This is a genomic window from Pseudoflavonifractor sp. AF19-9AC, assembly GCF_003478995.1.
In the GTDB taxonomy this organism is placed as follows: Bacteria; Bacillota; Clostridia; order Oscillospirales; family Oscillospiraceae; genus Lawsonibacter.
This window is the reverse complement of sequence record NZ_QUGI01000001.1, coordinates 182,111-238,376: the sequence shown is the minus strand read 5'-3', so window position 1 is coordinate 238,376 and position 56,266 is coordinate 182,111. Positions and strand designations below refer to the sequence as shown.

At 56.2% G+C, this 56,266-nt stretch carries 57 protein-coding genes, 1 tRNA gene and 1 other RNA gene (1 of these 59 only partly in view); 28 read left to right on the top strand and 31 right to left on the bottom strand.

Going from position 1 to position 56,266, the window contains the following annotated elements; all coding sequences use genetic code 11:
• Positions 1-286 carry the 5' end (the start) of a type III pantothenate kinase gene (locus tag DWX58_RS01160; RefSeq protein ID WP_118641494.1) on the bottom strand. It extends 503 nt beyond the left edge of the window, so the window shows 286 of its 789 coding nt (coding positions 1-286); it begins with the start codon at positions 284-286; its stop codon lies off the left edge, out of view.
• Positions 287-587: 301 nt separating this feature from the next.
• On the opposite strand from DWX58_RS01160, the gene coaBC reads away from it, so the two are divergent.
• From coaBC to obgE, 6 genes are all read left to right on the top strand, one after another.
• Entirely contained in the window at positions 588-1,781 is a 1,194-nt protein-coding gene (gene coaBC, locus DWX58_RS01155; RefSeq protein ID WP_118641055.1) for a bifunctional phosphopantothenoylcysteine decarboxylase/phosphopantothenate--cysteine ligase CoaBC, read from the top strand.
• Positions 1,782-1,939: 158 nt separating this feature from the next.
• On the top strand, positions 1,940-2,251 hold the full coding sequence (rplU, locus tag DWX58_RS01150) for a 50S ribosomal protein L21 (protein WP_118641493.1): 312 nt from the start codon (positions 1,940-1,942) through the stop codon (positions 2,249-2,251).
• Entirely contained in the window at positions 2,251-2,580 is a 330-nt protein-coding gene (locus DWX58_RS01145; RefSeq protein WP_118641053.1) for a ribosomal-processing cysteine protease Prp, read from the top strand. Before rplU ends, DWX58_RS01145 begins: the two co-directional genes overlap by 1 nt.
• 3 nt (positions 2,581-2,583) lie before the next feature.
• Entirely contained in the window at positions 2,584-2,874 is a 291-nt protein-coding gene (gene rpmA / locus DWX58_RS01140) for a 50S ribosomal protein L27 (protein WP_087392784.1), read from the top strand.
• Positions 2,875-2,945: 71 nt separating this feature from the next.
• Positions 2,946-3,368, top strand: a complete 423-nt coding sequence (locus DWX58_RS01135) for a PPC domain-containing DNA-binding protein (protein WP_118641492.1) — start codon at positions 2,946-2,948, stop codon at positions 3,366-3,368.
• Positions 3,369-3,388: 20 nt separating this feature from the next.
• Complete coding sequence (gene obgE / locus DWX58_RS01130; RefSeq protein WP_118641051.1) at positions 3,389-4,669, top strand: GTPase ObgE; 1,281 nt, start codon at positions 3,389-3,391, stop codon at positions 4,667-4,669.
• Between the two features lie 262 nt (positions 4,670-4,931).
• On the opposite strand, the gene DWX58_RS01125 is transcribed toward obgE, so the two are convergent.
• From DWX58_RS01125 to DWX58_RS01115, 3 genes are read right to left on the bottom strand one after another with little or no spacing between them, the layout of a single operon-like run.
• On the bottom strand, positions 4,932-5,585 hold the full coding sequence (locus DWX58_RS01125) for a CoA pyrophosphatase (protein ID WP_118641049.1): 654 nt from the start codon (positions 5,583-5,585) through the stop codon (positions 4,932-4,934).
• Positions 5,586-5,645: 60 nt separating this feature from the next.
• On the bottom strand, positions 5,646-7,394 hold the full coding sequence (argS, locus tag DWX58_RS01120; RefSeq protein WP_118641047.1) for an arginine--tRNA ligase: 1,749 nt from the start codon (positions 7,392-7,394) through the stop codon (positions 5,646-5,648).
• 40 nt (positions 7,395-7,434) lie between these two features.
• Positions 7,435-7,878, bottom strand: coding sequence for a DUF1934 domain-containing protein (locus DWX58_RS01115; protein ID WP_118641045.1), 444 nt, complete (start codon positions 7,876-7,878; stop codon positions 7,435-7,437).
• 275 nt (positions 7,879-8,153) lie between these two features.
• On the opposite strand from DWX58_RS01115, the gene DWX58_RS01110 reads away from it, so the two are divergent.
• Entirely contained in the window at positions 8,154-8,570 is a 417-nt protein-coding gene (locus DWX58_RS01110) for a hypothetical protein (RefSeq protein ID WP_118641043.1), read from the top strand.
• 61 nt (positions 8,571-8,631) lie between these two features.
• On the opposite strand, the gene DWX58_RS01105 is transcribed toward DWX58_RS01110, so the two are convergent.
• The 6 genes from DWX58_RS01105 to DWX58_RS01080 all read right to left on the bottom strand — a co-directional run bounded on the left by DWX58_RS01105 (position 8,632) and on the right by DWX58_RS01080 (position 13,753).
• Entirely contained in the window at positions 8,632-9,477 is an 846-nt protein-coding gene (locus tag DWX58_RS01105) for a metal ABC transporter permease (protein ID WP_118641041.1), read from the bottom strand.
• Positions 9,477-10,280, bottom strand: a complete 804-nt coding sequence (locus DWX58_RS01100) for a metal ABC transporter ATP-binding protein (protein ID WP_199648628.1) — start codon at positions 10,278-10,280, stop codon at positions 9,477-9,479. Before DWX58_RS01100 ends, DWX58_RS01105 begins: the two co-directional genes overlap by 1 nt.
• Positions 10,277-11,245, bottom strand: coding sequence for a metal ABC transporter substrate-binding protein (locus DWX58_RS01095; protein ID WP_158579181.1), 969 nt, complete (start codon positions 11,243-11,245; stop codon positions 10,277-10,279). The genes DWX58_RS01100 and DWX58_RS01095 overlap by 4 nt, the downstream gene beginning before the upstream one ends.
• 162 nt (positions 11,246-11,407) lie before the next feature.
• Complete coding sequence (locus DWX58_RS01090; protein ID WP_158579180.1) at positions 11,408-12,970, bottom strand: peptidylprolyl isomerase; 1,563 nt, start codon at positions 12,968-12,970, stop codon at positions 11,408-11,410.
• 251 nt (positions 12,971-13,221) lie between these two features.
• A non-coding RNA gene (gene ssrS / locus DWX58_RS01085) (6S RNA) lies at positions 13,222-13,421 on the bottom strand.
• A 17-nt stretch (positions 13,422-13,438) separates the two neighbouring features.
• Complete coding sequence (locus DWX58_RS01080; RefSeq protein WP_118641035.1) at positions 13,439-13,753, bottom strand: DUF1292 domain-containing protein; 315 nt, start codon at positions 13,751-13,753, stop codon at positions 13,439-13,441.
• A 303-nt stretch (positions 13,754-14,056) separates the two neighbouring features.
• Between DWX58_RS01080 and DWX58_RS01075 the strand changes: the two genes are divergently transcribed.
• From DWX58_RS01075 to DWX58_RS01055, 5 genes are all read left to right on the top strand, one after another.
• Entirely contained in the window at positions 14,057-16,735 is a 2,679-nt protein-coding gene (locus tag DWX58_RS01075) for a transglycosylase domain-containing protein (RefSeq protein WP_158579179.1), read from the top strand.
• Between the two features lie 231 nt (positions 16,736-16,966).
• The gene (locus tag DWX58_RS01070; protein WP_118641031.1) at positions 16,967-17,407 is read left to right on the top strand and encodes an ACT domain-containing protein; all 441 of its coding nucleotides are present in this window, start codon (positions 16,967-16,969) and stop codon (positions 17,405-17,407) included.
• Positions 17,408-17,431: 24 nt separating this feature from the next.
• A complete protein-coding gene (locus DWX58_RS01065) occupies positions 17,432-18,643 on the top strand; it encodes a homoserine dehydrogenase (RefSeq protein ID WP_118641029.1) in 1,212 nt (403 codons plus the stop codon).
• 99 nt (positions 18,644-18,742) lie between these two features.
• Entirely contained in the window at positions 18,743-19,969 is a 1,227-nt protein-coding gene (locus tag DWX58_RS01060) for an aspartate kinase (protein WP_118641027.1), read from the top strand.
• Positions 19,970-20,149: 180 nt separating this feature from the next.
• A complete protein-coding gene (locus tag DWX58_RS01055; protein ID WP_118641025.1) occupies positions 20,150-20,920 on the top strand; it encodes a hypothetical protein in 771 nt (256 codons plus the stop codon).
• Between the two features lie 56 nt (positions 20,921-20,976).
• On the opposite strand, the gene DWX58_RS01050 is transcribed toward DWX58_RS01055, so the two are convergent.
• From DWX58_RS01050 to DWX58_RS01020, 7 genes are all read right to left on the bottom strand, one after another.
• Positions 20,977-22,314 (bottom strand): MATE family efflux transporter, encoded by a 1,338-nt coding sequence (locus DWX58_RS01050; RefSeq protein WP_243093204.1) that lies wholly within the window; start codon positions 22,312-22,314, stop codon positions 20,977-20,979.
• Between the two features lie 254 nt (positions 22,315-22,568).
• Positions 22,569-24,014: an N-acetylglucosamine-specific PTS transporter subunit IIBC gene (nagE, locus tag DWX58_RS01045; RefSeq protein WP_199648627.1), complete on the bottom strand. Its 1,446-nt coding sequence runs from the start codon at positions 24,012-24,014 to the stop codon at positions 22,569-22,571.
• A 152-nt stretch (positions 24,015-24,166) separates the two neighbouring features.
• Positions 24,167-24,427, bottom strand: a complete 261-nt coding sequence (locus DWX58_RS01040; RefSeq protein WP_118641023.1) for an HPr family phosphocarrier protein — start codon at positions 24,425-24,427, stop codon at positions 24,167-24,169.
• The gene (ptsP, locus tag DWX58_RS01035; RefSeq protein ID WP_118641021.1) at positions 24,424-26,046 is read right to left on the bottom strand and encodes a phosphoenolpyruvate--protein phosphotransferase; all 1,623 of its coding nucleotides are present in this window, start codon (positions 26,044-26,046) and stop codon (positions 24,424-24,426) included. Before ptsP ends, DWX58_RS01040 begins: the two co-directional genes overlap by 4 nt.
• 32 nt (positions 26,047-26,078) lie before the next feature.
• Complete coding sequence (locus DWX58_RS01030) at positions 26,079-26,567, bottom strand: PTS glucose transporter subunit IIA (protein WP_118641019.1); 489 nt, start codon at positions 26,565-26,567, stop codon at positions 26,079-26,081.
• A 26-nt stretch (positions 26,568-26,593) separates the two neighbouring features.
• Positions 26,594-27,430: a PRD domain-containing protein gene (locus tag DWX58_RS01025; protein WP_118641017.1), complete on the bottom strand. Its 837-nt coding sequence runs from the start codon at positions 27,428-27,430 to the stop codon at positions 26,594-26,596.
• A gap of 270 nt (positions 27,431-27,700) precedes the next feature.
• Entirely contained in the window at positions 27,701-28,456 is a 756-nt protein-coding gene (locus DWX58_RS01020) for a copper homeostasis protein CutC (protein WP_243093203.1), read from the bottom strand.
• Between the two features lie 133 nt (positions 28,457-28,589).
• On the opposite strand from DWX58_RS01020, the gene DWX58_RS01015 reads away from it, so the two are divergent.
• Together DWX58_RS01015 and DWX58_RS01010 are read left to right on the top strand one after the other, a co-directional pair.
• Entirely contained in the window at positions 28,590-28,835 is a 246-nt protein-coding gene (locus DWX58_RS01015) for a hypothetical protein (protein WP_118641013.1), read from the top strand.
• 284 nt (positions 28,836-29,119) lie between these two features.
• Complete coding sequence (locus tag DWX58_RS01010; RefSeq protein WP_118641011.1) at positions 29,120-29,377, top strand: alpha/beta-type small acid-soluble spore protein; 258 nt, start codon at positions 29,120-29,122, stop codon at positions 29,375-29,377.
• A gap of 395 nt (positions 29,378-29,772) precedes the next feature.
• Here DWX58_RS01010 and DWX58_RS01005 read toward each other — a convergent pair whose 3' ends face one another.
• Entirely contained in the window at positions 29,773-30,327 is a 555-nt protein-coding gene (locus DWX58_RS01005; protein WP_118641009.1) for a hypothetical protein, read from the bottom strand.
• 108 nt (positions 30,328-30,435) lie between these two features.
• Complete coding sequence (locus tag DWX58_RS01000; RefSeq protein WP_118641007.1) at positions 30,436-30,669, bottom strand: hypothetical protein; 234 nt, start codon at positions 30,667-30,669, stop codon at positions 30,436-30,438.
• A 1,551-nt stretch (positions 30,670-32,220) separates the two neighbouring features.
• On the opposite strand from DWX58_RS01000, the gene DWX58_RS00995 reads away from it, so the two are divergent.
• From DWX58_RS00995 to DWX58_RS00985, 3 genes are all read left to right on the top strand, one after another.
• Complete coding sequence (locus DWX58_RS00995) at positions 32,221-33,540, top strand: ATP-binding protein (RefSeq protein ID WP_118641005.1); 1,320 nt, start codon at positions 32,221-32,223, stop codon at positions 33,538-33,540.
• A 530-nt stretch (positions 33,541-34,070) separates the two neighbouring features.
• Positions 34,071-35,042 carry a MobV family relaxase gene (gene mobV / locus DWX58_RS00990; RefSeq protein ID WP_118641003.1) on the top strand — a complete coding sequence of 324 codons (972 nt, stop codon included), beginning with the start codon at positions 34,071-34,073 and terminating at the stop codon, positions 35,040-35,042.
• Between the two features lie 13 nt (positions 35,043-35,055).
• Positions 35,056-35,430: a hypothetical protein gene (locus DWX58_RS00985; protein ID WP_118641001.1), complete on the top strand. Its 375-nt coding sequence runs from the start codon at positions 35,056-35,058 to the stop codon at positions 35,428-35,430.
• A gap of 8 nt (positions 35,431-35,438) precedes the next feature.
• Here DWX58_RS00985 and DWX58_RS00980 read toward each other — a convergent pair whose 3' ends face one another.
• Positions 35,439-35,732: a DUF6809 family protein gene (locus DWX58_RS00980; RefSeq protein ID WP_118640999.1), complete on the bottom strand. Its 294-nt coding sequence runs from the start codon at positions 35,730-35,732 to the stop codon at positions 35,439-35,441.
• A 148-nt stretch (positions 35,733-35,880) separates the two neighbouring features.
• Here DWX58_RS00980 and DWX58_RS00975 point away from each other — a divergent pair, with 148 nt between their 5' ends.
• Together DWX58_RS00975 and DWX58_RS00970 are read left to right on the top strand one after the other, a co-directional pair.
• Positions 35,881-36,159 (top strand): hypothetical protein, encoded by a 279-nt coding sequence (locus tag DWX58_RS00975; RefSeq protein ID WP_243093202.1) that lies wholly within the window; start codon positions 35,881-35,883, stop codon positions 36,157-36,159.
• Positions 36,159-38,780, top strand: coding sequence for an N-6 DNA methylase (locus DWX58_RS00970; RefSeq protein ID WP_118640997.1), 2,622 nt, complete (start codon positions 36,159-36,161; stop codon positions 38,778-38,780). Before DWX58_RS00975 ends, DWX58_RS00970 begins: the two co-directional genes overlap by 1 nt.
• 24 nt (positions 38,781-38,804) lie before the next feature.
• Here the strand turns inward: DWX58_RS00970 and DWX58_RS00965 are convergent, their stop codons facing one another.
• The gene (locus DWX58_RS00965) at positions 38,805-39,515 is read right to left on the bottom strand and encodes a hypothetical protein (RefSeq protein ID WP_118640995.1); all 711 of its coding nucleotides are present in this window, start codon (positions 39,513-39,515) and stop codon (positions 38,805-38,807) included.
• 99 nt (positions 39,516-39,614) lie between these two features.
• Positions 39,615-40,109: a sigma factor-like helix-turn-helix DNA-binding protein gene (locus DWX58_RS00960; protein WP_118640993.1), complete on the bottom strand. Its 495-nt coding sequence runs from the start codon at positions 40,107-40,109 to the stop codon at positions 39,615-39,617.
• 112 nt (positions 40,110-40,221) lie between these two features.
• Between DWX58_RS00960 and DWX58_RS00955 the strand changes: the two genes are divergently transcribed.
• From DWX58_RS00955 to DWX58_RS00945, 3 genes are all read left to right on the top strand, one after another.
• Positions 40,222-40,452 (top strand): helix-turn-helix domain-containing protein, encoded by a 231-nt coding sequence (locus tag DWX58_RS00955; protein WP_118640991.1) that lies wholly within the window; start codon positions 40,222-40,224, stop codon positions 40,450-40,452.
• Positions 40,453-40,530: 78 nt separating this feature from the next.
• A complete protein-coding gene (locus tag DWX58_RS00950; RefSeq protein ID WP_118640989.1) occupies positions 40,531-41,760 on the top strand; it encodes a site-specific integrase in 1,230 nt (409 codons plus the stop codon).
• 54 nt (positions 41,761-41,814) lie between these two features.
• Positions 41,815-42,372 carry a helix-turn-helix domain-containing protein gene (locus tag DWX58_RS00945; protein ID WP_147382212.1) on the top strand — a complete coding sequence of 186 codons (558 nt, stop codon included), beginning with the start codon at positions 41,815-41,817 and terminating at the stop codon, positions 42,370-42,372.
• A 41-nt stretch (positions 42,373-42,413) separates the two neighbouring features.
• Here DWX58_RS00945 and DWX58_RS15055 read toward each other — a convergent pair whose 3' ends face one another.
• From DWX58_RS15055 to DWX58_RS00905, 9 genes are all read right to left on the bottom strand, one after another.
• Complete coding sequence (locus DWX58_RS15055) at positions 42,414-43,250, bottom strand: hypothetical protein (protein WP_147382211.1); 837 nt, start codon at positions 43,248-43,250, stop codon at positions 42,414-42,416.
• Between the two features lie 127 nt (positions 43,251-43,377).
• Positions 43,378-43,469 (bottom strand) — tRNA-Ser (locus DWX58_RS00940).
• A gap of 486 nt (positions 43,470-43,955) precedes the next feature.
• The gene (locus DWX58_RS00935) at positions 43,956-44,525 is read right to left on the bottom strand and encodes a recombinase family protein (protein ID WP_118640985.1); all 570 of its coding nucleotides are present in this window, start codon (positions 44,523-44,525) and stop codon (positions 43,956-43,958) included.
• 125 nt (positions 44,526-44,650) lie between these two features.
• Positions 44,651-45,595: a class II glutamine amidotransferase gene (locus DWX58_RS00930; protein WP_118640983.1), complete on the bottom strand. Its 945-nt coding sequence runs from the start codon at positions 45,593-45,595 to the stop codon at positions 44,651-44,653.
• Between the two features lie 2 nt (positions 45,596-45,597).
• On the bottom strand, positions 45,598-46,710 hold the full coding sequence (locus DWX58_RS00925) for an amidoligase family protein (RefSeq protein ID WP_118640981.1): 1,113 nt from the start codon (positions 46,708-46,710) through the stop codon (positions 45,598-45,600).
• A 13-nt stretch (positions 46,711-46,723) separates the two neighbouring features.
• Positions 46,724-47,119: a hypothetical protein gene (locus tag DWX58_RS00920; RefSeq protein WP_118640979.1), complete on the bottom strand. Its 396-nt coding sequence runs from the start codon at positions 47,117-47,119 to the stop codon at positions 46,724-46,726.
• Positions 47,120-47,501: 382 nt separating this feature from the next.
• Complete coding sequence (locus DWX58_RS00915; protein ID WP_118640977.1) at positions 47,502-47,768, bottom strand: DUF6809 family protein; 267 nt, start codon at positions 47,766-47,768, stop codon at positions 47,502-47,504.
• Positions 47,761-48,111, bottom strand: coding sequence for a DUF3846 domain-containing protein (locus DWX58_RS00910; protein WP_118640975.1), 351 nt, complete (start codon positions 48,109-48,111; stop codon positions 47,761-47,763). The genes DWX58_RS00915 and DWX58_RS00910 overlap by 8 nt, the downstream gene beginning before the upstream one ends.
• A gap of 102 nt (positions 48,112-48,213) precedes the next feature.
• The gene (locus DWX58_RS00905) at positions 48,214-48,579 is read right to left on the bottom strand and encodes a hypothetical protein (protein WP_118640973.1); all 366 of its coding nucleotides are present in this window, start codon (positions 48,577-48,579) and stop codon (positions 48,214-48,216) included.
• A gap of 83 nt (positions 48,580-48,662) precedes the next feature.
• On the opposite strand from DWX58_RS00905, the gene DWX58_RS15170 reads away from it, so the two are divergent.
• The 6 genes from DWX58_RS15170 to DWX58_RS15300 form a co-directional block, all read left to right on the top strand.
• Positions 48,663-48,839, top strand: coding sequence for a hypothetical protein (locus DWX58_RS15170; RefSeq protein ID WP_158579178.1), 177 nt, complete (start codon positions 48,663-48,665; stop codon positions 48,837-48,839).
• Between the two features lie 226 nt (positions 48,840-49,065).
• Positions 49,066-50,430: an ABC transporter substrate-binding protein gene (locus DWX58_RS00900; protein ID WP_118640971.1), complete on the top strand. Its 1,365-nt coding sequence runs from the start codon at positions 49,066-49,068 to the stop codon at positions 50,428-50,430.
• 22 nt (positions 50,431-50,452) lie between these two features.
• Complete coding sequence (locus DWX58_RS00895; RefSeq protein WP_158579177.1) at positions 50,453-52,045, top strand: helix-turn-helix transcriptional regulator; 1,593 nt, start codon at positions 50,453-50,455, stop codon at positions 52,043-52,045.
• 169 nt (positions 52,046-52,214) lie between these two features.
• On the top strand, positions 52,215-52,568 hold the full coding sequence (locus DWX58_RS00890) for a hypothetical protein (RefSeq protein WP_118640967.1): 354 nt from the start codon (positions 52,215-52,217) through the stop codon (positions 52,566-52,568).
• Positions 52,565-54,985 (top strand): histidine kinase N-terminal 7TM domain-containing protein, encoded by a 2,421-nt coding sequence (locus tag DWX58_RS00885; RefSeq protein WP_118640965.1) that lies wholly within the window; start codon positions 52,565-52,567, stop codon positions 54,983-54,985. The genes DWX58_RS00890 and DWX58_RS00885 overlap by 4 nt, the downstream gene beginning before the upstream one ends.
• The coding region (locus DWX58_RS15300) for a hypothetical protein (RefSeq protein ID WP_199648626.1) at positions 54,978-56,266 on the top strand (1,289 nt) is incomplete at its 3' end. The genes DWX58_RS00885 and DWX58_RS15300, both read left to right, overlap by 8 nt.

Below are 56,266 nucleotides of genomic sequence, written 5' to 3'. Positions count from 1 at the left end.
GTCCGGTCTTGATGCCCGGCCCCACCACCAGGGGGGGCTTATGAATGACCTTCATCACGCCGGTACGCACCGAGTTGAACACCGGGGGCACCACCGAGGAGATGATGCAGTCATGAATGTCCTCCGGCTTAGTGTCGAAGAGGGAGAGAACATTCTTGATGTCCACGCCGTACTGGTCGGAGGTTTTGATGTGGTCAGTGGCCACCCGGGCCTCAAAGACGATTTTTCCATCCCGGATGCCGCCGATGACAATGTTTGTATTTCCAATATCAATGGCCAGGAGCATATTCATTCACCTGCACTGGGGCAGCACCGCTGATTTTCTACTCCCGTCGTCCCGGCCGGGGTACAATACCGCGGGGCAAAACCAGGTCCGCCCAAATTCTTGCCCAAATATTATATAGGACTGGGAAGTCCGGCGCAAGAAAAACATGAGGTGTTTGCTCTCTTTTTGTAAAAAATGGGGCAGGACACCGGAGGAATACCGGGCGTCTCCAGCTTTACAGCAGAGAAAAAACTCTGTATAATGGAGCCGAAAACACGGGCCGGGCTCCCAATCTCAACCCCGGCCGGGAGGGATTACCGTTATGCTGAAGGGAAAAACCGTCCTTCTGGGCGTCACCGGCGGCATTGCCGCCTACAAGGCCGCCTATCTGGCCTCCGCTCTGGTGAAGCTCCACGCCAATGTGGAGGTGGTCATGACCAAAAACGCCACCCAGTTCATTGCCCCCCTTACCTTTGAACAGCTCACCGGGCGGCGGTGCATGGTGGACACCTTTGACCGCAATTTCAGCCACCAGGTGGAGCACATCGCCCTGGCCGACCGCACCGACCTTGTGATCATCGCCCCCGCCACCGCCAATGTGTGCGCCAAGCTGGCCCACGGCCTGGCGGACGACATGCTCACCACCACCGTGCTGGCTTGCACCTGCCCCAAGCTCATCGCCCCGGCCATGAACACCCATATGTATGAAAACCAGGTGACCCAGGACAACCTGGACACCCTGCGCCGCTACGGCTGGGAGGTCATTGCCCCCGGCTCCGGCCACCTGGCCTGCGGGGCGGTGGGCCCCGGACGGATGCCGGAACCCCAGCAGCTGGTGGACCACATTCTCCGCCATCTGGCCCTGCCCCACGACCTGGAGGGCCGCCATGTACTGGTCACCGCCGGCCCCACTCAGGAGGCCCTGGACCCAGTGCGCTACCTCACCAACCACTCCACCGGCAAGATGGGCTACGCCGTGGCCCGGGTGGCCATGCTCCGGGGCGCCCAGGTCACCCTGGTCACCGGCCCCACCGCCCTGGAGCCCCCGCCCTTTGTGGAGGTGGTCCCCGTGGTCTCCGCTCAGGACATGTTTGAGGCGGTGTCCCAGCGTCAGGAATGGGCCGACTTCATCTTCAAAGCGGCCGCCGTGGCCGACTACACCCCCGCCGGGTACAGTGACGACAAGATGAAAAAGAAGGACGGGGACCTATCCATCCCCCTGAAGCGCACCACCGACATTCTCCAGCACCTGGGTGCCCACCGCCGGGCGGGCCAGGTCATCTGCGGCTTCTCCATGGAGACCCGGGACATGCTGGAAAACAGCGCCGCCAAGCTGGAGAAAAAGAAGGTGGACATGATCTGCGCCAACAACCTGAAGGTGGCCGGGGCGGGCTTCGGCACCGACACCAATGTCATCACCCTCATCACCGCCGCCGGCGCCCGGGAGCTGCCCCTCATGTCCAAGGAGGAGGCTGCCGGGGAGATTCTGGATGCGGCTCTGGCTCTTGCCCCCTGAATCTCCGGAATTTTTTCATTTTTCTCTGGAAATCCTCTGTTTTTCTATTGACATAGGGGCAGATGCTTGGTAAAATATCAAAGCCGCTTTGAGTGGGACAGCAAGTGGAGGCGACTCCCTCCCAGGAGAGCGAGCCCGTAATGAAGGAGTTGAATATCATGAACGCAATCATCGTAACCGGCGGCAAGCAGTACAAGGTGGCGGAGGGCGACACTCTGTTCATCGAGAAGCTGGAGGCCGAGGCCGGCCAGACCATCACCTTCGATCAGGTTCTGGCTATCCTGGACGGGGACAAGGCCACCTTCGGTGCTCCCACCGTGGAGGGCGCCAGCGTGGAGGCCACTGTCGTGAAGAACGGCAAGGGCAAGAAGATCCGCATCTTCAAGTACACCCCCAAGAAGGGCTACCGCAAGCGTCAGGGCCATCGTCAGCCCTACACCAAGGTCCAGATCGGCGCCATTAAGGCCTGATGACCACCGTAACCTTTCATTCCGAGGGCAGCCGGATCGTTGGCTTTCAGGTTGAAGGCCACAGCGGCTATGCCCCCGAGGGCGAGGACATCGTCTGCGCCGCAATCACCAGTGCCGTCCGCCTTGTGGAGTGCGCCGTCAACGACGTACTGGGCTTGGAGGCCTCGGTGAAGGTGCGGGAAAAGGACGCATCCATCACCCTCAAGCTCCCCAGTCACCTGGGACAGACCAATGAGAGCACCTGCCAGACTCTTCTGGCCGCTCTGATGGTCCATTTCGTCCAGCTGGCCGAGGAGTATCCTGACTCTATTTCTGTCTTGGAGGTGTAAGTTATGCTGAATATCGGTTTGCAGTTTTTCGCCCACAAAAAGGGCGTTGGTTCCACCCGTAACGGCCGTGATTCCGAGGCCAAGCGCCTGGGCGTGAAGCGGGGCGACGGTCAGTTCGTTCTGGCCGGCAACATCCTGGTCCGCCAGCGCGGCACCCACATTCACCCCGGTGTCAACGTGGGCAAGGGCAGCGACGACACCCTGTTCGCGCTCAAGTCCGGCAAGGTCAAGTTTGAGCGTCTGGGTAAGGACCGCAAGCAGGTTTCCATTGTTGAGATGGAGATCGCTCAGTAATTTTGCTGACAGGAAGCCGCAAACGAAGTGCCGTTTGCGGCTTCTATTTTCACTGGAAAGGGGTTTACATGATGGAATACCGCAAATTTCCTCAGGGCTATGTGCTGCGCCTGGATCCGGGCGAGGAGATCGTGTCCTCCCTCACCCGTCTGGTGGCCGACGAGAACATCCAGCTGGCCTCTGTCTCCGCTATCGGTGCGGCCAACGATGTAACCATCGGTATTTTTAACACGACTGAGAAGCAATACTACTCTCAGCGCTACCAGGGGGACTACGAGATTTCTGCCCTGGTGGGCAGCGTCACCCGCAAGGAGGGGGAGCCCTACCTCCACCTCCACATCACCATCGGAAACCCCGTCACCGGTCAGGTGCACGCCGGCCATCTCACCTCCGCCGTCATCAGCGCCACGCTGGAGCTCTTCCTCCAGGTGTGGGACGGCCAGGTGGGCCGGAAGTTCAGCGACCAGGTGGGGCTCAATCTGTTTGAGTTTTAAGAAATTGTAAGGAGGCGCCTATGGCTTCACCCTTTGTGGATACCGCCCGCATCACCGTCCGCTCCGGCAACGGCGGCAACGGCGTGGTGTCCTTCCACCGTGAAAAATACGTGGCCGCGGGAGGCCCTGACGGCGGCGACGGCGGCCGGGGCGGCAATGTGGTGGTGGAAATCAACGACCACATGTCCACCCTTATGGACTTTCGCTACAAGCGCAAGTACGTGGCCGCCAACGGCATGGACGGGCAGGGCAAGCGCTGCACCGGCAAGGACGGGGAGGATCTCATCCTCCGGGTCCCCCGGGGCACCGTCATCCGGGACGCCGAGACCCGGGAAATTATCAAGGACATGTCCGACGACGCCCCCTTCATCCTCTGCCGGGGCGGCCGGGGGGGCTGGGGCAACAAGCACTTCGCCACCCCCACCCGCCAGGTACCCCGCTTTGCCAAGGCGGGCCTGCCCGGCGAGAGCCGGGACGTGATTCTGGAGCTGAAGCTGCTGGCCGATGTGGGTCTTGTGGGCTTCCCCAACGTGGGCAAGTCCACCCTCCTCAGCGTGGTCAGCCGGGCCCAGCCCAAAATTGCCAACTACCACTTCACCACCCTCTTTCCCAACCTGGGCGTGGTCTATGTGGAGGAGGGCGTGTCCTTCGTCATGGCCGATATCCCCGGTATCATCGAGGGGGCCGCGGAGGGGGCCGGTCTGGGCCACGACTTCCTGCGCCACATCGACCGCTGCCGCCTGCTCATCCACGTGGTGGACGTATCCGGCAGCGAGGGCCGGGACCCTGTGGAGGACTTCGAGACCATCAACGCCGAGCTGCGGGAGTACTCCCCGGAGCTGGCCTCCCGGAAGATGATCGTAGCCGCCAACAAGGTGGACGTCATGGAGGACCCCTCCCTTCTGGACAAACTCCGCGCGCATGTGGAGGCGCAGGGGCTGGAGCTCTTTGCCATCTCCGCCGCCGCCCACCAGGGCGTGAAGGAGCTGGTGAAGAAGGCCGCTCAGGAGCTTCAGCAGCTGCCCCCCGTGGTGGTCTATGAGCCCACCTACGTGGAGCGCCCTCCGGAGGTGGACACCTCCGGCGAGGTGAACATCCAGCAGTTCGACGACACCTGGGTGGTGGACGCCCCCTGGCTGCAGCGGCTCATCGCCAACGTCAACTTCTCCGACTACGAATCCCGGAACTGGTTCGACCGGATGCTCCGCCAGTCCGGCCTCTTCGACAAGCTGGAGGCCATGGGCATTCACGACGGAGACATTGTGTCCATGTATGACCTGGAGTTTGAATACCAGAGATAAAAAAGAAGCCGTTTTGCGCTGCAAAACGGCTTCTTTCAGTTTGTTAAAAGCCCCACAAGGGGCTTTTAACAAACTGAATCCCGTTACTTTTTTGCCCTAAAGGCAAAAAAGTCCTCGCTTTGCTCGCCGCAGCCCTTGTCACACAAGGGCTGCGGGGGATTTGATTCCATTCGAGGCGGGCCGCTGCCCCCTCGAGCTCCCCCGCCTCTCCTGTGGCGAGACACCTCTCACCGAAGATTTCTGTCACAAAAAAGAGCCGTTTTTACGGTTCCGTCTCCTGCTCTGGCCCCATCTCCCGGAGCAGGGCAACCAGATGCCGGGTGATCCGGCCGGTGAGGCCCCAGATGGCGTGACCCTCCCAGGGATAGACGGGGACATTCTCGCCCCCCGGCTGCCAGCGGTAGTCCCGGGGGATGCCGATGAGCTCGTAGGGGAATCCCTCCACCGGCTGCGGGATAAGCTGGTAGGAGTATTCCAGCGGCTCCGTCTCCAGCAAATGGCGCACCGGCACCAGGAAGGTCTCGTCCACCTCCCCGGGGTTCAGGGTCATGTGCTCCACCGCCTGGGCATCCACCAGGGCCAGAATGGGGTACATGATGAAGTTTGCCCGGTGGGCGATGAAGTCCAGCCGCCCCAGAATGCGCACCGCCGAGGGCGGGATGGACAGTTCCTCCTCCGTCTCCCGCAGGGCGCAGGCCTCGGGGCTCTCCGCCCCCTCCATCCGTCCCCCGGGGAAGCACACCTCCCCCGGCTGGCGGCGCATGGAGCGGGCGCGCACCTCATAGAGGAGGTACCAGCCGTCCTTCCGCTCCACCAGGGGAACCAACACGGCGTACCGCCCTGTGGCATCCATCAGTCCCGGCGTACGCCCCTCCAACAGGCGGGAAAGTCCCCCCGCAATGTCCCGATGTTCCATGGAAACCTCCTTGCAGAAACGCCACACCCGACATTGCCGGGCGTGGCGTTTGACGTTACGTTACATTTTCTCCGGAGCGGACACGCCCAGCAGGCCCAGGCCGTTGGCCAGAACCGCGCGCACGGTGTCGGCCAGCTTCAGACGGGCAGAGAGCACACCCTGCTCCTCGCCCTTGATGCGGCAGGCGTTGTAGAAGCGGTGGAAGTCTCCCGCCAGGGCCACCAGATAGCGGTTGATGCGGCTGGGGTCAAAGTCCCGGGCGGCCAGGTGGATCTCCTCGGGGAACTGAGCCAGGGCCTTCATCAGAGCCAGCTCCTCCGCGGTGCCCATGAGGGCGGCGTCCACATCCCCGGCCTGAGGTACCTTCTCCCCCTCTTCAGCCAGACGGGAGATAAGGGAGCAGATACGAGCGTGGGCGTACTGGACATAGTACACCGGGTTCTCGCTGTCCTGACGCACCGCCAGGTCCAGGTCGAAGTCCAGGGGGGTGGTGGCGGCCCGGGAGTTGAAGAAGTACCGGGCGGCGTCCACATTGATCTCATCCAGCAGGTCGTGGAGGGCGATGGCCTTGCCGGAACGCTTGGACATACGCACGGGCTTGCCGTCCTGCATCAGGTTCACCAGCTGCATGAGCACCACCACCAGACGGTGGGAGCCATCCAGGCCCAGTCCGTCCAGAGCGGCCTGGAGCCGGGCCACGTGGCCGTGGTGATCGGCGCCCCAGATGTTGATGACCAGGTCGAAGCCGCGCACCTCCAGCTTGTTGCGGTGGTAGGCGATGTCGGCGGCAAAGTAGGTGTAGAAGCCATTGGCGCGGCGGAGGACGTCATCCTTCAGATCCAGCTTGTCCACCTGCTCCTGGGTCTTGCCCTCCCGCATGAACTTCTCCTTGAGAAGATTGGTGGTATTGAGCCAAAGGGCCCCGTCCTTCTCATAGGTCCAGCCCTTGTCGGTGAGCATGGCCACAGTCTCGGCCACATAGCCGCTCTCATGGAGGGAGGACTCGAAGAACCACTGGTCGTACTCGATGCCGTAGCGGCGCAGGTCGCTCTTCATGTTGGGGATGTTGACGGACAGGCCGTACTCAGCCAGCTTGCCCAGCCGCTCCTCCTCGGGCAGGTCCTTCCAGCTGTCCCCGTGGGCATCGTAAATGGCCTGGGCCAGCGCCTTGATGTCGTCCCCGTGGTAGCCTTCCTCGGGGAAGGGGAAGTTCTCCTCCCCCAGAATGAGCTGCATGTACCGGGCATTGATGGACACGGCAAACTTATTGATCTGGTTGCCGGCGTCGTTGACATAGAACTCCTTCCAGGTGTCCCAGCCGTCCCGCTTCAGCACGTTGGCCAGGGTATCACCCAGCACGCCGCCCCGGGCGTTGCCCATGTGCATGGGACCGGTGGGGTTGGCGGAGACAAACTCCACCATCACCCGCTTGCCGTGGCCCTCGTCGCTCTGGCCGTACTGGCCGCCCTCGGTCTCCACGGCGGAGAGCACGTCCCCAAACCATTTGGGGCCCAGGGTGAAGTTCAGGAAGCCGGGACCGGCGATCTCCACCTTCTGGAAGTAGCTGCCCTCCAGCTCCAGGTTGTCCACGATGATCTGGGCAATCTGACGGGGAGCCATGTGCAGGGCCTTGGCACCCGCCATGGCAAAGGAGGAGGCGTAGTCTCCGTGGGCGGTGTCCTTGGGAATTTCAATGGTGGCCTTCACCTGGGCGCCGGCGGGCAGAAGTCCCTGCTCCGCCGCCTTCTCATAGGCCTGCTGGGTCAGCTGGGCCACCTGCTGCCGGGCGGCCTGAATCATGTTTGACAATGCAATCACACCTTTATTCTTTACTCTCTCGTCGCTTCGTTCACTGCTTCAGGCTGATGCCCTCCGCCTCTTTGACTTTGATCTGGAAGATATTACGACCGGCTATCGCGTGGTCAACTTCAATGGCATAATCAATTTCAATGTCTCCGCCCTGGTCGGTCAGTTCGGCCAGCAGATGGCGGGTATTCACCCCGATGGCCATGGCGCCATAAGGTGTATTATACATGGAGAGATGGCGGCGGCCCTCCTGGAAGACCATCTGGGAGTTGACCTCCCCCACCCGCATGAGGGTGACCTGTTCTCCCTCCACCTGGATGGTGGTAAGGGTGCCCTCCAGGCCGGTGAGCTCGCTCTCCTGATACGACAAGGTATAGCCCCCCTCGTCCCGGGTCAGACGGCCCTCGGTCACCAGCTCGATGGTATCCGAGTCCTGGCCCTCATATTTCTGTATTCCTTTGATGGAGATAACAACGTCTTTTTCCATTCAGACGCCTCCGACATAGCAGTGGATTCCCCCCGGAAAACCGGGCAGGTGGAGGTATTATACACGGTTTCCGCCCCCCTGTAAAGAGAGGGACCGCCTCTTCCGGGGGCTTCTCCCCAATCTTGTTTATTCTATGCCATTTTCTACAGAAAAACAAGGGAAATTTTCCACATAGGCTGGCTCTGTTCCCTCTCATCCCCATTTGACAAATCCCGCTCGCCGATTATAATATGTAATACCAAGGCCCTTCTGTTCCAGGAAAGGAGGTCCCGCTTATGAACCTGGAATTGAATAAAAAGCAGTTTCGCCGTCTGCTGGACATGGTGTATATTGGAAACTGGATTCTGAACTCCACCCGGGGCGACCAGCGCTTTAGGGACTACGACGAAGTGGAGAGCCTGCTCTTCGGCAAGGCCGCGGTGGAGGGCATGCCCTCCCTGGCCGAGCTCTATCAGGGGGAGATCGTCCCCTCCCGCGCTTTTGTGGAAGGCGGTATCCACGAGGCCATTATGGAGTATGAGAACAACGTCTTTTTCGATATTTTAGCTGAGGACCTGGCCCGCCGGGACATGGACGACGTGCCCATCGACGAGAGCAACTACGCCGAACTGGCCAGCCGCATCGACGCCTATATCTCCGAGTTTGAGGAGCACGGCACTGACAACATTCTGGTGGATATTGACACTCCGTAAGGTCGTGAAACCGTTAAAAATCCCCCGTATTCCCTGAAAAGGGATACGGGGGATTTTTCGTTTATCCCCGTTTCCGGAAGAGGAAGGACAAAAAGAACCAGATGGCCAGATAGAGGGTAATGGCCGAACCGGCGGAGGAATCAATGTAGTAGGAGGTCATGAGGCCCGCGATGCCCGCTACCAGAGCCCCCACCAGGGACACCAGATGATACTGGGTCATGTTCCGGGCCACGTTCCTTGCGGCGGCGGCCGGCAGGACCAGCAGGGAGTTGATGACCAGCAGGCCCACCCAGGTCATGGACAGGGTGACCACCACGGCGATGGCCACGGAGAACACCGTCTCCTGCCAGAACACCTGAATCCCCCGGCTGTTGGCCAGGGCGGGATGGACCGCCGAGAGCATCAGCTGGTTGAAAGACAGGCACCACAGGGCCACGATGAGTGCCAGGATGGCCGCCAGCAGGGCGATCTTTCCCGGCTCCACCGACAGGATGTCGCCGATGAGGAGGCTGTTGAACTTGGTGAAGGACTTTCCTCCCAGGGTGGACAGGAAAATGCCCAGGGCCACCGCAGTGGAGGAAAAGACACCGATGACCGTGTCGCTGGCCAGATGAGTGCGCCGGCGCACAAAATTAAAGAGCAGGGCGAAGAAAATGGCGAAGAGAACCGCCGCCCAGGTGGGCTCAGAGAAGCCGCAGAGGGCGCCGATGGCCATGCCGGTGAAGGCGGAGTGGCCCAGGGCGTCGGAAAAGAAGGACATGCGGCTGTGGACCACCATGGTGGACAGGATGCCGAAGAGCGGAGAGATGACCAGCACCGCCAGGAGGGCGTTTTTCATGAAGTACATGCCGCCCGGCTGGGCCCAGTCAAAGGGCAGCAGAGCCACCAGAGAGTACCAAAGCTCCATCAGCCCTCGCCTCCCTTCCCCACCCGCAGGTGGAAGGTGTCATAAAATTCCGTGGAGGAGAGCACCTCGTCGGGGGTGCCCACCTTCAGCACCCGGCGGTTGAGCAAAACCACCTTGTCGGCAAACTGGCCCAGGGTGGCAAAGTCGTGGGTGGAGAGGAAGATGGACAGGTCGTATTCGGTGCGCAGCTCGTCCAGCATCTCCAGCAGCTGGTGCTCGCCCTCAATGTCCACGCCGGACAGGGGCTCGTCCAGAATGAGGATGTGGGGCACCGGCTCCAGGGCCAGGGCCAGCAGCACCCGCTGCAGCTGGCCGCCGGACAGGGCCCCCATGGCCTTGTCCAGCAGATCTTCTCCGTGGACCCGCTGAAGGCAGGCAGCTGCCCGCTCCCGGTACTTTTTTGGCACCGGCAGCCACACCGGCCACCGGGCGGTGGCGGCGGTGAAGAAGTCCAGCACGCTTACCGGGTCCCCCCGGTCAAAGCTGGGAGACTGGGGCACATAGCCCACCAGAGGCCGGGCCCCACCGGTGACCGCTCCGTCCGCCAGACGGATGGCCGGACCACCTGCCGGGGCGAAGGTAATGGATCCGGAGTAGGGCATCTGCCCCAGAATGCTGCGGAACAGGGAGGATTTTCCCGCCCCGTTGGGCCCGATGAGGGCCACAATTTCCCCGCAGTGGAGGTGGAAGGACACCTCCTCCAGGATGGAGTCCCCCTGGAGGTTGACGGACAGGCCCTCCAGCTTCAGGCAGCAGGCGTCGGCGCAGCCGGCGGCCAGCTTGCCGTGCTTGATCTTTCTCATGAAACTACCTCTTCTCCGGCAAAGCCGTTGACGATGGCGGTGATGTTGGCGGACAGCCCGTCCAGATAGTTGGCAAGCTCCCCGTCATCCGGTCCGTCCATCAGCATGGTGAGTTGGGCCACAGCGCAGCCCGTCTCCCGGGCAATGGCCTGAGCGGTAGCATCGGATCCGTTGACCTCGGTAAAGATCACGGGAATCTGATTCTCCTTTACCAGGGTAACTGTCTCGTTGATCACCTGGGCGCTGGCCTCGCTGCCCTCCTCCTCCTCGATGGCAGCCAGGAGGGGCAGGTCAAAGGCACGGGCAAAGTACTGGAACCCGTCGTGGAAGGTGACAAGACCGGGGATGGAAACACCGCCCTCCTCCGCCTTCCGAAGGGTATCCTGCATGGTACTCCTCCAGTCCTCCAACTGAGCAGTGACCGAATCCAGATTGGCCGCGTAAGTTTCCGCGTTGCTGGGGTCGGCCTCGCTCAGGCCGAGGCAGAGGTTGCCGGCCATGGCGATGGCGTTGTCGGGGTCCATCCAGATGTGGGGATCGTAGTGGCCGCTGTGGTCGTCCTCCTCATCCCCGTCGCTGTGGCTGTGGCCCAGGCTCTCCAGCAGCTCAATTCCCTGGGAACAGTCAATGACCGTGCCCCGAGAGGCCGCCAGGGCGTCGGACATAAATTCCTCCAGGTCCACGCCGTTGATGGCCAGAATGTCCGCACCTTCAATCCGTTTCATATCGCCCACGGACAGGGTGTAATCGTGAAGGCAGCTCACCGCCCCGGTGTTCAGCCGCTCCACCGTCACTCCCTCCGCTCCCTCGGCCACAGCACTGGCCAGGAGATAGACAGGATAGGTGGTGGCCAGCAGGGTCAATCCGTCCTCCTCGTTCTGGGAGGCGTCACCGTTTTTCTGCCCGCAGGCGGACAGGGAGAACAGAAGCGCCAGTACGCTGATCAAAGAAATCCACTTTTTCATGCGATACCTCATAGTTTGAAATTAAACGGCTGGTATGCCGCTTCTTTTTAACTGATTTAGTATATCTCACTTTTCCCCGCTTGTAAATGCCTGCTAAAAAATCCACAGGGCCGCCCCCGAAAAATGCGGGGGCGGCCCTGTATGTGCTCAGTTCAATTGTGATCAGCCATTGACAAAATTCAAGCCGGATCCGTTAGTGGCCTCATAGCCGGAGGAAACCTCCTCCTCCCAGGCACTGTAGTCCTCCTGACGCAGCGTGCTGTCTGCAGTCTGCTTCCAGGTGGGATCACCGCTGCTCACATAATACATAATGTGATAGCCCTGGCTGTCATCGCTGCGCACGATGCCGGTGTCGCCGGGCTGGTGGTCAGCAAGAGCCCAGTCCAGGAAGGGCTTGACGTAGCTGGATGTGGAAGAAATGTTGGCATACAGGCCCTCATTCTGGCTCACAGCGGGGTCGTCGCTGTTCTCCTTGGCCAGTGCGGTGAAGGAGTCCTCGGTGGCCTCACCGGACTTCCACTGCTCCAGCAGTTCCTCTGCCTTGGCCTCGGCGGCGGCATACTGCTCCTCAGTGGGCTCCTCGGCACCGTCGCTCTCCTCGGCCTGCACCAGAATGTGGCGCACATCGGCGGTGTTGCCGTCATCCCGGGCGCGGTCCTCAAAGCGGACCACATAGTAGTAGGTGGTGGTGGAAGAGCTTTCCGACTCCGCAAAGGTCACGTCGCCGGTCTGGCGGGCGCTGTCCTTGGCCCAGTCGCTGTACAGGCTGTCCAGGCTGCTGCCGCTGGTCTTCTTACCGACAGCGCTGGAATACAGCTGGTCGGCATACTCCTCTGCCAGAGCAGCGGGGTCCTCACCGGCCTCCAGCTTGGCCTGGAGTTCCTCAGCCACGGGCTTCAGCTCGTCCTGAGCCTTGGCCAGGGCCTCTGCCTTCTCCTCGTCGGTCATCTCAATGGCATTGCCCTCCTCATCGGTGGTGGGCACATTGGCGCGGAAGACGAACTCGGAGAGGGTATAGGTATCCAGAGCGTCGGTGTTCTCCTGGTAATAGGCCTCATAGTCCTCATCAGTATAGGAGAGACCGTCGTAGTAGGTCTGGGCGTAGTCGCTGGCAAGAGCGTCCCGGGTCACCAACTCCACATAGTGGTCGTAGCTGAGGTAGGACCCGTAATTGGCCCGGATATAGGCGTCCCGGCTGCTGTAGCGGCCCACCCAAACGGTCTCCAGGCTCTTCAGGCTGCTGTCCAGCGCCTCCTGGGCCTCCTGGGACATGGTGTAGCCCTCGGCCTCGGCCTTGTCCGCCAGGGCGGCATTGACCTGCATGGACTTGATGGTCTGCTCCATCAGATAGTCGTACCAGGTCTGGCCGCTCTCCTCATTATAGATCAGCTCCTTGGTGGAAGTGCTGGTATCAAAGGGAATGGTACCGAAATTTTCATAGTACAGAGTGAGCAGGTTGAGACGGGTGGTATTGAAGTAATACTGCACGTCCACAGCGTTGTACTTTTCTCCGTTGATGGTCACCGCGGTCATGGTGCGGGGCAGCACTCCGGTGTTCCAAACAATAACGGCAACCGCCAAAACGGCGCACACCACGCCCACCACGGTGTACAGAACCTTGCTGCGCCGGGCCTCCTTGGCCTCCTGCTGCCGCTTCTGCTCCCGGGACGTGGGCCCCTGGGTGACCTCGTCCTGACGGGTCTTCTTTTCTCTGGATGCACTCACGGTTTCGTTCAGTCCTCTCGTTGTAGATAAATCTTCTCGTCCCCCGCCTTCCGGATCCATCCGGTTTTGGGGGAAACGGCAAAAGCCGTACTTGGAGTATTATACTAAAAACTCCCCCGCCTTGCAAGTGCCGCCGGGCGGAAAGCCCTGTGTTTTACAGTTTATTCATGTTTTCCGGGTTGATTTCCCCCATTTCAGCCAATAAAAAAGACCGCGGCAAATATGCCGCGGCCCAGATCCCAATGTGTTTTCTATCCCCCGCTCTGGCCGTGTGAACCCGTTTAAAACCTGCACGTGTCGGCAGGTGGGTCGCCTCCACGACGTTTTACTGCTTCCAACTTCCAGCTGACCTCATAAGGGGGCCGGGAGGCCTGCAAGCCACGCCGTGAGGGGGCGTCCCGTTTAAAAAATGTGGGTTTAAAAGAGCCCATCACGCACCGAGCAGGAAAGACACACCAGGGATTTCTCTTATTCCTCGTCCTCTTCCTCGAAGAAGCGCTCCATAAAGAGATTGTAAATGGCATCCAGCTCCTCGTCGGAGTCCAGAGTGGACAAAATCTCCTCCCCATTCTCCTCCAGAGCCTTCATAATCACCAGGCCGTACTCCTCGTCGTCGGCATCCACGTCCACCGGCTCGCCGGTTTCCTCATTTTCCGCCACAGCAGGGAACATAGCATAATAGGTTACGCCCTCATGCTCCAGAGTGTCAATCAGCTCCAGCTCAAACTCATTGCCGTCCTCGTCGGTGACGGTGATAAAATCGGGGCCAAAGGCTTCGCTCATAACTTGGGTACCTCCCGGTTTTGATTGTCTCTCTTGTTCCCGTCTATTTTACCCCGACACAGGGAAAAATGCAAGAGTCCCTTCTTGTAAATTTTACCCCCCGTTTTTTGTCACCTTTTTGCCCCCCTTCCCCCTCTCCCGGCATTTATGGTGGACAAACGGGTAAAATCTGTTATAATGTTACTTGTATTTTTTTGCCTGCCCCTTTCGTGCGGGCAGAAAAGCCGGTGTTCCGGCAGTCCCTTTCGAACCCCATCGACCACCGGTGGACGGCGCTGCCGAACACCGTTTGGAGGTAACATCGTGTCTGACCAGAATCACAACAATCATTCCAGTTCCCTTTATGAAAACAGTGAGTACCCCTCCCGCCGCCAGGCCCCCAGAAGGCAGAGCGAGCGGCGCCCTCGCCGTTCCAAAAAGGGCCGCAGCAGCACCATGCGCACCGTGGGGAAAGTGCTGGGCACCCTGCTGCTCATCGGTCTTTGCACCAGCGCTATTCTGTGCTGCTTTGCCGCAGTGTACATTAAAACCGTAATCTTCCCCATCGCCGACCTGAGTGCGGATGACTTCACTCTGGGCGAGAACAGCGTCATGTACTATCAGGATAAGGAAACCGGGGAATACAAAGAAATGACCACGCTGCTCAACTCCACCAGTTCCATCTGGGTGGACTATGAGGAGATTCCCGAGAACCTCATCGACGCCGCTGTGGCCATTGAGGATAAGCGCTTCTGGACTCACTCCGGCGTGGACTGGCTGCGCACCGGTAAGGCAGTCCTGTCCATGTTTACCGGTGGCGATATTCAGGGCGGCTCCACCATCACCCAGCAGACCATCAAAAACCTCACCGGCTACAACGAGACCACCGTAAAGCGGAAAATCACCGAGATTGTCCGCGCCCTCCGCTTTACCCAGAATAATTCCAAGGAAGATACCATTACCCTCTACCTGAACATCATTCCCCTGGGCAGCGGCTGTGACGGTGTGGGCTCCGCCTCCTTGAAGTACTTTGGCAAGCCGGTCAGTGAGCTTACGCTGGCTGAATGCGCCAGTCTCATCGGCATCACCAACAACCCCTCCAAGTACAGCCCCTACTCCGACGCCAAAATGCCCAGCCCTGACGGCACCGAGACTTGGACCGCCCGACAGTACAACAAATACCGCCAGGAGATCGTCCTCGCCCAGATGCTGGAGCAGGGAAAGATCACCCAGGAGGAATATGACGAGGCCGTGGCCCAGGAGCTGGTCTTTGTCCAGGGCGAGGGCGAGGACGCCCCTCAGGAGATCTATTCCTGGTACGAGGAGACCGTGTTGGCCGACGTGAAGAAAGATCTGGCGGAACAGCTCAAATGGTCGGACCAGCGCATCTCCCAGATGCTGGGCCGCGGCGGCCTGCGCATCTACACCTGCCTGGATCCCGACATTCAGGCCATCGCCGAGGAAGTTTATACCAACCGCGAGAATCTGAACTACGTCTCCAAGAGCGGACAGGATATGCAGTCCTCCATCACCATCATCGACAACACCACCGGCGACGTGGTGGCCATTGTGGGCCAGTTTGGAGAGAAGGAGGGCAACCTGCTCACCAACTACGCCAACACGGCCCAGCGGCAGCCCGGCTCCTCCATCAAGCCTTTGTCGGTCTACTCCCCCGCTCTGGAAATGGGGCTCGTCTCCCCTATCTCCATCATTGACGACTACCCCTACGAGGTAATGGGCGGCCGGGCCTGGCCCACCAACTCCGGTGCCGCCAGCTACCGCGGTCTCACCACCGTGCGAAGCGGTCTGACCCGCTCGGTGAACACCATCGCCGTGCGTATTCTGGCTGATCTGGTTACGCCGGAAAACAGCTTCAACTTCATGGAAGAGAAATACCACATCGATCTGGTGGAGGCCATGGAGTCCAACGGAAAGGTGAGCACGGACATCGCCGTCTCCCCCCTGGCCATGGGCGGTCTCACCAACGGCGTGTGCACCCGGGACATGGCCGAGGCCTACGCCACCTTCCCCAATAACGGCATTTACACCTACTCCCGGACCTACACCAAGGTGACCCAGCTGGTGGACGGCCAGGAGGTGGTCCTGCTGGAGAATGAGCCCAAGCAGGAGGTCGCCATTAAGGACACCACCGCCTATTATATGAACTCCATGCTCTCGGACGTGCTGGATAAGGGTACCGGCGCCGGCTATGACCTGAAGAACATGTCTGCCGGCGGTAAGACTGGTACCACCACCGACAACTACGACCGCTGGTTTGTGGGCTACACCCCCTACTACACCGCCGCCGTCTGGACCGGCTACGAAAAGAATGAGAAGATGAGCACCAGCGGCAACCCCGCCCTCATTCTGTGGAACAAAGTCATGTCTCAGATCCACGACGGGCTGGAAAACAAGAAATTCAACGTTCCCTCCGGTCTGACCACCGTGGACTACTGCCTGGACAGCGGACTTCTGCCCACTGAGTACTGCTCCATGGATCCCCGCGGCAGCCGGGTGGGCCGGGACAGCGTCTTCCAGGGCGATGCTCCCACCGGCGTGTGCACCATCCACACTGCCGACAGTGTAGTGACCGTGTGTACCGACTGTCCCATTCTGGACGCCAACGGCAACGAGACCGGCCTCTATCACATTGCCGGTCCCTACTGCCCGGAGGAGAGCCAGAAGCAGATCTGCCTGCCCAACTATGAGCGGGAGCAGGTGGGTTCTGCTACCGCTCAGGACAATATGTACCGCCTGAGTGTGGTGGAGGGCTACGGCGCCTGCACGGTGCACACCACAGCCCCTGAAGTGCCTACCGATCCCACAGATCCCACCGATCCCTGGCAGCCTGTGGACCCCACGGATCCTACCGATCCTACCGATCCCACCGATCCTACGGATCCTACAAACCCCGACGGTTCCGGCGGCAGTGAGAGTGGTTCCGGCAGTTCTTCCAGCTCCGGATCCCACTCCTCCAGTTCCCAGGATGTCCCCAAGCCCTGATCTTTTCTCTTTTTGCCGCCTCCGGCTAAGCCGGAGGCGGCCGTTTTTCTGTCCCTTTCTCTTTTTTCTGGATAATATGACGGAGAACAGCAGACTGATATGGAGAAATTTCACCATTCCACCAAGCATTTTCCCGTTGCAACCGTGGTTGTGGTGTGTTACAATATGCCATGTCACAAGAACAAATGCCTTTGCAGCGTGGACAGGTTAGCAGAACAAGGAGGGCCGCCCATGAGTATCTCCGCGAAATACTTTATTGTCGAGGCCTCGGCCATGCCGGAAATCTTTTTGAAAGTGGCAGAAGCCAAGCGTCTTTTGGACACCGGCGAGGAGACCACAGTCAATGCCGCGGCCCGGGCGGTGGGCATCAGCCGCAGCGCCTTCTATAAGTATAAGGACACGGTCCGCCCCTTCAATGACATGCTCCACGGGCGAATCGTTACCTTTCAGATTCTGCTGAAGGACGAGCCGGGCATTCTCTCCGCCGCACTGAACATCTTTGCCGGCACCGGAGTCAACATTCTGACCATCAATCAGAACATTCCGGTGAATGGCTGCGCCGTGGTCACCATGACCGCCCAGACCTCCGCCCTGCGCCGCTCCATTGAAGAGGTGCTGGGAGACGTGGGCAACAGCCCAGGCGTACTCAAGTGTGAAATCCTGGCGGGTTAAATCTAGCAACGAGGTGAAATTGGAATGGTTAACGTAGCAATTTTAGGCTTTGGTACCGTGGGTTCCGGCGTGGCCGAAGTGCTGACCAAAAACGGCGGCCTCATCGACCAGCGTGTGGATGATCTGGTCCGTCTGAAGTATATTCTGGATGTACGGGATTTCCCCAACAGCCCCTATGCCGACTGTTTTGTGAAGGATTTCTCCGTCATCGAGCAGGACCCCGAGGTGGACATCGTTGTGGAGACCATCGGCGGCGCCACCATCGCTCTGGACTTTACCACTCGGGCTTTGAAGGCGGGCAAGAGCGTAGTCACCTCCAACAAGGAGCTGGTGGCCACCCACGGCTACGACCTGCTCCAGCTGGCCCGGGAGCACGGTGTCAGCTACCTCTTTGAGGCCAGCGTGGGCGGCGGTATCCCCATTCTCCGCCCCCTCACCTCCTGTCTGGCCGCCAATGAGCTGACCCAGATCACCGGCATCCTCAACGGCACCACCAACTATATCCTCACCCGGATGATCAAGGCCGGTCTCACCTTCGATCAGGCCCTGAAGGAGGCCCAGGAAAACGGCTACGCCGAGAAGGACCCCACCGCCGATGTGGACGGCCACGACGCCTGCCGCAAGATCTGTATTCTGGCCGCTCTGGCCTTCGGCCAGCACGTCTATCCCCAGCAGGTACCCACCGAGGGCATCCGGAACGTCACCCTGGAGGACGTGGCCTACGCCGATTCCAAGGGCTACAAGATCAAGCTGCTGGGCCGCTGCCTCCGCCAGCCCGAGGGCAAGGTGTGCGCCTTTGTGGCCCCCCACCTGGTCTCCGACGAGAATCCTCTGGCCGGCGTGGAGGACGTGTTCAACGCTATCGCCGTCACCGGCAACGCTATCGGCGACGTGATGTTCTATGGCCGTGGCGCCGGCAAGCTGCCCACCGCCTCCGCCGTGGTGGCCGACGTCATTGATATCGCCAAGGATCGAAAGAAGGACCACCACAACGCCTGGGGGCCCGGCGCTCCCGCCCTGGTGGTCTCCCCGGACATTCTCTCCTCCCGCTGGTATGTCCGCGCCGACGCTTCCATGGACCAGGCCCGGCTGGCCTGCGGTGAAATTCAGCCCCTGGCCCGGGCGGGCGCTCCCGCCGGAGAGGCCGCCTTCCTCACCGGACAGATGACCTATCCCCAGATCCGGGACTGCCTCAAGGGCATGGCCGTCAGCTCCCTGTTCCGGGTGCTGGACTAAAGTCCGCTGGGGCTCCGAAGGGGACCGCGGCATAGGATGCATGGGAGACTCTCTCCCGCATCAACCTTATGATTTTGACCTTTAGGGGGAACGACATACATGGCACTGATTGTTCAGAAATTCGGCGGCTCCTCCGTCGCCGACGCGGATAAGATCCGCAACGTAGCCCGCATCATCACCGAGACCTATCAGAAGGGCAACAGCGTAGTGGCGGTGCTCTCCGCTCAGGGCGACACCACCGACGACCTCATCGAGAAGGCTAAGGAAATCAATCCCAACGCCTCCAAGCGCGAAATGGATATGCTCCTGTCCACCGGCGAGCAAATCTCCATCTCCCTGTGCGCCATGTGCATTGAGAGCATGGGCTTCCAGGCCATCTCCCTTACCGGCTGGCAGGCAGGCATGCTCACCAACTCTGTGTACAGCAACGCCCGCATCAAGCGCATCCGCACCGAGCGCATCCAGAAGGAACTGGACAAGAAGAAGATCGTACTGGTGGCCGGCTTCCAGGGCATCAACAAGTACGACGATATCACCACTCTGGGCCGCGGCGGCTCGGATACCTCCGCGGTGGCTCTGGCCGCCGCCCTCCGGGCCGACCTGTGCCAGATCTACACCGATGTGGACGGCGTCTACACTGCCGATCCCCGCACCGTCAAGGGCGCCCGCAAGCTGGACGAAATCACCTTTGACGAGATGCTGGAGCTGGCCAGCCTGGGCGCCCAGGTGCTCCACAACCGCTCGGTGGAAATGGCCAAGCGCTACAATGTCAATATGGAGGTTATCTCCAGCTTCAGCGGAAATCCCGGTACCAAAGTCAAGGAGGTTGTCAAAACCATGGAAAAAACCCACGTCAGCGGCGTAGCCAAGGATAAGAACGTAGCCCGGATTGCTCTGGTGGGCCTGGCCGACCAGCCCGGTATCGCCTTTAAGATTTTCTCTCTGCTGGCCAAGAAGGACATCAATGTGGACATCATTCTCCAGTCCATCGGCCGCGACGAGAGCAAGGACATCAGCTTCACCGTCGCCCGCAGCGACGCCGACGAGGCCAAGGCCGTCATGGAGGAGAACAAGGAGGCCATCGGCTTCCAGAGCATCGAGATCAACAAGCAGATTGCCAAGGTCTCCATTGTGGGCGCCGGCATGGCTCACAACGCCGGCGTGGCTTGCAAGATGTTCGAGGCCCTCTCTGCCGCCGGCATCAACATCAACATGATCTCCACCAGCGAGATCAAGGTCTCCGTCCTGGTGGACGAGCGGGACGCCGACCGGGCTGTTCAGGCGGTCCACGATCGCTTCTTCAGCGAATTCGGCAGCAACAACTAATCAGGCTGCTTTTGCCGGCTTCTCCCCGTGGGAAGCCGGCTTTTCTTTTTTTGTGTATTTGCTTTTAGGTGTTGCAAAAAATAGTCCTATCTGGTACAATAATAAAATGTCTGGACCCCAGATATTCTTTTTTGTCCGGGTCCGATCTTGGAAGCCCAAGAGCAAGGAGATTGAAAACGCATGGATAAAAAGCAGAGAGAAGCACGCCGGCACCAGGAGGACATCGCCCTCAACCGCGCTTTGTTGTGGGTGGGCGGCGCCATCGTCCTCGAGGTACTGCTGCTGCTTGTCAATCGCTACTATATTAACTTCCGCGTCACCGAAACCGAAATCGCTGTAGCCAGTTTCCTGAGCAATGCCCTCCACGTGCTGCGCCTGGCAGGTGCCGCCGCGGCGGTGATCTGTCTGGTCTGGGCCGCCCTCCGGTTCCGCAAGGGCGGAAAGAGCGGACTGCCCACTGTGCTGGCTCTGGCCTTCGGTGCGGTAGCTGTATGTTCCCACGTAGCCGTCAGCTTCCAGCAGCCCGGCATGCGGATGCTGTTCCTGCTGGTCCCCGCCTGGGCCGGCCTGGCGCTGGTCTATTACCTCTACCACCGCGACTTCTTCCTGGCCGCTGCGGCGGTGGGAATGTCCATCCTCGGACTCTGGTTCATCCGTTACGGCTCCGGCGCCAAGCTGGAAACTGCCCTTATTCTGGTGGGAATCATTTTGGTGAGCGCGGCCGCTTTGTGGTTGAAGAAGACCGGCGGTGTCATCCGTCGGGCGGACGGAACCGCAGTGCGGATTCTCTCCAAGAATGCCTCTTACCCGGTGATTCTGGTCAGCTGCCTGGCCAGCTTGGCCGCTGTGGTGGTGGGCCTTCTGGCAGCCAGCACCGCCTACTACCTGATCTTCGTGATGGTGGCCTGGCTGTTTGCCCTGCTGGTCTACTACACCGTCAAGCTCATGTAATTTTTCAGTATCAAAAAAGCCCTGACACAGATCTGTGTCAGGGCTTTTTCATGCCTTTAAATGCGGGAAATGGTGGTGCGGTACAGCCGGGCATACATCACCAGGGCCACCACGCAGGCCCCCAGCTCCGCCAGCAGGAAGGACAGGAAGGTGTAGTCGGGAAGGGTACGCACCAGCAGGAAAGCGATGGGCAGCAGCAGAACCAGCTGCCGCAGCAGCGTGACAACCAGGGAATCCACACTGCGCCCCAGAGACTGGAAGGCAGCAGAACAGGCAATGCTCACCGCAGCCACGGGAAAGGCCAGGGCCGTCATCCGCAGGGCGGGTACCCCCAACGCCAGGGCAGCCTCTCCGGCGTTAAAGGCCACGGTCAGCAGCGGCGCAGCGCACACCCACAACAGTGCCAGTCCCACCAAAGCCGTCACCAAAGACGCCAGGATGCCGAAGCGGATGGCTCCGGAAACCCGGCTGCGGCTCTTTGCGCCGTAGTTGAAGCTGAGAATGGCGATGAGGCCGTTGTTGATGCTGAACATGGGCATAAACACAAAGGACTGCACCTTAAAGTAGACGCCCAGCACCCACACAGCGGTCTCCGACCACAGGTTCAGAATCCCGTTCATTCCCATGGACATCAGGCTGCTCATGGACTGCATCACAATGGCCGGCGCGGCCACCCGTCCCATCTCCCGGGCCAGGCTCCTCTGGAAACGGAAGGCCCTGGGGTTCACCGGGAGCTGATTGCGGATGCGGCGCACCAGGCACAGACCGATGATTCCGCCGCTGATTTGTCCGATGACCGTGGCCACCGCCGCTCCGGGTACACCCATGTCAAAGACAAAAATCAAGATGGGGTCCAGCACCAGGTTGATCAGCGCGCCCGAGCCCTGAACGATCATAAAGCCGGAGGGGTGTCCCGTGGATTGCAGCACCCGCTCACAAGGGAACTGGGTACAGATGCCGAAGGAGAAGCAGCAGCAGATAAAGAGGTACTCTCTGCCCATCTCCGCCACCTGGGGGTTCTGGGTGCAAAGGTCCATATAAAGGCCGCTGGCCAGCACTCCAAAGAGCAGGAACAGCACCCAGCACCCACCGTAGAACAGGAAGCCATGCAGCACGGTCTGCCCCGCCTCATCCATTTTCCGCTCGCCCAGACGCTGGGCCAGAGCTGCGCTGAAGGCCACTCCGGTACCGGTACAAAAGGCCACCATCAGCGTTTGAATGGGATAGGCGTAGGACAGGGCCAGAAAGGCGTCATCTCCCACCTGAGCCACATAGACGCTGTCCACCAGGTTGTAAATGGCCTGCATCAGCATGGACAGCATCACCGGCCAGGACATCTGGAGCACCAGCCGTCCCACCGGCATGGTGCCCAACATGTTTTCTTTTCCTTCCAAAAATTCTCGCTCCTCTCGCGGCAGGGGAAACAAAAAACGGGTTCCTGAACAGGAACCCGTTTACCTGACGCATACTCTCTCCGCGGGGACGTCGGGCGTGGGCGCGGAGATAATTTTGTTTTCTCAGTATAACAAGGGCTTTGGGGAATGTCAATGGGCAAAAAAGCTCCCGCCCTGCTGTGGGCCGCAGGGCGGGAGAGGTGTTTTCCAGAAAAACAGGATTCTTTTTGGGACCAGAGTGGTAAACGTCTGTCTTAGCGAACCAGCTTCTTGAACTCGTCTGCCACGAACTGGACCTTGGGGCCGATGATGACCTGGACAGAGGTCTTGCCCGGACGGACCACGCCGGCGGCGCCGGAGGCCTTCAGCTTCTTCTCGTCCACCAGCAGGCGGTCCTTGACCTCCAGACGCAGACGGGTGATGCAGTTGTCCACGCTGGTCACGTTCTCGGCGCCGCCCACGCCCTCCAGGATGGCCATGGCCATGGCAGCGTAGTTGTCGCTGCCCAGCTGGATGTTCATCTCAGCGGCGTTGTCGTCGTCCTCACGGCCGGGGGTCTTCAGGTTCAGCTTCACGATCATGATGCGGAAGACCACATAGTAGATGACAAAGAAGGCCAGGCCGATGGGAATGAGCAGGATGGGATTCATGGCGAAGGGAGCCTTAAAGGACAGGAACCAGTCCACGAAGCCGGCGCTGAACTGGAAGCCGGCGCGGATGGGCAGAGCGGCCACAACAGCCACGGAGATGCCGGTCAGCACGGCGTGGGCAAAGTACAGGCCGGGAGCCAGGAACATGAAGGAGAACTCCAGGGGCTCGGTGACGCCGGTGAAGAAGGCACACAGAGCGGCGGACAGCAGGATGCCGCCGGCAATCTTCTTCTTGGCGGGCTTGGCGGTGTGGTACATAGCCAGGGCAGCGCCGGGCAGACCAAACATCATGACGGGGAAGAAGCCGGCCTGATACATACCGGTCTGACCCAGAACGCCGCCGTCCACAGTGCCCCAGAACTTACCGATGTCATAGATGTTGGCCACATCGAACCAGAACACGCTGTTCAGGGCGTGGTGCATGCCGATGGGGATGAGCAGACGGTTCAGGAAGCCGTAGATGCCGGCGCCGATGGCGCCCATGCCCAGGATGGTCTCGCCCACATTGACCAGGAAGCTGTACACCACGGGCCAGACAAAGTACAGGGGGATGCAGGCAATCAGGGTGGTAACCACCGTCATGATGGGCACAAACCGCCGGCCGGCAAAGAAGCCCAGGAAGTCCGGCATATTGGTCTTATAGAACTTGTTGTAGCACCAGGCGGCGATCAGACCGCAGAGGATGCCGATGAACTGGTTGTTGATCTTGGTGAACGCAGCGGGAACCGCATCGGCTTCCACGCCCATAATGAGCTGCACCACGCCAACACCCAGCATGGTCTGGACGGTCAGCCAGGAGATAATGCCGGCCAGAGCAGAGGTGCCCTCCTGGTCCTTGGACATGCCGATGGCAACGCCCAGGGCGAAGAGGATAGCCATGTTGTCAATGAGAATGCCGCCGGCCTTGATGAGCAGCAGAGCCGCCAGGTTGTTGGCGCCCCAGCCGGCGGGGTCGATCCAGTAGCCGATACCCATCAGGATACCGCCGATAGGCAGACATGCCACCGGCAGCATCAGGGATTTACCTAAACGCTGAAAGAAACGCATCATAAAGATTTTCCTCCCTCACAAAAGTCAAAACACTTACGGGAACGTCCGGAATACCCCCCTGAACACTGACATAGAGAATATTCCTTCCGTTCTGATGTATGGACCGCCGCCCACAGCGGTCCAAGAGTCCCAAAAGAATGGAGAAAGCAAACTTACAGGTTGGCCTTCAGGAATTCCTCCAGAGCGGCCGCGGCCTTGTCCTCCTCGCCGCCGGAAATGGTCAGGGTCAGGGTGTTGCCGCCCTTGGCCCCCAGCTGCATGACGCCCATAATGCGCTTGGCGTCCACAGTCTTGTCGTTGGCCGTGATCTTGATGTCACAGTCCTTCCACGCCATGGCAGCCTTGGCCAGATGGCCGGCGGGCCGGGCGTGAAGTCCCAGAGGATCCTGAATCACATAGGAAATTGTCTTCATTTCGGAGATACCTCACTTTCACAAACTTTTTTCCGCAATTCCAGCACACGGGTGGGCGAGACAGACAGCTCGTCGTAGCCCATGTCCAGGAAGGTTTCGGTCATGGTGAGATCGCCACCCAGCTCTCCGCAGATGCCGCACCAGATACCGGCCTTGTGGGCGTTCTCCGCCACCAGGCGCAGAAGCCGCAGCAGCGCGGGGTGATAGGGGTCGTAGAACCCGTCCAGAGAGGGGTTCTGCCGGTCCACCGCCAGGGTGTACTGGGTCAAATCGTTGGTGCCCACGCTGAAGAAGTCCACCTCGGCAGCCAGCTGCTCGCTGACCAGGGCGGCGGCGGGGGTCTCGATCATAATGCCGTGCTCCACCTCGCCCATGGGGATGCCCTCCTTGGCCATCTCGTCCCGGATGGTCTGGCACATCTCCTTGACCTTGCGCACCTCCCACACGGAGGCGATCATGGGGAACATGACGCTCACGGGGCCCAGGGCGCTGGCCCGGTAGATGGCCCGCATCTGGGTGCGGAACACCTCGGGGCGGCGGATGCAGATGCGGATACCCCGCAGACCAAGGGCAGGATTCTCCTCCTTGTCCAGCTGGAAATAGTCCGCCTGCTTGTCGGCGCCGATGTCCAGGGTGCGGATAACCACCCGGCGGCCCTGAAGGCCCTCCACCACCTTGCGGTAGGCGTTATAGAGCTCATCCTCGGTGGGATAGCTGTCCCGGCCCAGGTAGAGGAACTCGCTGCGCAGAAGGCCCACGCCCTCGGCGTCGCCCTTAAGCACGTGCTCCACGTCGGAGGGGTTGCCGATGTTGGCGAAGAGCTTCACCTTCTGACCGCCCCGGGTAATGCTCTCTTTGCCCCGGTAGGCCTCCAGTTGGCGCTGGTGCTCGTCGGCGGTGTGCTTCTTCTCCTGCATCAGCCGGACCACTTCCTCGTCCGGGTCAATATAGTACCGGCCATCAAAGCCGTCCACAATCATGGGATGGCCGTCCACGCCGTCGTCCAGATTGATCTGGGTCTTCACCAGAGAGGGAATTCCCATGATCCGGGCCAGGATGGCGGTGTGGCTGTTGGAGGAACCCTGGCGGGTGACAAAGGCCAGGATCTTGTCCTTGGGCATCTGCACCGTCTCGGAGGGGGTCAGGTCCTCGGCGATGAGGATGCCCGGCTCCTCCATGGCAAAGCCCACCTTGCCGCCGCACAGGATGGTCACCACGCGGCTGGACACGTCCCGCACGTCCACCGCACGGGCCTGCATATAGGCGTCGTCCATGGCGGCGAAGGCGGCGGAGAAGGTGTCTCCCGTCTCCTTCACAGCCTCAGCGGCGCTGGCGCCGTTCTGAATCATAGCCGCAATGCTGTCCAGATAGTCCTGGTCGTCCATCATCATCATCTGCACGTCCAGGATCATGGCCTGCTCCTCGCCCAGACGCTCAGCGGTCTCCTCCATGAGGGACTGCAGCTGCTCCAGGGCGGTCTGCTTGGCGGTTTCAAATTTCTGCTGCTCCACCGCCGCGTCGCCGCAGGAGGCGGGCAGGGTGGCCAGCCCCTTCTTGTACACATAGGCCCGGCCAATGGCAATGCCGGAAAATACCGGCCGTCCGTTGCCGACAATCATGATTCCGATGCTCCCTTCCAGATCTGCTGCACTTATTTGCTCAACGTGAGGACCGTGTCGCCGGCCTTCACCGCTCCGGTGTGGCACTCCACCTGGGCAAAGCTGTCCGAATTGCAGATGACGATGGGAGTGATGGTGTCATACCCGTCGGCGGCAATGGCATCCCGATCAAAGGAGATGAGCAGCTGGCCCTTCTTGACCTGATCACCGTTGGCGGCGTGGGTGGTGTAATGCTTCCCCTTCAGAGACACAGTCTCCAGGCCGATGTGGATGAGCACCTCAGCGCCCTGGCTGCTGGTGAGGCTGACGGCGTGACCGGTGTCGAACATCATCTCCACGGTGCCGTCACAGGGGGCTACCACCTCGTTGCCGGTGGGCCGGATGGCGATGCCCTTGCCCAGAATCTCCTCGCTGAAGGTGGGGTCGTTCACCTCAGTAACAGGAACGGCCTCTCCCGCCACAGGGGCGGCAATCTCAATCTTCTCTTCTTGCTTTCCAAACAGCTTGTCAAAAAATCCCATATGCTTGAGTCCTCTTTTCTTAAACATTAAGCCCGGTGAATCCGGTGCAGATTTACGGTCAAATAGGCCAGCTGTTCCGGCGTCAGCTTCCTGCCGCTGGCCTGTTCCAAAGGCTGGGTGACAATGCCCGCCAGACGATAGTCATCCGGGAACGCTCTGGAAATGAGCTGGGCAAACTGGCTCTCCCGGAGCGTCTGGCACTGGGGAGAAAACTGGTCCAGCGCCAGGAACTTCAGGTGAACAATCAGCTCGTCAAAATAGAGGGAGCTTCGATCCATCTGGAAGGCCGGATGATGCTCCAGCACATGGAGCATCTCCCCCAGCGCCTGGGTTACCTGCATGGTGATACCCAGGGAATTTTCGTACTCCGCGTTCAGCAGGTGCAGGGCAATGGAGGCCGCCTCATCCTCGGGCAGCTCCACCTGGAACCGCCGCTGAATTTCCGCCAGAGCGTAACAGCCCACGGCGTACTCCTTGGGGTAAAAGAGCCGCACTTCGGTATGCAGGGCGTTGGTGAAGGACATGCCGTTCTGGATCCGCTGGATAGCAAAGCAGACGTGGTCGCTGAGCGTGTAGAAGATGCTCTCGTTCAGCTTCCGGTCCAGCGCCTTGGAGGCATACTCAATGAGTTCCGCACAGAAGGCCACCTGGTCGTGGGGAAGGCTGGCAAACAGGTTGCTCAGCCGCTCCATGTTGTCCCGACCGGTGATGCGGAACATCTTTTCCGCCTGCTCCCGCTCAATGGTCTGCCCGGCTTTGATTCCAAAGCCCAGCCCGCGTCCCATGGCGATATACTCACAGCCATGTTCATCCTGACAGCTAACCACATTGTTGTTAATGGTTTTCAGTACCTGAAAGCTCATTGACGCACTCCCCTCCCCGATGGCCGTTTCCAATTTCCCAGCAGGAAAAGAAAAAACCAGGCCTCACCGTTTACACCGCAAAGATACCCGCCGAGCAGTCCTCGGCAGGACATGGTGTATGTCGTGAGTCCCGGTTTTGCCCGCTTGCGCGGTAACAATCCAAGCTTCTGTCCAAATATTATAGAAAATTTAAAGGTATGTCAATGGATTTTCTGCGAAATAAATAATTCAGTTAGGTTCACAAATCGGCCGTTCATTTTTTGTTTACATTTACCTGGAAATCGGGTGTTTTTCCAGCTGATCCAGCACTCGTCTGGCATTTTTCACCTCCAGGGGGTCAGTATAGAAGCGCTCATACTCTCCCGCCAGAGGCAGACCCATGGGGACTCCGGCGCGCCGGAAGCGCATGGGGCTGTCCTCTCCCCGCCGCGCCGACATGTGAAACGCCCGCAGGCCCGTCCGCCGGGCCAGCTCCTCCAGATTGGTGCTCTTGACTCCGCTGCCCGCCAGAATGGTCACTCGTCCGGCGGCCTGCCGGTTCAAATCAGCCAGCAGCTCTGCACCCGCCGGGGCCGTGGCCGCCTGGCCGGAGGTAAGGATGGTGTCAAAGCCCAGTTTCACCGCGTCCTCCAGCCCCTCGGAGGCGTCCCGGCACAGATCAAAGGCCCGGTGGAGGGTCTTATGGAGGGGCCCGGCAGCGTCAATCAGCTGTGCCAGCAGTTCCCGGTCCAGCCGTCCATCGGGCTCCAGCGCCCCCAGCACTACGCCGTTAACCCCCATGTTCCGGCACTGCTCCACCTCCCGCAGCAGGATGTCCCGCTCCCATTGCGTGTAGCAGAAGTCCCCGAAGCGTGGCCGCAGCAGCACATTCACCGGAATGTCCAGCTTCTGTACCGCTTCAATTAAAAAGGGGCTGGGGCTCACGCCCCCCACCATGAGATCTCCGCACAGCTCCAGCCGGTCTGCCCCGTTCTCCGCCGCGCCCCGAGCCGACTCCACACTGTCCACGCAAATTTCCAGCAACATATTCTTTGCTCCTTCCCCACATTTCATCCCCTTTCCCCCGCACCTCGTTGCGGAAAGGAAAAAACTGTGGTATAGTCAACGTATCTTCTCCATCCCCGCCGAAAGGGCCTGTCCCTTTCAGAAAGGATTTGTTATGAAAGGTTTCTGTTTCCGCGCCATGGCCTGTGCCGTGCCCGCTCTGTTCATCCTGCCCGTCTTTGCCGAGGGCAGTTCTTCCTCCACACCGGTGGCAGAGGCCACCAGCTCTCCTTTGGTGGACATCCTGGCCCTTCTTCTGGCCGCCGTCATTTTGTGTGGGGTTGTTCTCCTCTTCTACCGCGTGCTGCGTCCCAAGTCCAAGGAGGACCCGCCCCAGAACCGCCGGCTGAAGCGCCGGTGAGGCACTCCACATTCAAAAAAGGCTTGGATCCGGGGTTCACTATACCATGTTCCTTCTCGGATCGTCAAGAAATCCAACTTCCTTAACGCCGTCCGTTTTTACACGGGCGGCGTTTTTTCTATTTATATGTTAAATAGGCCAGCCCGTCCTATCCCGACCATCCACTAGCAAAAACAGGCAGAACCATAGAAGTATAGAAACCGCTCCGCGGGCAAAGCTATGCTCGGATGTTCCATCCAACAAAAAAAGAAACATCAATCAAAACAATCAAAGGAGAGACGATTATGTCCAGCAATAAGAAGACTGTGGTTCCCAGCGCCCGCGATGCTATGAATCAGTTCAAGATGGAGGCCGCCAGCGAGGTGGGTGTCAACCTGAAGCAGGGCTATAACGGCGACCTGACCAGCAAGCAGGCCGGCTCCGTGGGCGGCCAGATGGTCAAGAAGATGAAACCCATACGAACGATGAACTACCAGCGGATCGACCGCACCGCTCCGGGACATATTCAGCCCATCCATTACATCTGTTCTATCAGCCTATGAGAGGAGAACCTGGTGCAGTCCGCATGGTAGTGTACTACTATTTCGGTTATATGGCCACTCTTTCCGAACGAACAATCCGAGGTAAAATAGGATTACACTGACTTCAAATGAATATTGACCTATACAAGTATCTGGAGCGTAAATTGCTGATTGTTATACTTCGATTTTATCTGGAATAACAAATTATAGCGCATATCAGAATCACCGTGCTTATTTGGGAATATCGCAACAGCATGAATGCCGGCAGAGAATAGGGCCTGCACGGCGGGGCGGCGCTTTTGCCGGAGGCAAAAATCTTGGCGCAGGGGTAATTTACTTGCCCCGAGCAGTTTAATTTCCAACAGTATCCATAAAAATAACCACACCGAAAGGTGTGGTTATTTTTATGGAACATCTTATTTAGATATATTAATGCTGGATATTATAGCCTGAACATCTGCATCTTCAAGACTTATCTTATCTCCGTTTTCAAGACAAATCATAAGCTGTATCTGCTCTGATCCTTCTTCTCCTGTCCAAAGGATTGCGACAGGAGTATCTAGGCTTTTTGCCGTGAATCCCTTCCAGGTATAGTTTCCGAGCGTAACGGGCTCAATATCTGCAGCTTCTTCATAAAAATCTTTCGAAGGCTCAAACGCCAGATTATCAAGTCCAAAATAACTTATCATAACATAAGGTGTTGTGAGTTGATCCCACTCACTTTCCGCGCCTTTACAGATTTGAATCACATTAGGATCATAACCTTCTTCATACTCATCAAAGTAATCTGTGCCGTGAAAGCCCATCCATCCGTCGGGAACAAGCGCACTGACATTTCCGTCTCCAAAGGTTTCCCCTGTAATATTCGCAGGATCAGTTGCAGAAGAGCCGCCAGAAGAGCCGCCAGAACATCCGGCGAGGATCGCTGTTAATAATACAACTGTAAATAAAAACATATTCATTTTTTTCATAGTAATTCCTCCTGTTCTGTTCCTATTTGCTTTTCTCAATTTTACTTCCCGACAGATAAAATTCCTTATTTTTGTCGAACCGGATCAGATTTTTTCAAAAGAACCATTTCATTCCGCTTCGTTACGGACATAAACCGTGAAATCGGTTCCGTCTCCCGGATATTCATACGGCTGGGTGCAGGCTTCGTCGAGATAGAGCGTACTCCACGGACAGTAATCATCGACAGCAAATTTCCAATTGGCGGGGATCTGGTAGATCTCGGTCGCATCTTTGTCGAGGAACTGGAGGGTCACTGTCCGCAACGCGCCCTGCCAGGCCGTGATCCTTTCCGGCAGTTCCACTTCTTATCCGTAATGGAAGGTGGTTATCGAAAGGGATTCGTCGTTGTCGTTCATCCGCTCAATGGTTTTCAGGACAAGGGTCTCGCTGTCTACGGTATAGACGATATCGACATCGTCGTAGTCAGCGTCTTCGATGTAGAAGACTGTTTCGCCGCCGCCGGTGCTTCCGCCACCTCCAGCAGCGCTCCAGCGGCCTGGTGGATGCGGATGGCCGCGTCCACATGGTCATAGTCCGGTTCATAGCACAGAGGCCGGGGGCATCCCGCGCCTTGGCCATCAGTCCCTGAGCCAACGATGCCCGCCGCATGACCAGGAGCACCGTTTTCAGTGTTTCCACCTCCTTGCATATTCTGGATGACAGTTCAACATAGCATCTTTTTTCTCTTTGCACCCTACCCGCAGCGGGTAGTTTTTCTGTTTATCCAGGTATTTGATCCCTGTTTACATTGTAGCGTCTTTTCCTCCCCCGTGCCCTACCCGCAGCGGGTAGTCTTTTGCTTTCATGGGAGCATTTGCAGCAAAAGTTTCCTCATGCACCTGCATAAAGGGCAGGCCTGCCAAGTCCCTGTTCAAGCTAAGTGTTGATGAAAAAAGTCGTCGGTCTCACTAAATAGTAGTCCCTGACTTGAAAGCAGCCATGAGCAGCAGGTATTTTCCCAATGCTCATGGCTGATTCTCTTTCTTGTATTATTTGCACACATTTAACTAGGTATTTTTGTATTTTTAGTCAAAGTTTTTATCTTGAAGAAAAGAAGAGGAGAAATACCCTCTACACAGTCCTAAATGCGTTAGATCATTAACTTTGTGCCCTGGGCAGTGTCTTAAATTGACCTACATCCTGTCTGTATTAGGAGGTAAAACTTCGGTAATCCGAGGTGAGTACATTCCTTTGGAGGACATACACATGTTAAACTGCAAGACAGGTGAGGACTTTGAGAAAAATGGCGCTTTCCATTAGATAAACAAAAATTCCAGCAATATCAAGGAGTTGCGAGGTCAAGCAAAGAAATGACCGACACAATTTCGAGTCAGCCTCGTTACGACCACTTCGATACATCTCCATATTCTGTTTTACCGCCGGAGCAAAAAAGCGTGCTTTAGATAACTGTGAACATCCTGTTAGCGTTTTGGATTTTTCAGGCTTTTCCTGAAACCTGTAATCCCTTGATGCACAGGACTTTGCGGTTTTTCATCGCACCTTCATAAGTAACGATTTCGAGTCCTTGGAAGCGGGTGTCTTTTGGAGCATTTTGAGCGCTTCCCTGCGCCCTTCAGAACGCCGGAAACCCTTGATTTTACTGGAGTTTCCGGCGTTTTTACTGTCGGCACAAGGCTTTGGGAATTTTTTCCGTCAAAGCAGATTTTCCGGAAAAGTGTGAGCATTCTGTTAGCGTTTTGTGAGCGCAAACCGTGTTGACTCTGTATGGAGCCCATTTCTGGGAGTGTCGGAATCAGAGCAAAAATATTATTTTTTGAGAAAGTTTGTGCTATCGGTAGCACAAACTTGATTTTTTTCTGCCTTTATGCTACACTCCAACCAGAGGTGATACGATGCTGAAAAGCGGAAGTGAACTGCGCCGCCGTGATCTTTATTTGAATCGACTGATCGCGTTTCAGGATACCGAGCCGGTCAAGATCATCACAGGCATCCGGCGCTGTGGAAAATCCAGTCTGATGAAACTTATGGTCCTTCATCTGCGTCAGAACGGAGTAAGCGATGATCAGATCATCGAGATGAATTTTGAATCCATGGACTTCCGCCGAATGACCGCGGAGGAATTGTACCGGTATGTGAAGGAACGGCTGCCGGAGAAAAAGCGTGCCTACCTGTTTTTTGACGAGATCCAGCGCATCGACCAGTGGCAGGATGCGGTAAATTCCTTCCGGGTGGATTTTGACTGCGACATCTATGTGACCGGCTCCAATGCGTATCTTCTGTCCTCCGAGTATGCCACCTACCTGGCTGGACGAAGCGTGGAAATCAAGGTACTTCCTCTCTCTTTCCGGGAGTTTCTGGACTTTCATGGCTATGTAGTTAGGGAGAGCAAAAGCCCCACCGGAGGAATGCGGAAGCGGATCTATGATACCGATGGTGAAAGTTATGAGCCGCAAGAACTGCTGGATGCTTATCTGCGCTTTGGCGGGATGCCGGGCATCGCAGATGTGGGGCTGGATACCGATAAAGCGCTGGCCCTGCTGGACGGGATCTATTCCACGGTGGTGGTGCGGGATATTCTGGAACGGGAGCGCCGCCGTGGTCAACGGCAGATCACAGATCCAGATTTGCTGCGGAAGATCATCATGTTCCTGGCTGACAATATTGGCAACAGCACCTCCATCACATCCATCAGTAATACCCTCGTAAACGAAAAGCTGCTGGACCAAAGCCGTAAGGGAAATCCCTCTGTTCACACCATTCAGGCCTATGTAGGCGCACTGCTGGAGTCTTATATCTTTTACGAGATCAAGCGCTTCGATATCAAGGGTAAGGAGTATCTACGCACCCTGGGCAAATATTATATTGTGGACATCGGTCTGCGCAACTATCTGTTGGGTTTCCGGGACCTGGATACCGGACACATCATCGAGAACATCGTTTACTTTGAATTGCTCCGCCGGGGATACGATGTGTCCATCGGCAAGGTGGACAACAAGGAAGTGGATTTTATTGCTGCCAATGCGGAACAGAAACGGTATATCCAAGTGACCGAGTCCATGAATGAGCCAACCACCCGCGAGCGGGAATTGGCTCCTCTGCGCATGATCCGGGACAACTACGAGAAGATTGTGATTGCCGGAAACTGCAATCACCCCATAACCGAAGACGGTATCAAGATCATTAGACTGACAGACTTTCTTTTAGATACCTGACGGGAGTACCCAGACACTCTTACAGGTACTCACAACAAATTGCATCCCATGTATGACAGCGTCTGCGAGAAATCGCAGGCGCTGTTTTCGTTTCTGCAATAACCTCCGCCCTTCGTCCCTTGTCCGCCCGCAGGCGCGTTTTTGCCGCCCAGGAGGGGTACACCCCTACCCCCGATGAAGGGCGGCAAAAACGGCGGCAAAGGGGCGCAGGCTTGCGGGCCAGTCAAGGCCCGTTTCCAGCGCAGCCGAAGCCGCAAAACGGGGTCCCGGGGTGTCCCCGGGCGCACGCCTTGCAGCCCCCACGGGGCGGCAAGGTATAGTGCGTTATACCGCCCTGACAACCGCACGCGAAAATGCCCGGCCCGCCTTGTAGGGGCCGGGCATTTCTCGTGGGCGGGGAAACCGCCGCCACGCCAGCCTGCTGGGTTCAGCAGCAGTTTCCATGCGGCGGGTTCCACATGGCAGGGCGGTATGTGAAAAAGCCCTCGTCCACCGCAGACCCATCATTTCAACGAAAGGAGTTTTGTGTGATGCCTTACGCCATTATGCGCTTTGAGAAACGAAAAGGCGGACCGGCCTCCGCCATCGAGAAACACCACGAACGGAAAAAGGAGCGGTACGCCAGCAACCCGGATGTAGACACCGACCGCTCCCATCTCAACTACCATCTCATCCAGCCACAGCACAAATACTACGCTGAGATCCAATCCCGCATCGAGCGTGCCCAGCGGGAGAACCCCAAGTGCAAGGTGCGCAAGGACAGCGTGAAGTTCATCGACACCATCGTCACAGCCACACCGGAGTATCTGGATCGCCTGCCACCAGAGCAGGTACGCCGCTACTTTGAACGGGCACTGGACTTTTTCAAGACAGAGGTTGGAGAAGCGAACATCTTTTCCGCCGTGGTCCACATGGATGAGCGCAACCCACATATGCACCTGTGCTTTGTTCCGCTAACGAAAGACAACCGGCTGTCCGCAAAGGAGGTGATTGGAGGGCGGGACAAGCTGGTGGAGTGGCAGGACAAATTCCACGACCACATGGCGGCGGAGTTTCCGGAACTGGAACGGGGTCAGTCCGCCGCCGTCACCAGACGGAAACACATTCCCACCTGGCTCTACAAACAGTCCCACCAGCTCACCGACGAAATGAAACAGATCCGCACTGAGCTGGAGCAGATCGGGACGCTGAATGCCAAACGGCAGAGAGAAAAAATTCTGAAGCTGCTGGAGCAGTGGTATCCCCAGGTCAACGCCTTTGAAGCAAAACTAAAACCCTACGATGACCAGATCCGGATTTTGAAGCAGAACGCATTGAGCGACCGGCGAGATGCAGAGCGGGCCAGGTGGGAGCAGCATCAGGAGCACCAGGAGAAGATGTCTCTCATCTATGAGCTGCAGGAGTGTCAGGATTTCATTGACTCCATCCCCCAGGATCTGCGGGAGCAGCTGAAGGAGCGCTATGAGGCGCAGTTAGAGCAGGAACAGCAATTCAGATATTGAGGAGGTAATCAACATGCGTAATCAGTACACATCCACATTTGAGAAGGATCATCCCTGTCGGGCACAGATCATCCGCTGCAAAGCGGACCGGGACGCTGCGCCAATGAATGACTACCGCTATCCGGAGGAGAGCGGTTCCTTCACCGGGACACTAACTTTCCGCTGCTGGCACAGGAGCAAGCCCATGCTCCTGTGCTTTTTTGATGCGGATGACGGCCGCAAGATCAAGCTGTCCGTCTGGTGGCAGAGCTGGGGTGTGAATTACTCTCCATCGAAAACCCTGATCAACTTTGCCGACGAGGTATTTGACGGTTCCCGTTGGCATTGTACCTACCGGAAGAAGTCCAACCGTTATATCCGCTGGGAGAGGGCTGAGCAGCTGGACTGACCAGATGATTAGAGAAGAGCGTCCGGGCCGAGATCATCCTCCGGCTCCGGGCGCTCTTCCATGTAGTGATTCAGTTCGTTTACCATTTCCCACGCCAGACGGAAGCCACAGATGAAGCTGTCCACGGAGCGTTGCTCTATCATCAGATTCTGGGCGTCGATGATCCGCAGCACCAGTTTACGCTCCGGCTTGTCCAGCCGTTCAATGAGCTGCCGGTGGCAGGTTTCCACTTCCTGTTCAGATTCCGCCATGGGCAGAGGGATATAGAATCTGTCGTACAGCAATCTCAGCGTTTCGTTCATGTGCCTCGCCTCCTTGTAGCAAGACACAATACCATAGGTTAGGGGAAATATCCACTATATAATATTTTTCTTGCAATTTTGCAAATTGTTTGTTACTATTCAACCATGGAAACCATGGTGACCATGGTTTTGACCAAGATGATTTAAAATGGAGATGACCGTTCAGATGAAAACATTTCATCCGATTAGATCAACTTTCGTTGATGCAAGTGCACCGCATCCTGCAAATACTCAGTACAGGGTTTCTGTAGGAAATGAGTTTTTTGAAAATGTGCCGCAAACCGTTGTGGTAGTTCAAATGGTATACAACGGCAAAGTCGAAGGGCGAAAAAGTCCAGCTTTCCCAGCCAACTCCGATGATTTTTTTCGAGTGAGTAAAGCCGCTAATGAGCTCATTGGCTCGTTAGAACAGGGGAGGGATCAGTAATGAGTGAAGAGCTTCGCCAGACAATTCCGCAAAGTATCGGCAAGTACACATATTTGAAATTGGGTGAAACGACCATTAAGCAATTGATGGAAAACGATCTTATTCCTAAGCGTTCCTATAAGGGGCTCTTGAGGAAAAAGCCGGATGGCATTGTTTTCTTCCAAAAGTCAGTTAAGGCAGTAGTAGAATATAAGGCCCCAGAGAAACTTCGTAGCGAAACAGATGTACGCAAGGCGATAGAGCAAGAACTGGATGTTGCAAAGGCGCTTTGTAAGATACTTATAGTAACTGATGGTCTGCATACGTATTGGATCAATGCCTTAAATGGTCAAGAGATTCTTGATACAAAAGGTAATGTGATTAACACCACATTTGATGCTCTAAATGTCAAAAATGTCAACATTCTTGAATACCTAATTGAAGAAATTGACCTTTCTATTGACGAAAGTAATTCTTGTATTCGAAGCTATCAAAATGTTGATCCGACACCGCTGGCCAACAAATTGTGGCAAACAATTTGGGCAGCAACCGGAAAATCACCTGTTAAATGCCTTTACAATGTGGTAGAATTGTTCATTTTCAAATTCCTCAGCGATCTTCGTGTTTTGCCACAAGATGTTTCGTTTGAAAATGTATACGAAAAATCCTTGGTCAGTCCAGAGGACGCCTTAGACTATTATGCACGTAATACTCGTGTCAAAATAAAACGGCTTTTCCCTAAAGGTGCCGATGGTACAACCATCGTAAACGGCACAATTTTTGTTGATGAGAACGGGAATGCAAATTTGTCCCAGAGCTATCTTTTTGCATATTCTCTTAAGCACCTGCAAGATTATAGCGAGGAATTCGGTAGCCTTACAAAAATCAGCAAACAATTTAAAACAAAACTGTATGAAAGTTTCTTGAAACAAGAAGTTGAAGCCCTGGGGCAATATTTTACACCTCGTGTTATTGTTCAAGCTGTTATCAGGATGGCAGGCCTTGATGATCCAACATTTTCTTTCAGGGGAAAGCGTATTTGCGATCCTTTCTGCGGTGTTGGCGGTTTTTTAATGGAACTTATTAACCTAAATGAAAATGTGATGGATGCCTTTAGGCCAGATGCTTCTGGACATATACATGAAGGTTTTGTGCTAAACGGGTTTGATAAGGGATTTGAAAAAGATGATGAGCGCACAATTATCATGGCAAAAGCCAATATGCTTATCTACTTGGCAGAAATCTTATTTCAGAATCCTAATTGCACTGAAGAGTTTGCGGCTCTATTTAATCGGTCATTTACTTTGTTTAAAGATAACCTTGGTTCTTTTGGTTACGTAGAGCCTTTCACTAATCCTGAAAAGCAATATGATTATATTCTGAGCAATCCGCCCTATGTTATCAGTGGAACAAAGATAATCAAAGATGAGCTTCGCAAAACAGCAAAGACTAAAAACAAGTATGAAGTCAATGCAGTTGGCCTTGAAAGCTTGGGATTAGAGTGGATTATCAATTCACTTAAGCCAGGCGGAAAAACCTTCGTTATAATTCCCGATGGTATTTTGGGCAGAATCGTCACAAGTTCAAAAAATCTTCGTAAATATATCTTAAAACAATGCTATTTAGATGCAATTGTTTCTCTTCCTGTTAGAGCATTTTTTGCCAATTATGAGCACACTTATATAATCGCCCTAACCAAAAAGGAAAATCCTGCACTTCAACAAAACTTCCCAGTATTTACATATTTAATTTCAAATATCGGAGAACGCTTGACAAGCGTGCGGCGAGAGCCAATAGATGACAATGACTTGCCGGAAATGGTGCGGCTGTTCAAAATCTATAGTGCTGCACGGACGATGAGCAAAGAAATGCTCGAACGCGTATCAAAGCGATGCAAAATATTTGATATCCAGATGTTCAGAGATAGTGACCACTGGGTAATTGATCGCTGGTGGACGGAAGAGGAGAAAATTGAAATTGGGTTATCGGCGGCACCGCAGGCTGTGAGTAAATCCGAAATGGATCGTGCAATTTCCAAATTTCAAGCTGCGCTGAGTAGTTATGAAGACTTTGCGGAGATGATAGAAAAGAGTATTTCTAACTTCAAACGTGTGCAACTTGGGAACAAAAAGCTCTTTAAGTTGCATATTGGAAAGCGCGTGCTGAAAAAGAATTTAGTTAAGCAAAACGAAACAGGTGCAATTCCTGTCTTTAGTGCTAACGCAATTGAACCGTTCGGATATATTCCGGATAAAGGACGCTCTCCAAGCGAGTACAATAGTGTTTTGTGGGGAATTGATGGAAACTTTAATTTTAGTACGATTCCTAAGGGGAGGAAGTATGTCACAACAGACCATTGTGGTGTGATTGACATTCTCACTGATGACATTATTCCTGATTATCTGTTATTTGCATTGTACGAGGAAAAGCGTAACAATGACTTTGATAGGTCATTCCGTGCATCCTTGACCAATATCAAAAAATTCCAAATTCGTATTCCCATAAAAGAAGACGGGACATTTGATATTGAAGAGCAAAATAGAATCGCTGCAGACTACCGTGAACTCTGCAAGCGTAAGGAACGTTTAGACGAGGCAAAAGCAGAAATGGATAACTTGCTTTCGCATTACACGAAATTATAAGTGACAATCCCTTGGCAACATTTATTAAGTTGCCAAGGGATTGTCATTATTTTTTGTGCGCTCTCGGAATACCTTCACATTATAGTAATTTCTGCACTTAGTCCCGCAGAATTCGCTCTTTGCGTGGGTGTTGTAGTACACCTTCCCGCAGTTTTTGCAGACCTTCAGAGGCACCAACTCCGCAGAGATCATGGAAGCATAGGCAAATCGGATCACGGATTCCAAACTGCGGACCTCCCACACCAACTGAGGATTTGGGCCGCTGGTCAGCCGATAGCTCAGAAGGCCGGACAGATCCATAACCTTTGGATTGGGTGTAGGCACCAATTCGCCCTGCACGGTAAGGAAGTGCTGATACAGCATCACAAAGCTGCTCTGGAAGAATGATACATCTTCACCATATTCCCAGCTGTTCAACGGGCGGTAACACGGGGGTACATTGGGGTCTTCCGTGGACCCTTCCCCCTTCTCGGCATTCAGGCCCAAGAGCCCGTAGCGGGCCGCAAAAGCGGAACACAGGCGGTTTTTGTCCGGTGCTCCCATGTGCAACTGCCGCCCCAGTTCCAGAGCGTCCGCCACCAGAGGGCCCGGCTGCTCTGCGCAGTTGTAGGTGAGGTCAGTTGCACCCTCCGCAGGGATCAAATATTCCCCGCCCCACTGGTGCGGCTTGATGTGATAGGCCGACCACCGCGTCCACAGGACATTCAGACTGGGAAACATTGGTTTGAAGTCCATAGCACTTCCTCCGTTGTAATACTTGTAATCAATATATCATCTTTCGTTTTGGGGTGCAAGCAAGCACCCCGTTTTCTTTTTGTTAAGGTGTAAGTACGATCAGATATCTTCTGGTTTCCGCTGGCCGGTGACCAGAAAGCGGATCTTCTCCAGCGCCTTCTGCCGCTGCTTGGTGATGTTCCGGGTGGTACACCCCATCTGTTTGGCAATATTCTTGGTTGGGATGCCAAAGACGATATTCAACCTCAAAATCTCCTGCTGCTGGGGCGTCAGCTCCCGCATGGCCCCGCTGACGGGGTACTCCGCCACCAGATTGGGCAGATCCCCCGCCTCCTGTGAAAAGATGATGTCCAGCCAGTCATCCTCTTCATACAGCTTCAGACTTTCGGGAATCTGATAGCGGCCATCTGCACTGATTCCTCCGTTCAAACAGGATAGATCAAAATCATCCCTGCGATCCTCGTGCCTGCGGTCATTGTTTTTGTCGTAGTCATCCAGTGCCTGCACCACTCCGGCCCAATCTTCCTGCTGGGCCAACGCCTGTAATCGCTGCTCCAACCGCTCTTCCTTCAGGTCCCACATGGTCTTCTTCAAGTTTCTCACCTCCCTGGTTCCGTTTTTGACCGTCTCACCGTCTATATAATAGGCGGTGTAATTTATGTAATTATTATAATCAATTACAAAATAAAGTCAAGGGGGTGTGACCATGACCAGAGAAGAAAAAGGAGCGACCCGTTACCGGGCCATGTTCCGACATTATCCAGATGCCCTGACCCCGGCCCAGGTACAGGAGATGCTGGGGATCGGCAGACGGATGGTCTACGGACTGCTGCGCAGGGGAGAGATCCAGAGTGTCCGCATGGGACGGCTGTACCGTATACCCAAGATCGCGGTCATTGACTATCTCTGCGCAGTAGATCAGGCAGAAAAGACTTGAAAACAGCGTCCGCTCAAGGTAACATCACAAGACCTTGAATGGACGCTGTTGATTTGAGAGGAGGAATGGATGGTTCCTATGAGCAATCGAGAAGTTACCGGAAGTCTCTTCGAACGAAACGGCCGTTACACCGCTGTTTTGAACCTGTATGACAAAAATGGAAAACGCAGGCAAAAGTCCGTTGCCCTGGGCATTCCGGTGAAGGGCAACAAGCGCAAGGCCCAGGCCCGCCTGGAGGAATTGAAGAAGGAGTACAGTGCCGGGATCATGGAACCGGAAACTCCACAGGAGGAGTCCCCACTGTTTGCGGACTTCCTGTGGGAGTGGCTGAAGATCACGGCTCCCACCATCGAGCGCACCACCTATCAGAGTTACAAGGACCTCATCGACGCCCGGCTGGACGCGTTCTTCCGGGAGCGTGGACTGCGACTGGAGGAACTGGAGCCCAAGCACATCCGGGAGCTGCACCAGTCCATCTTCAAGGACGGCTGCAACGCCAACACCGTGATCCACTACCATGCTGTGGTGCGCAAGGCGCTGCAGTATGCGGTGAAGAACGGGATGGTAAACGAAAATGTGGCCGACCGGGTGGACCGGCCCAAGAAGGGAAAATATCTGGCGGCGTTCTACTCCAAGGAGGAATTGGCTGCCCTGTTTGATGCCACCAAGGATGATCCCATCTCGGTGGTAATCCAGTTGGCAGCCTACTATGGTCTGCGGCGCAGCGAGGTGCTGGGTATCCGCTGGAGCGCCATCGACTTTCAGAAGGGCACCTTGTCCATCAACCACAAGGTCACCGAGGGCATCGTGGACGGTAAGGTCCGGCTCTACACCGAGGACAAGCTGAAAACTAAGTCCAGTTTTCGAACCCTGCCTCTGATCCCGCCGGTACGAGTTCTTTTGGAGGAGCAGCGTGCCCGGCAGCAGAGGTACCGGAAACTCTTTAAGAAGTCCTATTGTACCGACTACCTGGACTATGTGTGCACCGACGAGATGGGCAAGCTGTTCCGGCCCAATTACATCACCGACCATTTCAAACTCCTGCTGAAGCAGCATGGCCTGCGGCACATCCGTTTCCATGACCTACGCCATAGCTGCGCCAGTCTGCTGCTCAGTCAGGGCATTCCCATGAAGCAGATCCAAGAGTGGCTGGGGCACTCTACCTTTGCCACCACCGCTGACATCTACTCCCATCTGGATTTCAACTCCAAGTTGGAATCGGCCGACGCCATTACCGCAGCCTTTGCGGAGGAGAAACCGGCAGAGGAGCAGGAAGAAGATGGCTTTGGTATGGGCCTATCTATGTGAGGTGACGGGATGGACTACAGTTATCTTCAGAGAGAATACCCAGAAACAATCTCCATGGATCAACTCTATCGGATCTGCCACATCAGCAAACGGAAAGCTCGCTGGCTGTTGGAACATGGTGTAATTCCCTGTCAGGACTCCGGCAGGCAAACACGGCGTTTTTCTATCCGTCTGGAGGATGTGATTTGCTTTCTGGAGCAGCGGGATGCGGGACTGCTGGATGATGTCATTCCACAGGGGATTTTCTCCAGTGACACTTCACGACCAGTCCGTCCAACCAGCGCCGTGCTGGATGAGGCCGAGCTTTGCGCCTACCTGCTGGAGTGCTGGGAGGATTGGCCCGATATGCTGACAACCCGACAGGCGTCAGAACTGTGTGGGTACAGTGTGAATGCTCTCAACCGCTGGTGGAACCTGGGACAGATTCAGGGGGTGAAGTATCGGAACGATTTGCTGTACTCTAAGGAATCCCTGGCCTGCTGGCTGGCATCCGCTAAGGGGCAGGCTATTGCCGCACCCTCCCAGCAGCACAAGGAATGGATGAAGGAGTTTCAGGCAGAAGAACAAAACAGCGGCATGGAGCCAGACTCCATGCCGCTGTCTATATTTTAACAAGTTAAATACTACTTTTGTCTTATATCCTATTTTATTATTTAGTTTGAAAGTGCTGTTGGATTCAACTGATATGTTGCAGAACCAGAACCATCTGCATTTGTTTGGTAAAATGTTCTTTGTATGGTTACATAGAAGTAGTCCTTTATGGCTTTCCCCTGAATATCTGTATACTCAGCAGATAAAATGATGTACGGCAATTCTTCCAACATATTAGTTTTCATTATCTCATGAATCAAAATTGAATATGCCATGGGCAGTGGAATTGTATATGTTTCCGACGCATCAGCAAGCATATACATCAATTTTGTATCGCGATCTATATCCGTAATAACAACACGATCTTCAAATGAAAAGGCAACACTTTTGCCAGATGTACAGAATTCCGATTTTGTTGGATCGCATTTTGAAAGATATTCCGATAAGTTCTCTATATTACTATCATCCCACTTAAAGTGTATATCTTTTGATACTCCAACGCCCACATTTACAACAGTAAAGCCTTCCAACTCATTTTCCGGAAATATATTCATTGGAATGCTGCCAGTTCCGCTAACACTTCCATCCTCATTAATTTCATATGTGTTATGTGGTTCGTCGGGTAGAGAAGAGAGCCATTCTTCTTCCTTGCTACTATTCCAAGATATCTGATACTCTTCCGGATTCATAAGGATAGTTGGCCTATATGCCGCGTCTCGATCTTTCTGCATTTCTCTAAGTGTACATATAACACCAATAAAAGAACACAGGGAAATAATCACCACAGTTATCTGGATGATATCGGAAATGGAAAGTTGTATTTTCCATCGTCCAGCCCTTATGGTAATGTTATCAATTTCTTTAATGCATTTATTTCTTTCTGAAATTCTTTTATTCATGGGAGACTCACCTTGCAACTTATGTTCTCTGAATGTGAATAATTGAGAAATTCTTTCTACAAAAATTTTACAAAAAAAGAAACTACATTTCAACCTCATTTGCAAGGCTAAAATGTAGCTTCTTATTTGGCGGAGGTGAAGAGATTCGAACTCTTGCGCCGGCGAAGCCGACCTACCGGATTTCGAATCCGGACCCTTCAACCACTTGGGTACACCTCCATTTATTGAAAATCGGTCGCCCGATTTACAACCTACTTTATTCACTTTTCGGGAAAACTGTTAGCATTCTGTTAGCGTTTTGCGTTTTTTGCACTTTTTCTAAATCCTGCAATCCCTTGCGGCACAAGGATTTGCGGTTTTCCACCGTGCCTTCGTGAGTGATGATTTCGAGACATCTTTGCCCAATTGTTTTGCTTGAGGCAATTTTTCATATGTATTGGAAAAAATAAATGCTAAGTTGAATCTTTTAAATATGTTAGGAAACTGAATCGTTCAAGAGCTGGGAAACTATCTGCCGTTTCCCAGCTCTTGAACGCTGTGCATGCCAACCACATTTTTATTGCCGTATGGTCAACCTCATTTTTTGATAGGTATCCCAATCAATCAGTTTCTGTACCCGGAGCACCTCGTTAAAGTAATTCAACCAAATTCTTCTGGCCAAAGCCTCCCGGCTCGGTTTTTTCATACGCAGGCCTCCTTTGGTGTTCAGTATGCCTGCTTTGGGGAAGTGTCATACCTAACACGACGGTAAAAAGTGGATTTGCTCATGTGAAGCCGTTTCATAGCCTGCACTGCCGTGATTTCCCCGCTTCGCCACAGAGAGACCACCCGGACGAAGTCAGGGTGGTCAATTGCTTTCCGACCTATGTACTTCCCCTGACGCTTAGCAATTTCTATTCCCTCCCTCTGACGCTGAAGGATATATTCCCGCTCCAGCTGCGCTACAGCCCCAAACACCGTGAGCATAAACTTACCGGTGGGCGTACTGGTATCAATGGCCTCCTTTTGGGAAAGGAAAACCACCTCTTTCTTCTCCATCTGTTCGATGAGTTCCAGCAGGTCCCGGGTGTTGCGGGCAAAGCGGCTGATAGACTCAACCACCACGATATCCCCCCGGCGCACATACTCCATCATCCGTTTCAGCTCCGGCCGGTCCGTGTTCTTTCCGCTCATCCGGTCAATATAGACCTCGTCCACCCCCAATGCCTCCATCAGCATCTCCTGACGGGCGATGTTCTGCTCCTGTGTGCTCACTCGGATATATCCAATTCTCATATTCATCCTCCCCCGTCCCAATAGGGTCGGTCCGTTTCCTGGCACGTCTCAAAACTTCGAAACCGACCCTATTGGGCCTGTTTTTTTCCGTTTCATTTGGCTATACCCCAGTGAAACGGTTTTTATTATAGCTCCCCACAGTAGAGGTAGTCCTCGATCTCCTCCTCCGTAAAGCCCTCCTGGAGCAGCCGGTCGATCTCCCAGGGGGCGTAACCAAAGGCTCCGGCCATGGACTTGAGCGCCCGGGTGTGGCTGGTACTGGCTCGCTCCGGATTCAGAAGGCGTTTCCCACTGCTCCGACTGGTATCAAAGCAGAAGGAGTAGGACATGTAGTTGCTGTACCACAGGCGGCTGTCATCAAAACGGGAGCGGGACTGGCCGCCCCGGGCATCTATCTTTAAAATTTCGCCGCATGTCAGATCCACTACCGCCTTTTCAGTCAGACGGAAGGGTATGCGCTCTATGGCCTTGTCCAGGATCTCCCGGGTCGAGGCGTACAGATACAGGCCCTGGGCGGGAAAATGATAAATACAGAGGGGGTTATTGCCCCGGATAAAATATAAATTATTCTGACTGTCCAGGACGGTAAAAGCGAATGTTCCCTCCAACTTTTCCGCCATGGCACCCAGTGTGCGGCTGGAGATATCCCCACTCTGCTCCAACAGCTGGACGGCCACATAACTGTCCGTTTGGATGTTGGTACGGGGCAGCTGTTCCTTCCGTTGAAGGGCCAGGTCATTTTGGATCATTCCGTTGTGAGCCAGTGCAAAAGCCCGCCCTCGGGCCCTGGCCAGGAAGGGATGATTATTGAAGTTCTTTTTTGCGCTGCCCTGGGTTGTCATCCGGGTGTGCCCCATGATGACTCGGGTATCCTGTGGGAGACGAAAGTGCATGCGATGCCCTGGCAAGGGGCGCTTGTAGACATACAGGCGGCCTCTGGACCGGTAGGCAATACCGGTGGCGTCTGTTCCCCTTGCCTCGGCGGCGGTGGCCAGGGTGTGAAGCGCCCCGACCTTTTGCTTTGCGGTGAGTGTACCGCTGTAATCCATAAGACCAAACAGGCAGCACATATTCAGACCTCCTCCTCTTGCGGCACAGGCTCATTGATGTAGAGCCGCCGCTCCTTTAAATACTGAATGAGTTCCGGCTGTGTGCAGCCGGTGACAAAGGTAGTCCAGGACAGGCCCTTCAGTTCCTCGTCAGATAAAGAAAGAGCCACATCACAGATGCGGTCCAGCATCTGCAATGTGGCAAAGATGGTATTGACCTTCAGCGTGCCCCGGAACATGCGAAACTCCACGGTGTCCCGGTTAGTCAAATTCACACAGGTGTAACGTCCGGCATGGCAGCCCTTCTTGGCGTGCTCCAGGATATCCCTGGGCTGCTCCTTGTAACCGTAACGGGCGGCCCACCGTTCCAGCTGGCGGGGTGTGCGGCGGCTGAACTTCAGCAGCTCCTCCCAGTGCTTTTCAAAGAAGTAGAGTACCCGGGCAATGGGACCGTCCTGCTCCCGCTCCGTTTTTCCAAAGGCTGCCCGGCTGATATGGACGTGGAGCCCACAAGTTCCAGCCTGGTGGCTGAGGTAGCCCAGAGACGCTGCCTTCCGGCACAAGCCCTCCCAAGGCATGCGGTTCAGATGGTAAGACAGGCTCATGGGATGGGTGACGATCTCCAGGCCATCCTCCAGGGAGCCGTCATGCTTGATGTAGGCATGCCGCCCCTCCCGGTTGGCAACACTCAGAAGCTCCCTGGCATTGGAGGCAGATTCACCGCCACAGTCAAGTTCAAGCTCCACACCGAAGTATCTGGGGCCTTCTCCGCAGAAGATGGGGTCCGGCTTGAAGTAATAGTCATGGATACGCTCATCCCGCTCAAGGGAGTGAAAACAGTCAGAGCAGTAGGGATGCTCATCAAATTCATCGGATGCATCATAGTAGGTTTCGCTTTCCAGGATCAGGCTGCCGCACCGGCAGCAATTGGTGTAGTGGTTCTCATAGCAGGTGTGACATAAGGGAATTTCATCACTTCCTGCATTGTCATCCGTCCAAAGCCGTGTCCCGCACGAATGGCAGTGGACGGTAAGCAGCTCCAGACAGTGGGGACAGAGGGCTTGTCCGTCAAAATCCCGGCGCTGAGTGTCCGGGAACTCCTGGCAGCAGATGTGGCAGGTAAAGGTATGTTCCATGGTCGTTCTCCTCTCAAGGATTCCGTACGTCTAATTGTTGATGCAGTATGGGCAGTAACGGGTTCAGCGGCACCAGAATGTGGTGTCGGATAGCCCGTTCGGCCTGAATACAAAATGCCTGCCGGCAGTCCGTGACCGCTCGATCAAAGTCCTCCTCCAGGGCGGAGATGGAGGGAGACAGGTCATACCCGTGGCGGATCAGAAGCTTGCCCAGAAGCCAGGTAATGCCAGTCTCCCCCTCAGAGGCATCGTAGGTGGCGTATTCCGTATGGCCGAGGTAGTGGGAGGCGCAATTCAGTACGAAGGAATCATACTGGGAAGCGGCGGTTTCCAGTTCGTCCATTACCTTGTCCGGCGTGAGCAGCAAGCTGATGCGGTTCAGCACCGGTGCAGTGCGTTGGGTTCGCATGGGGATCAAAGCCTCCTGCGCTTCCCTCAAACGGAGGTTCAGCGTCCGGCAGAGCTCGCTGTACAACCCATCCGGCGAAGACGTATCCCGGCAGCGTCGAAGTGCCTCCTCTGCCTGGTGGTACAGGGGTAGGAAGGCCTGCTCCGCATCCCGGGCGGCGGCACTGTGGGTGGAAAAACTCTCCTCCCAGACACAGGGGGAACGCATCCAATGGAAGCCAACGTCCAGCGTAGGGTGGGGACGTGAGAGGGATGTTGGGCAGGCTTCCAGCTTGCGAATACAGGCTTGCAGGCGTACAAAATATTGGTTCATAGATCTCCTTGTGGCAGTAAAATAGCACCGAAGGCCATCTCCGGAGCTGAATGTTCTGTATGGAATTGACTCAATGACAAATGCCTTCGTTCTGGCGGCTGTGCTCCAGCACGTCCAGCGCCAGCTGGACGGCAACGCAGAAGCCCTCCTGAAATGCCGAACGAATTGCAGCGGCCTCCCGCAGCTGATAGGCATTTTCCAATCGGGTCAGATGTTGCTTTTCCTCTGCATCCAGAGTTTCACACAGCGCACGAGTAGCCCGGACAATTTCGGCGCTCCTTTGGCTGTACTCTGGCTCACCATAGCGGGGGTCTTCCTGCATGAGGCGTTCAATCATGGCGCACCGCCGGAAAATATTCCGGATGTTGAAACCGCTGGGCATAGTGCGTGATCTGCTCCGGGGTAAGGCTTTCAAACCGGTCACGGTCCGGCGGGGCGGAGCAGAGCAGAAAAGTGCCCGCAATGATGTCGTAGATCTCTCCAGTGTCCTCCATGCGGAGGCAGCGGTTGAGAGGTAAACCTAAAAGTTTTCCTTCCTCATGGCAGATGAGGGCCACTGGCTCCTTAAAAGGGTAGACTGCCTGAATGGGGCCACCTACCACAGCCTGCATGGCAGACAAACCTTCTCCGATTTCCTTTGCAGCTGGGGGGCTGCCCGGTTGTACAATTAATACGTTCATGTTGCTCCTCCTGACAAAAAGATAGCCCGCCGGAAGAATTCTCCCGACGGGCTTCCCTGTTATAGTTTATATTTGTACATCCGCAGAAACCGGAATGACAGCTCACATGTCTCCGCAAAGGCTCATATAGGTAAATACTGCCATCTCTTCTCCCATCCATGTTCCGTTCATTGTCACATCCGAGAGGGAAACATAATCGTAATCGCCATGGGACGTTAGGGTAAATTCAAAGCCCACCAGTTCACCGCCCAAATCTCCATAAACATACACATAGGTACAATCATCTCCCGACTCACTGGACCACTCAGGGTTGGTCAGGCTGTGATTGATCACTTGCTCCACAGTATATCCCGGTGTGATATCAAACTCCATGTCTTTGACTCGGGAGACAGGACTGAGCGGACTGAGGACAAAGTGAATAATCAAAGCGACTGCAAGCACCGCAAACGCAATGTAGATCGTGTTCACTGTGATAGGATTCCCTTGTACTTTGGGCTATCATCTGGCAAAATAAAAGCAGATCAGTTTGAGCTGAAAATGAGGCAAGTAAGATGTTGGGCAAAGTCAATCCCAGACCACATGGTGACCAGCATTTGGGGAGTGGATCTTCCCCTTCCCAGGAGTTCCAAGGTGGCACGCGCGAACTGACCGATGATGAGAAGATCGATTTGACTGCCGCCAAGATTTTGGAAACATGCCGGGAGGCGTTCCTGGAGTTGTCAAAATAAACAGGACACTCCTATGAAAATCGAATAAGAGGCCTATATGTGGCAGCGAATGGGTACCGCGCGGGGGGAAAACCAGCTGAATATAAAACTACCCGCTGCGGGTAGTGAAGGAAAACGCAATCTGTGTTATACTTAAAAATACTACAATTTCATCTGTTCTAAACTAGAAGCTCTCAGCAACCCTTGATCCCTTATAAGATGGAAAAAATACAAGGGGGACGGATCTATGAAGCATAGAACGCTTATTTTCTTGCTGGCTGTCGTGCTGCTGTTTTGCGCCGGCTGTTCCTCTGCAACGAAAAAGGAAGAAACGCCAACCACCATTACAGTCTGGCATGTCTATGGCGGGCAGGCGGATTCCCCGCTCAACGATTTGATCGACCAGTTCAACCAGACGGTGGGAAAAGAGCAGCAGATCAATGTGCAGGTCACTTCTGTGTCCAATACCAATACGATTCACGAACTAGTGCTGTCATCTGCCAATGGGGAGCCAGGGGCTTCGGAGCTGCCGGATCTTTTCATCTCCTACCCAAAGACCGTGATGGCACTGCCCGATGACAGCATTCTGGTGGACTACCGGGACTACTTCAGCGAGGAAGAACTGTCCGCGTTTCTTCCGGCCTTTGTGGAAGAGGGAACCGTGGATAACCGCCTGGTCATCCTTCCTGTGGCAAAATCCACGGAGATTATGTTCATCAACAAAACCATCTTTGACCGCTTCTCCCAGGCGACCGGTGTGACGCTGGAGGATCTGGATACCTGGGAGGGACTTTTCAAGGCCGCGGAGATCTATGCGGAATGGACCGACTCTCAGACGCCGGATATTCCCGGCGATGCCAAATCCATGTTCGTCCATGACTACTACTTCAACTACTTTCAGGTGGGGGCAGAATCTCTGGGCGAAGCCTTTTTTCAGGGCGACAAACTGACCTTCGGTCCCGCATTTCAGACGGCATGGGAACCGCTGGCCCGGGCTGCCATTCAGGGGGGTGTCTGGCTCCAGGGCGGTTACGCCACCGCATCGCTCCGCACCGGAGACAGCATTGTCAGCGTGGCCTCCTCTGCCAGTATTCTCTATTACAGCGATATAGTGACCTACCCGGATAATACTTCCGAGGACATCACCATCATCTCCCGCCCCTGCCCTGTGTTTGAGGATGGAGAGAAACTGGTCATGCAGCGCGGGGCGGGCTTCTGCACCGTGCGCTCCACCCCGGAGCGGGAGAGGGCCGCGGTGACCTTCCTCAAATGGCTGACCGAACCGGAACACAATGTGGAGTTCGTGACCCGGACGGGCTACATGCCGGTGACCCAGACCGCATTTGAAAACGAGCTTCCGAACGCCATTGAAGGACTGGAGAGTCCCAAATATGCCTCCCTCTATCAGGCGTATCTGGACACCCAGGAAAATTATAAGTTCTATGTACCTCCGCAGCTGGAGACCTATCTCAGCCTGGAAACGGCGCTGGAAGACCATGTCCGAGCGCAGCTCGCCCTGGGCCGTCAGGATTATCTGGAGGCCGGAGAAGCTGGACTGGAGCAAATCAGCGCAGAGCGGCTCCAAACCTTCCGGGAAATCATGGAGCGATAATACAAAGAGAGGGGGAAACGCCGTGCAGAACAAGCTGAAAGAACTCAGGGCCCTGAATGCCTTTGCCAAAAAGCAGAGCGTAGGCATGCAGAGGAAATTGATGCTCTACTGGGTGTCCATGATTCTGGTAGTTTTTGCGGCGGTGATCCTCCTTTTGTCCATTGCCGGTGCCTTTTCCCAGAGCGATGAGCAACTCCATGAAGTGATGGAGCTCCATCTGCAGAATACACAGGATAACCTGGCCAGCCACTTGGATCGTCTGACCGCCCAGAGCTTGAATCTCTCCAAAGAACTCAGCCGCGAGATTGAAGGGACTCTGGTACAGGAAGGCATCTCGCTGCAGGAGGTCAATGATGATCCGGAGCAGCTTCTGAAGCTTCAGCAGATCATGTACCCGCTGGTCAATGCCACCCTCCAGACCGCCAACTGCAATGGAGCTTATGTGATTTTGGACGCCACGGCCAACACCACCCTGCCGGTGTCTGACCACTCCAGAAGCGGGCTCCATCTGCGCTACTCCAACCTCAGCGCCAGCAGCCCGGTAACTCCTACCGTGGTCTACTTCCGCGGTATCCCGGACATTGCCCGGCAAAAGGATCTGGAACTGCACAACCGATGGAATCTGGAATTTGACACCGATCAGATCCCTGGCTGTCAGGAGTTAATGAGCTCTCCGCTGGATCGGCCCGCGCAGCGCTATTTCTGGTCCCGTCGTATCGATCTGAAAGGCACCTGGGAATCCGCCATGCTGCTGTGTGTCCCCATTGTGGGCAACGACGGAACCGTGTACGGTGTCTGCGGTGTGGAACTCAGTGCGCTGTACTTCCAACTATCTTATCCTGCAGTGGAGGGGCAATTCGGTTCTGCCGTTACCGTGTTGGCCCCTATTCAGGACAGCCGTCTCCTGCTATCGGATGGATTGGTGGGCAGCGTCAACGGTACCTATCTGGACGGACAGGAAACGCTCACCATCCATCAGGGGCGATACTATAACGAATACGATGCGGGTACCGATCGGTATATCGGCCTGCATCAGACTATCCCCATTTCCAAGGGAGAACCAGCGGATACCGTCTGGGCAGCCGCAATCATGATTCCCCAGGACAGCTATGCAGCATATACCGCCGAGTTACAAAGAACATGGGTCATCGCCGCCCTGGGGCTGCTGGTAGTGCTGCTGGCCCTCTCCTTCTTCCTGGCACGGAGATTTGTCCGGCCCATCATCGACAGCCTGAAACGTTTCCAGCAGGAGGAGCTGCCAGAGCAGGGGCTGTCCTCCGGGATCTCGGAGGTGGATGAACTGGCGGAATTTCTGAATGCCCGGGCCCGAAACCAGCGTCTGGAGCAGGGGGAGCTTCCGCCCAACATCGCAGAGCTCTTCGACCAGTTTGTGCAGCGGAAGAACCTTTTAACAGAGGCCGAGCGGAACATCCTCCGCTACTACATCGATGGACACGAGATCGCAGACATCCCGGATCTGGCGTTTATCAGCATGAGCACGGTCCGAAAACACAACCGCAGTATCTACGAAAAGCTGGGGGTCGCCTCCCGGGACGAACTGATGCTCTACATCGATCTGCTCCGCCGGTGCGGACGGCTCCAGGAGCTGTTCTGATATTCCATCCACAACACAACAAAGCGCACAAAACCAGTTCCTTGGTTTTGTGCGCTTTCTCTATTATCCAATGGATACCTTTTGCAAAAAGCGAAAAAAAGTGTCCGCCGGACCATATACGCACGCCCCCTGCTCCTGTTATAACAGGAGCAGAAGGGAGGCGCGCTCCATGACGAGTTTGTTATCCAGCCATCTGGAGGACTGTTCCACGTCCCAATATTTCTGTTTTTCCGTTCGCTGTGAGGTGTGCGGCGAATACTGGTACAGCAGCAGCATCCCTTTTTCCAAAGCGGCGCAGGCGGCCCAGCACCAGGAAAAGAAGGAGCTTTATGACGCCATCTACCAGCGGGAGAAGGAGCGGGCCAAGCTGGCTGCCGGTCAGGAGGCTAGAGAGCGATTCAGCCAGTGCCCCGTCTGTCGGCGGCTGGTCTGCGACGCCTGCTTTCTCATCTGCGATGAGATGGATCTGTGCCGGGAGTGTGCCGCTCGCATGAAGGAGCCCGGGGAGCCGGTGGCGACATGAAACGACGATGGTCCCTGCTCCTCCTTCTGTGCCTGCTGCTCACCGGATGCAGCGCGGCAACCTCCGGAGAGCATTTGATCTCTGCGGCAGAGGGTTCCGGAGCATACAGCGCAGCACTGCTGCCCTTTCTCCCTGGATATGCACTCCGGGACGGGGAGGATACCCTCTATGCGGAGGTATCCCAAGGCAGCGCCGTGACTTGCTTTGATGTGCAGGCCATCCCGGCCATGGCCCGAGGGGTTGGCCGGTATTGGTATCCCCATGTATTGGCCACGGTAGTCCTGGCAGTGGACCGCACCCGGACAGATGCGGTCATCACCGGCTGGAACAGCCTTCGGGAGATCGGTGTCCCCGTGGGCATGAGCAGCTTTTCTGTGGTCCGCAATATGCTGGCCATGGGCGCCCTGTCCTACGGGCTGGACCCGGAGAAGCCGTCCAAGCGGGATGCGCTGGACTTCCTGGAACACCTCTGTCAGAGCGGCGGCTTTGAGCTGGACGGCTCGGACGCACCCGTTCTGATCTGTCTGGACTATGAGGCTGCGGCGTGGAATCGAGACGGTGGAACTTACGAGATCATTGTACCGGTGGAAGGCACGCTGTCCTACCGCATGGGCCTATTATCCGATGTTCCGCTGACTCTGGATCCGGGGCTGGATGAAGCCCTTCTTGCTGCGGGCCTGCCACTGGAGGATGGAGAGAAGCCGTCCGGCTTTCCCTCCGATTACCGCTCGGCCCGAACCCTGAGTGAGGAGGACTATGACCGGTTTCTGATCCTCACCGGGGACAGCAGCCGGGATCTGCGCCGGCAGGTGTTTCACACCCGGCTCTACACCACGGCGGACATGCGGGAGCATATCCTGGCCGCCCTGCTGATTACCGCAGCCATACTGTTGTGGAAGGGAACGGTATCCCATCGAATGGTGCGTCACGACATCCGCCGCGTGGTCAATGTACTGAGCTGGCTGATGGTGGGCTGGCTGCTGCTTCGCCTGTTCAAGTACCAGCTGCCGCAGGAAGGGGCACTGTGCCGAGTGTGCTGGTACGGCTACTATCTCTTTCAGCTGGCCCTGCCGGTGGCGCTGCTGTATCTGACGGAGATCCTGGACCGGACAGAGGGGGAAAAACGGCTGCTTCGTCCTCTGTGGCCGCCCTTTGTGGTCTATGTCCTCTCGGTGCTGCTGGTGATGACCAATGACCTCCATCAGTTGGTCTTCCGCTTCACACCGGGCGGCAGTTGGGCTTCCGACTACTGTTACGGCCCGGGCTATTGGATCGTGATGGTGTTCTCCCTCCTGTTCCTGGCGTCCGCCCTCTGGAGGCTGCTCCGCCAGGGATGCCAAAGCCCCTCCCCGAGAGGCCGCTTCCTCCCGCTGCTGTTCTGCACCGGCTTGCTGGCCTACCTTGCCGCATATATCAAGCGGGTGCCGCTGGCGTGGGAGAGCGACCTCACCGTCAACATCTGTATCCTGTCCGTCTTGTTTTTTGAAGCGGTGCTCCATGGGGGGCTGATCCCGGTGAACACGCAGTATCAACGCCTGTTTGCATCCGCCCCCATCAATTTGACACTTCTGGATGCGGACGGTCGCACCGTTCTCTCCTCCCCCGGTGCCCGTCCCGTTTCTCGTTCCGTCTGGCAGAGGCTGCGCACAGACATGCAGCAGCCTCTGCTGCGAGACAGGGATACTCAATTTCACGCCGTCCCCGTCCGCAGCGGTATGGCGGTGTGGCAGGAAGACCTGTCCCAACTCAACCGATTGCAAAAAGAGAGTCAGGATATGCAGACCCGTCTGGAAGCCGCCAACGCCCTGCTTCGGGAGGAGGGCGAGGTAAAAAAGCGTCTGCTTGCCGCAGAGGCCAACCGAGCCCTGTTCGAGCAGCTGGACCGGGACATGGAACGCCGTATCGCGTCGCTTTCCCATCTCATTGAAGCCCTGCCGGAAGAGGCACGCCCCGGGAATTTGACTGCATATATCACCCTGTGCCTGTGTCACATCAAGCGCCGATGCAACCTGTTTTTCCTGGCCCGTCAGGGGGAACCGCTCCCCGGCGATGAGCTGGGCATGTATCTGGATGAGCTGGCGGAGCTGGCCCGCTACGGGGGACTGAAAACCCTGCTCCGCTGTGGGCAGATCGGTGCCCTGAAAATCCGCAGCGCGGCGCTGTGTTACGATTTTGCCTTTGAGACCATATCCTGGGCCCTGCGGGAGGAGGCCTCTCCTCTCATGGGCTATCTGGAGAAAGAGGGCAGCCAGCTGGCCTTCCGCTTTCTCCCCGGCGGCAATCCCGGACGGTGGCAGTTCTCCCGGGAGCTGACGGCGGCGGTCTCCGCCCTGGGCGGGCAGATCGTCTGCAAAGATCTGGACGATGCTTTCGGAATCTGCCTGACGTTGCCTTTTGGGGGTGAATCCAGTGACTGAATTTTACCGTTTCCCCCAATGGATTCTGACCTTACTGGTCATGGTTACGGCGGTGTGCATCGTGCTGCAGACCCTGACCGTCTCCTACAGCATCCGACGCCTGCCTGCCGGCTGGGCGCGCAGGGTGGAAAATGGTATGGAGTGCGCCATCCTGGCGGCACTGTTCCTCTTCGCCGCTCTTCTGGGGCAGGTGCAGTATGGACTGTACGGCGGCTTTCTGCTGCCCAGCACTTACGGCAATGCCCGACAGTTGGTCTTTCTGCTGTGCGCGGTACTGGGCACTGCTGCCGCCGTGGGGACGGAGCTGATCTGGCCTTTTTTTGTCATTGGCGCGGCGGTGGTGCTCCACCCTCTGACAGAGGCAATCACCGGATCTGTCTTCCCCTTCTTTTTCCTGACCGCTCTTTTTTATTTTCTCGTACGCAGCGCACATATCTGCCTGCTGCGTCGGCGGGAGCTCTATACTCAGATCTCCTCGATCTCCGTCAAGGAGGCCATTGATACCCTGCACACGGGGCTGCTGTTCTTCCGCCCGACGGGGGTTATCCTGCTGTGCAACCGCCGGATGGACGACCTGGCCCGGCAGCTGACCGGACAGCCCCTCCGCAGCGGCCTGGAATTCCAGCGGTGTTTGGAGGAGGGGGCGCTCCACGGCGGCTGCGTCCGGGAGGTGCTGGGGGATCAGCAGGTGTTCCGTCTGCCAGATGCCTCCGTGTGGAGCATTTCCCCCCACCCCATTCCCATGGAACGCCATACCTGCATTCTGCTTACCGCCGACGATGTGACTGCCCAGTGGGACACGGTCAAGCACCTGGCCCGACAGAACGAGTCTCTAGAACAGCGGGGCCGGGAGCTGCGCCATACCATCGCTCATCTCCAGGCCATCTGCGAGGCAGAGGAGATTGCCCGCAGCAAGGGCAGGATCCATGACCTGCTGGGCCAGCGCATCAGCCTGCTGCTCCGGGCCCTGCGGGACGGACGGCAGCCGGACATGGCCCTTCTGACGGACTTTGCCCGCAGCCTCCCCGCGGCCCTGCGCCAGGACGATACCCCCTCCCCTGCCCGCCGCCTGGCACTGCTGCAGGAGACCTTTCAGGGCCTGGATGTGTCGGTGGAGGTCCAGGGGATGCTGCCGGAAGACGAGGCCGTGGCGGACGCCTTCGCTGAAATCGCCGTGGAGTGCGTCACCAACGCGGTGCGCCACGGCTATGCCACCCGCATTCAGTTTCACCTGTTCCACAACGACTGCTGGCGCATGACGGTCACCGACAACGGCATCCC

What these genes read in the sequence shown, in the direction of transcription:
- DWX58_RS01040 (WP_118641023.1), bottom strand. Translation starts at nt 24,427, where the DNA reads ATGAAGACAATTTCCTATGTGATTCAGGATCCTCTGGGACTTCACGCC.
- DWX58_RS01055 (WP_118641025.1), top strand. Translation starts at nt 20,150, where the DNA reads ATGGATAAAAAGCAGAGAGAAGCACGCCGGCACCAGGAGGACATCGCC.
- DWX58_RS00995 (WP_118641005.1), top strand. Translation starts at nt 32,221, where the DNA reads ATGCTGAAAAGCGGAAGTGAACTGCGCCGCCGTGATCTTTATTTGAAT.
- DWX58_RS01015 (WP_118641013.1), top strand. Translation starts at nt 28,590, where the DNA reads ATGAAAGGTTTCTGTTTCCGCGCCATGGCCTGTGCCGTGCCCGCTCTG.
- DWX58_RS00950 (WP_118640989.1), top strand. Translation starts at nt 40,531, where the DNA reads ATGAGCAATCGAGAAGTTACCGGAAGTCTCTTCGAACGAAACGGCCGT.
- DWX58_RS01135 (WP_118641492.1), top strand. Translation starts at nt 2,946, where the DNA reads ATGGAATACCGCAAATTTCCTCAGGGCTATGTGCTGCGCCTGGATCCG.
- DWX58_RS00985 (WP_118641001.1), top strand. Translation starts at nt 35,056, where the DNA reads ATGCGTAATCAGTACACATCCACATTTGAGAAGGATCATCCCTGTCGG.
- DWX58_RS01100 (WP_199648628.1), bottom strand. Translation starts at nt 10,280, where the DNA reads ATGAGAAAGATCAAGCACGGCAAGCTGGCCGCCGGCTGCGCCGACGCC.
- DWX58_RS00975 (WP_243093202.1), top strand. Translation starts at nt 35,881, where the DNA reads ATGGAGATGACCGTTCAGATGAAAACATTTCATCCGATTAGATCAACT.
- mobV (WP_118641003.1), top strand. Translation starts at nt 34,071, where the DNA reads ATGCCTTACGCCATTATGCGCTTTGAGAAACGAAAAGGCGGACCGGCC.
- DWX58_RS01020 (WP_243093203.1), bottom strand. Translation starts at nt 28,456, where the DNA reads ATGTTGCTGGAAATTTGCGTGGACAGTGTGGAGTCGGCTCGGGGCGCG.
- DWX58_RS01070 (WP_118641031.1), top strand. Translation starts at nt 16,967, where the DNA reads ATGAGTATCTCCGCGAAATACTTTATTGTCGAGGCCTCGGCCATGCCG.
- DWX58_RS15170 (WP_158579178.1), top strand. Translation starts at nt 48,663, where the DNA reads ATGTTGGGCAAAGTCAATCCCAGACCACATGGTGACCAGCATTTGGGG.
- DWX58_RS00910 (WP_118640975.1), bottom strand. Translation starts at nt 48,111, where the DNA reads ATGAACGTATTAATTGTACAACCGGGCAGCCCCCCAGCTGCAAAGGAA.
- nagE (WP_199648627.1), bottom strand. Translation starts at nt 24,014, where the DNA reads ATGATGCGTTTCTTTCAGCGTTTAGGTAAATCCCTGATGCTGCCGGTG.
- DWX58_RS01095 (WP_158579181.1), bottom strand. Translation starts at nt 11,245, where the DNA reads ATGAAAAAGTGGATTTCTTTGATCAGCGTACTGGCGCTTCTGTTCTCC.
- DWX58_RS00925 (WP_118640981.1), bottom strand. Translation starts at nt 46,710, where the DNA reads ATGGAACATACCTTTACCTGCCACATCTGCTGCCAGGAGTTCCCGGAC.
- DWX58_RS01060 (WP_118641027.1), top strand. Translation starts at nt 18,743, where the DNA reads ATGGCACTGATTGTTCAGAAATTCGGCGGCTCCTCCGTCGCCGACGCG.
- DWX58_RS00955 (WP_118640991.1), top strand. Translation starts at nt 40,222, where the DNA reads ATGACCAGAGAAGAAAAAGGAGCGACCCGTTACCGGGCCATGTTCCGA.
- DWX58_RS01145 (WP_118641053.1), top strand. Translation starts at nt 2,251, where the DNA reads ATGACCACCGTAACCTTTCATTCCGAGGGCAGCCGGATCGTTGGCTTT.
- DWX58_RS00930 (WP_118640983.1), bottom strand. Translation starts at nt 45,595, where the DNA reads ATGTGCTGCCTGTTTGGTCTTATGGATTACAGCGGTACACTCACCGCA.
- DWX58_RS15055 (WP_147382211.1), bottom strand. Translation starts at nt 43,250, where the DNA reads ATGAATAAAAGAATTTCAGAAAGAAATAAATGCATTAAAGAAATTGAT.
- DWX58_RS01080 (WP_118641035.1), bottom strand. Translation starts at nt 13,753, where the DNA reads ATGAGCGAAGCCTTTGGCCCCGATTTTATCACCGTCACCGACGAGGAC.
- DWX58_RS00890 (WP_118640967.1), top strand. Translation starts at nt 52,215, where the DNA reads ATGACGAGTTTGTTATCCAGCCATCTGGAGGACTGTTCCACGTCCCAA.
- DWX58_RS01115 (WP_118641045.1), bottom strand. Translation starts at nt 7,878, where the DNA reads ATGGAAAAAGACGTTGTTATCTCCATCAAAGGAATACAGAAATATGAG.
- DWX58_RS00935 (WP_118640985.1), bottom strand. Translation starts at nt 44,525, where the DNA reads ATGAGAATTGGATATATCCGAGTGAGCACACAGGAGCAGAACATCGCC.
- DWX58_RS01030 (WP_118641019.1), bottom strand. Translation starts at nt 26,567, where the DNA reads ATGGGATTTTTTGACAAGCTGTTTGGAAAGCAAGAAGAGAAGATTGAG.
- obgE (WP_118641051.1), top strand. Translation starts at nt 3,389, where the DNA reads ATGGCTTCACCCTTTGTGGATACCGCCCGCATCACCGTCCGCTCCGGC.
- DWX58_RS00980 (WP_118640999.1), bottom strand. Translation starts at nt 35,732, where the DNA reads ATGAACGAAACGCTGAGATTGCTGTACGACAGATTCTATATCCCTCTG.
- ptsP (WP_118641021.1), bottom strand. Translation starts at nt 26,046, where the DNA reads ATGATTGTCGGCAACGGACGGCCGGTATTTTCCGGCATTGCCATTGGC.
- DWX58_RS01005 (WP_118641009.1), bottom strand. Translation starts at nt 30,327, where the DNA reads ATGAAAAAAATGAATATGTTTTTATTTACAGTTGTATTATTAACAGCG.
- DWX58_RS00965 (WP_118640995.1), bottom strand. Translation starts at nt 39,515, where the DNA reads ATGGACTTCAAACCAATGTTTCCCAGTCTGAATGTCCTGTGGACGCGG.
- coaBC (WP_118641055.1), top strand. Translation starts at nt 588, where the DNA reads ATGCTGAAGGGAAAAACCGTCCTTCTGGGCGTCACCGGCGGCATTGCC.
- DWX58_RS00945 (WP_147382212.1), top strand. Translation starts at nt 41,815, where the DNA reads ATGGATCAACTCTATCGGATCTGCCACATCAGCAAACGGAAAGCTCGC.
- DWX58_RS01010 (WP_118641011.1), top strand. Translation starts at nt 29,120, where the DNA reads ATGTCCAGCAATAAGAAGACTGTGGTTCCCAGCGCCCGCGATGCTATG.
- DWX58_RS00885 (WP_118640965.1), top strand. Translation starts at nt 52,565, where the DNA reads ATGAAACGACGATGGTCCCTGCTCCTCCTTCTGTGCCTGCTGCTCACC.
- DWX58_RS00970 (WP_118640997.1), top strand. Translation starts at nt 36,159, where the DNA reads ATGAGTGAAGAGCTTCGCCAGACAATTCCGCAAAGTATCGGCAAGTAC.
- DWX58_RS01110 (WP_118641043.1), top strand. Translation starts at nt 8,154, where the DNA reads ATGAACCTGGAATTGAATAAAAAGCAGTTTCGCCGTCTGCTGGACATG.
- DWX58_RS00920 (WP_118640979.1), bottom strand. Translation starts at nt 47,119, where the DNA reads ATGCGAACCCAACGCACTGCACCGGTGCTGAACCGCATCAGCTTGCTG.
- DWX58_RS00900 (WP_118640971.1), top strand. Translation starts at nt 49,066, where the DNA reads ATGAAGCATAGAACGCTTATTTTCTTGCTGGCTGTCGTGCTGCTGTTT.
- DWX58_RS01105 (WP_118641041.1), bottom strand. Translation starts at nt 9,477, where the DNA reads ATGGAGCTTTGGTACTCTCTGGTGGCTCTGCTGCCCTTTGACTGGGCC.
- rpmA (WP_087392784.1), top strand. Translation starts at nt 2,584, where the DNA reads ATGCTGAATATCGGTTTGCAGTTTTTCGCCCACAAAAAGGGCGTTGGT.
- DWX58_RS01025 (WP_118641017.1), bottom strand. Translation starts at nt 27,430, where the DNA reads ATGAGCTTTCAGGTACTGAAAACCATTAACAACAATGTGGTTAGCTGT.
- DWX58_RS00915 (WP_118640977.1), bottom strand. Translation starts at nt 47,768, where the DNA reads ATGATTGAACGCCTCATGCAGGAAGACCCCCGCTATGGTGAGCCAGAG.
- rplU (WP_118641493.1), top strand. Translation starts at nt 1,940, where the DNA reads ATGAACGCAATCATCGTAACCGGCGGCAAGCAGTACAAGGTGGCGGAG.
- DWX58_RS01065 (WP_118641029.1), top strand. Translation starts at nt 17,432, where the DNA reads ATGGTTAACGTAGCAATTTTAGGCTTTGGTACCGTGGGTTCCGGCGTG.
- DWX58_RS01125 (WP_118641049.1), bottom strand. Translation starts at nt 5,585, where the DNA reads ATGGAACATCGGGACATTGCGGGGGGACTTTCCCGCCTGTTGGAGGGG.